Below are 57671 nucleotides of genomic sequence, written 5' to 3'. Positions count from 1 at the left end.
CTATGTTATGTACTAGTATACTACCGAAAGCACGGATAGGCTATCATTATTTACCAGAAGATCATCCATTTAATTACAGTTCATCCTTCCTGGATGCAGCTAAAAATCAAAGGTCAGGACTACTTTGCGTATGGACGGGTCGTGGGAGTCCACGAAATCAAATGCTTCCTGAGCCCTTGTAAGGGGAAAGGTGTGGGATACACTTCCTGTCAGATTAAGCTTCCCTTCCCTGATTAAGTCAATGGCTCTGCCGAACATCCTGTTCTGAAGGCGGGAACCCCTTACATCCAGCTCCTTTGAAGTGATGAGAAATTGGTTGATTTCAGTGGGAGAGGTGGAAAATCCCATGGTGATGACCCGTCCTGCGTTGCCGGTAGCCTTCAGCAGACGAATCAGGGAATCGCTTCCGCAGACAGCGTCTATGGACACCGTGGCACCGTGCCCATGGGTGTATTCCTTTACCTTTTCCTCCAGATTTTCTTTTAATACATTGATGGTGTGGGCGGCTCCTGCGGATTTTGCCCCTTCTAATTTTTCATCCACAACGTCTGCCACTATAATATAGCCGCAGAGCAGACGTGCAATTTTTAAAATGGAGCTTCCCAATGCGCCGCATCCGTAAATGAGGAGCAGGTCATCCTTTTTAAGTTCCGCCCTGGTGCAGGACTGGATGGCAATGGTGGCAGGCTCTATCATCACGGCATCCGTATCTGAGATGGAATCAGGCAGCAGATAGCAGTCCTGTTCCGGAACTGCAATATATTCCCTGTATCCTCCATCTATATGGACTCCCCTTACAGCCAGACTGTCGCAGACATTTCCTCTGCCTATGCGGCAGGGATAACAGTGACCGCAGCTTGTAACCTGATTCACAATAACCCGGTCGCCCGGATGAAGGGAAACGGCAGAGGAGCCTGTTTCTTCTACCACGCCCACCATTTCATGCCCGATGATTCTGGGATAGGTTGCAGCTGCATTGGTGCCGTGGTAAATGCCCACATCCGAACCGCAGATACCGGCGGCAGTCATGCGTACCAATATATTGTTTTCTTCTGTTACGGATGGTTTGGCAATGTCGATTACACGTAATGTGTTTGGGTTTAAAATCTGTACTGCTTTCATATTGAATGTTCTCCTTTTTTGGCCCGGCGTGTGCGGAGAACTTACATACTTGTATACTAGTTAATGCGCGGAAAAATGTCAAGTATTTTATGCGTTAAGAAAAAATAATGGTATAAATATACAAAAATGCACCAAAAATATTGGATATATTTACATATTGCAAGATTTTAACTTATATACTACCATACAAGTAGGACGCGATACACCAGAAATATCGTATCCCGCAAACTAAATATAGCCGGTATAATTATGAAATGACGTGTGCGGAAACTTGAGGAAACTTTGATTAATTACATTTAGGAGGGTTTCACTTATGAAGCTTGCTAAGATTGTGAAGCAGGGATTGTGTATCCTTACTTCTATGGCGGTAATGGGTACCCTGGCGGGCTGCAGCGGCCAGGACGGAAGTATGAATAAAGGAAAGCTGGTGAAAATCGCTGTCTGCGTTTCCAGCCAGACACCGGCTTCCATGGCAATGAGGGAAGTATTTAAACCAAGACTTGAGGAGCTGACAGGAGGAAAATATGATATCCAGATATATGACTCCGGCGTACTGGGAAGCGAGAAGGTTACCTATGACTATACCAGAAGCGGAATCATAGAGATGTGCGTGGTGGGTACGCCTATGTGGTCTGAGACACCGGTGATGGCTATTCCCGATTTCCCGTTTGTGTTCCGGGATGTGGACCATGCCAGAAGGTGTTACCAGGGACAGCTGGGGGATTATATTGCGGGAGAGCTGGAGGCAGAACAGCCGGTGACCCTGATGTCGTGGTTTCCCAATGGGGCAAGGGCGTTTTCCTCCAATAAGAAGCTGGAGGGGCTGGATGATTTCAAAGGACAGAAGCTGAGGATGCCGAATAACCCAATTCATGTGAAGCTGGCTGAAAGTCTGGGGGCCAATGTGGTCATTATGGATATGGGCGAAGTGTTTACGGCTCTGGAACAGGGAGTTGCGGACGGCCAGGACAATCCTCTGTCCACGGTTAAGAATGAGGGATGGTATGAGGTCCAGGATTATATCTACGATACCAATCACATCGTGGCTTCCTTGGAGCTCTTTGCCGGCAGCCAGTTCTGGGACAGCATGGATGAGGGCGACAGGGAGATATTCCGTCAGGTGGCAGATGAAACCTCAGACTATGCGTGGAATCTTTACATAGACCAGCTGGCCGGCGATAAGCAGTTCATGAAAGACAACGGCCTTACGGTTACGGACCTGTCAGATGAGGACCGGGAGGCCATGAAGGCAAAGATACAGCCTGTTTATGATTATCTGGATGAAAAGTACCAATGGGCTGGGGATATCAGAAAAATGATTGAAGAAATCGAGTAAGGAGAGGACTATGAACCGATTGATTGATAAGCTGTTTCACGTGATTGACTGCTTTACGGGGATTCTGACCGGCCTTATGGTGCTGTTTGTATTCCTGAATGTGGTATTGAGGACCTTTTTTAATTCCGGTCTTACATGGTCGGAAGAGCTGGCAAGATACCTTTTTGTATATGTTACATATATTGGCGCCATCAGCGCCATGCATTCCAATGCCCATCTGGGAGTGGATACCCTGCTGTCCAGAGTCAGGCCCGGGGTACAGATGGCGCTGTATCTTATATCCAGGGTTCTGATTGCCGCTATTATGTGCATTCTGGTCCATGGGGCATTCAAGATGGTCCTTCAGAATACACAGTCCAGGACCGCTGCTCTTGGCATTCCCTATTCCGTGCTTTACTTCGGAGGCATCATAACCGGCACTTCCATTGCCATCCTGGCTGTTACCAATATCGTATATGCCCTGAAGCACCCATGGGAAATAACAGATATTGTCACCATGCACAATGATGATGATGACATTGCCAGTGAAGCAATGGAACAGTCGGAGGAGCTGTCTGACGAAGAATATGTCAGGCGTCTTAATGAACAGGGAGGTAAATAATCATGACTTTGATAGTATTTCTGGCATCACTGGTTGGGTCCATGGCAATCGGGCTGCCCATCTGTTTTTCATTACTGTTCAGCGGTGTCTGCATGATGCTGTTCATGAACGGCTTTAATTCCCAGATTCTGTCCCAGAACCTGTTCTCGGGCGCGGATTCATTTTCCATGATGGCAGTTCCTTTCTTTATACTGGCAGGGGAATTCATGAACAGGGGAGGAATCACCAAACGGATTGTCAATGCGGCCAACGCCATGGTAGGCCATGTAAGGGGCGGTCTTGGATATGTGTCCATACTGGCTATTCTTCTCTTTGCCAGCATGGTAGGGTCCGCCGTGGCATCCACGGCTGCACTGGGGGCGATTCTCATTCCCATGATGGTCCGGGCCGGGTATAACAGGGATAAGAGCACAGGGCTTATTGCGGCCGGAAATATCTTATCACCCATTATGCCGCCCTCGGTTCCCATGATTATCTTCGGCGTACAGGCCAGCGTATCGGTTACAAGCCTTTTTATGGCAGGCATAGCGCCGGCAGTTTATCTGTCAGCCTCCCTGTGCATCCTGTGGTTCTTTGTGGCCAGGAAGGATGAACTGCCCACTGCTCCCAGACAGAGCAGGAAACAGGTGGTGAAGTCGCTGACAGACGGATTCTGGGCTCTGCTCCTTCCTGTATTTATTCTGGTGGGACTGAGAAGCGGTAAATTTACGCCTACCGAGGCAGGGGTTATCACCGCAGTGTATGCCCTGATTATAGGACTTTTTGTGTACAGGGAACTGAAGATATCCATGCTGATGGACTGTCTGGTATCTGCCGCTAAGTCTTCGTCCGTGATTATGTTCCTGGCCGCAGCAGCCATGGTATCTTCCTGGCTCATGACCGTGGGAAACATTCCATCCATCGTGACAGGCATACTGGCTCCGTTTATCGCCCATCCAACCCTTCTCATGCTGGTCATTGCGGGAATTGTGCTTCTGGTGGGAACCTCCATGGATGTGACGCCTACCATCATGATACTGACCCCGGTACTGCTCCCTGCAGTTAAGGCAGCAGGCATTGATGTGGTCTATTTTGGAGTGGTGTTTATTCTGAATACGGTTATGGGACTTCTTACGCCTCCTGTTGGTACGGTGCTGAATGTGGCGTGCAGCGCCGGCAAGATTAATATGGAGAGAATTGTGAAAGCAGTGTGGCCTTTTTTGCTGGCAGAGGTTGTCATACTGGTGCTGCTGATTCTGTTCCCGCCTTTGGTAACGGTTCCGGCTGCATTTTTCCTGGGTAAATAACAGAAAGGTAAAAGAAAGGTGAATAACAGAAAGGACGATATGTATGAAGCTGACATTGGAAGGAATTAAGGACAGGAAGGTGTGGGCGGAGGCCGGCGTCAGCCTTCCCTCCTACGATGTGGAGACGGTGGCGGAAGAAACCCGCAAGGCCCCTGTGTGGGTGCACTTTGGCGCGGGAAATATCTTTCGCATCTTCATCGGAGGCATTGCAGACACATTGATTGCAGACCGGCTGAGCAGCAAGGGAATCACCTGCGCAGAGACCTTTGACTTTGACATAATTGAGAGGATTTATAAGCCATACGACAATCTGGTGCTGGGAGTCACGCTGAAAGCAGACGGCTCCACGGATAAGAGGGTCATTGGCTCCCTTACAGAGGCTCTGAAGGCCCGGGCTGGGGAGGCGGAGGACTGGAAACGGTTAAAGGCTGTATTTGCTGATCCAGGACTCCAGATAATGTCCTTTACCATCACGGAAAAGGGGTATGCCCTAAAGGGGGCGGACGGCGTCTATTTCCCATTTGTCCAGGCGGACATTGATAATGGACCGGACAGGGCCGCGTCAGCCATGGCCGTGGCATGCAGCCTCTTATATGAAAGATATAAGGCCGGAAAGCTGCCTCTGGCAGTGGTATCCATGGATAATTGTTCCCGCAACGGTGAACGGCTTCAGGCGTCCATTGCCGCCGTGGCAGAGGCGTGGAATGAAAGAGGGTATGTGGAGGACGGATTTATTGCATATCTGTCCAATCATGAGCAGGTATCCTTTCCGTGGTCCATGATTGATAAAATCACGCCCCGCCCGGCTGATTCGGTGCAGGATGAACTGGAGAGAGCCGGTGTAGAGGATATGGCTCCAATCATCACTTCCGGAAAGACATACATAGCCCCCTTTGTAAATGCAGAGGGACCCCAGTACCTTGTCATAGAGGACTGTTTCCCCAATGGAAGACCGGCTCTGGAGAAGGCAGGAGTCTTTATGACGGACCGGGATACGGTCAATCAAGTGGAGCGGATGAAGGTTACAACATGTCTGAACCCGCTTCATACAGCCCTGGCAGTATACGGATGTGTATTGGGATATACACTGATTGCGGATGAAATGAAGGACCCGCTGCTGAACCGGCTGGTGCGCCGGATTGGACCTGGAGAGGGGATGCCGGTTGTGACAGACCCTGGTATATTGTCGCCGGAGGCTTTTGTGAACGAGGTCATAGATGTGAGAATACCAAATCCTTTTATGCCAGATACGCCTCAGCGGATTGCCACCGATACGTCCCAGAAGGTAGGGATTCGGTTTGGGGAAACCATTAAAGCATATATGGCTGAATATGGAGATGCCGGGAAGCTTACTGCCATTCCCCTTGCCATTGCCGGTTGGTGCAGGTATCTGCTGGCTGTGGACGATGAAGGCAGGGCATATGAACTCTCGCCAGACCCCTTGGTGCCGGAGTTGACCAAGGTACTGGACGGAATTGTGGTGGGGAGGCCGGAAACATACAACGGACAGCTAAAGGCCATCCTGTCCAATGCAAACATATTTGGGGTTAATCTCTATGAGGCAGGCATCGGTGAAAAGATAGAAGAAATGTTTGTGGATGAGATTGCAGGACCGGGAGCAGTAAAAGCAGTACTCCGGAAGTATCTGGATTCATAATCCGCATAAATGAAGAAAAGCACAAAACCAAAAGGGCAGCTGCATTCCGTGACGCAGCTGCCCTTTTCCCTGTCCATACACAGTTCCAATCCCCTGTTATGTAAAAAGTGCACAATTATTTTTTTCAACAGTGTGCACATTCACAATTTACAACCAACGTAGGATGTAGTATATTAAAAACACAAAACATAGGATGTTGGACGTTGGTTCTAATAGAGCGATAATAGGAGGATGATTCATGAAAGTAGCATTGGTTTACACAAGCACCACACCGGAGTTGATTGAGTTGGTAGAGAAGGAGGTAGGGGCTGTCCTTCCTCAGGATACGGAGGTGGCCAGTTACCAGGACCCATCCATTTTAGCAGAGGTCAGGGACGCTGGTTATGTGACGCCTCCTCCGGCAGCCAGGCTGGTGGGGATGTACATGACGGCTGTGTCAGAGGGTGCGGATGCCATTCTGAATCTTTGTTCTTCGGTTGGCGAGGTGGCGGATGCTGCCCAGGATATAGGCCGTTATACAGGAATACCCATTGTGCGTGTGGACGAGGAGATGTGCCGCGAGGCGGTACGTCAGGGAAAGAAAATCGGTGTCATGGCAACCCTTCCCACCACCCTGAATCCTACTAAGAACACCATTTTAAGGGTTGCCAGAGAGATGAACCGCCAGGTGGAGCTGGTGGATGCGCTGGTGGACGGCGCCTTTGGCCTGGACCAGGAACAGTTTAAGGCCCTTATGAGTGAGTATGCCGGTAAGATTGCGGACCAGGTGGATGTCATTCTCTTTGCCCAGGGTTCCATGGCCTACTGTGAGGAGTATATTCATGAAAAGTATGGTAAAGTAGTATTATCCAGTCCGAGATTCGGCGCTGCCGCATTAAGGGATGCCCTTGTCAGGAAGGGATTAATGTAATTACAGAATATAATATATGGAATGTAATATACGGAATGTATCGCGCATAAGCACCTGGAGCACAGGTGCCGGGTGCCTGTAACGAAGGGAGAGGGAAGTATGTTTAAAAGGTTAAGAAAGGCGGCAGCAGCGGTATGCGCTGCAGCCATGGTATTGTCCATGACGGCCTGTGGTTCCGCCGGGGATAAGAAGGTAGTGCTTCATTTTACCCATACTCAGAGTCCGGGGTCCATAAGCGACCTGACTGCCCAGGAGTTTAAAAAACTGGTGGAGGAGCGGAGCAACGGACGGATTGAGGTAAACATTTATTCCAACTGCGGACTGTCGGGCGGGGACCTGACAAAGGCCATTGAGCTGGTACAGGCAGGCAACATTGACATCCATTCCTGTGCACCGCCAAACATTGCCAACTATGATAAGAAGTTTTATTCGTTCTGGCTCCCGTTCCTGTTCCCGAATTCAGACGACCTGCTGGCGTTCTGCCACAGTGACAAGGTGCATGAGGTGGTGAACGGCTGGTGCAACGACCTGGAGATGGAGATGCTGGGGATTAATAATGCAGGCTCCAGGCAGATATCCAACAGCAAGAAGGAGATAACAAAGCCGGAGGATTTAAAGGGCATGAACATACGTGTGCCGGGCGCCAATATTTTCATTGACCTGTACCGGAATTACTTTGGGGCCAATCCCACTGCCATGGATTTCTCAGAGGTGTACACCTCCCTTCAGCAGAAGACCATTGACGGACAGGAAAATCCAATCGCGGTGTTTGATTCTTCTAAATTTGCAGAGGTCCAGCAGTACGTTACCCTGTGGGACGGTGTAAGGGATACCACCATCTGGGTTATGAGCCGGAAAACCATGAACAGGCTGTCTCCTGAGGACCAGGCCCTGGTAAAGGAATGCGCGGCACAGGCCCTGGACTGGGGAAATGATTACCTGGCTGACAACGAGGCTGTCATCATCCAGAAGCTGAAGGACGGAGGGACCGTTATCACAGAGCTGACAGAGGAGCAGAAGGCTGAGTTCCAGAAAGCCTGTGCCGGAATCTATGACGATTATGCCAAGTCCGTGGGGCAGGATGTAATCGACCTGTTTACCGGCGGTTATAAGAATTAGGAGGGGTACTATGAAAGAAAAAGGATTTTTAAAGGATTTCTGGGAGAATCTTGAGGAATATCTCTGTTCGGTTGCATTGCTTGTCATGACCCTTGTCACATTCATGAATGTGTTTTCAAGAAAAATTTCTTGGTTTAACATGTCGTTTACCCAGGAGCTGGTGACCACCATGTTTGTGTGGGTCTGCTGTCTTGCCGCAGCCAGCGTGTTTAAAACAGATTCCCATATGGGCTTTAATTACCTGACCGATAAATTTACCGGCGCAAAGCGCAGGGTATACCGTATCTGCAGACTCCTTTTGTGCTCTGCCAACTATGGAATCTGGATTATCTGGGGGGCGCAGATGGTTTACAGGCAGTATCACTATCATCTGCTCACAGGCGTCCTGGAGATGCCCCAGTGGACCATTGGAATCGCCATTCCGTTGTCTGCGGTTTTTTCCATCGCCCGTATGGTGCAGTATGAAATCAGATTAGCAAAGGAGGGAAAATAATATGTCAGCAGCGATTCTATTTGGTTCCATGGCAGTGATGATTGGATTCGGCATCCCCATTGCCATTGTGCTGGGAGTGTCCAGCGCACTGACCCTGATATTTTCAGGCGCTCCGCTGGGCGTCATTCCTTCCATGATGCAGGCTACTGTGCAGAAGTTTTCCCTTCTGACCATTCCGCTGTTCGTTCTTGCAGGCGCAATCATGGACAAGGGCGGTATTTCCAAACGTCTCATCAACCTGGCGGACAGTATCATCGGACCGGTCCACGGCGGACTGGGCTATGTGGCAGTGGTGGCGGCCCTGTTCTTTGCGGCCATCTCCGGTTCCGGTACGGCAACCGTGGCGGCCATGGGCTCCATCCTGATTCCCGCCATGGTGGCACAGGGATATGACGCAGGATTCTCCAGCGCGCTTTCCGCCATATCAGGCTCCCTGGGAACCGTTATTCCTCCCAGTATTACGTTCATTATCTACGGCATGATTACAGGGGAATCCATTGGCGATTTGTTCCTGTCGGGAATTGTGCCGGGGCTTATATTCGGTTTCATGCTGTGCATCATGGTGTTCATTAAATCCAAGAGGTACGGATGGAAGGGAGATACACAGAGAGCTTCCTTAAAGGAAATAGGCAGGCTGTTCCTGGATACCATATGGGGGCTTTTAAGCCCGGTGATTGTACTGGGAGGTATTTATTCAGGACTTTTTACCCCTACGGAGGCAGCGGCAGTTGCGGTTGTTTACAGCCTGATAGTGGGAATCTTTGTCTACAAGGAGCTGCGTCTGGCAGAGCTTAAGGAGACATTATTCTCCACTGCCAAGACAACGGGCATGATTCTGCTCATCATCATGAATGCAGGCATTTTCTCATGGGTGCTGACCCAGCAGGGAATTGCCGCTTCCCTTACGGAAATGGCCCTGGCCCTTACAGACAACAAGTACATCATGCTGTTCATCATCAACATTGTATTCCTGTGCGCGGGCTGCGTCATGGATAACACCAGCGCCCTCTATATCCTGGTTCCCATCATCATGCCCATTGCCAAGGCACTGGATATCAACATGATTCAGCTGGGCGTCATCCTGGTGCTGAACCTGTCCATTGGCCAGGTAACGCCTCCGGTAGGACCCAATCTGTATGTTGCGGCTGATATCGGAAAGGTCAAGTTTGAGGAAATATGCCGTAAGATGGTGCCGCTGCTGCTTATGTCTCTTCTGGCGCTGCTGTGCATCACGTACATACCGGCATTGTCCCTGTGCCTGATTCCTTCATAGGCAGGGAACAGAAGATTGCGCTGAACCAACATATGATGTATACTTATGAATAAGTGTTCACAGCAAGGAGGTTCAGCATGGAAAAGACCAGTTTTTTAAAGGAACCTGTCGGAGGACAGTCAGTTGTTAATAAAATTGTAGACAACATTACCAATGCTATCATAAATGGAGAACTAAACCCAGGGGACAAAATCCCTACAGAAGCAGAATTGTCGGAGTCAATGGGAGTTGGAAGGAATTCCGTCCGGGAAGCCATTAAGGTGTTGGAGGCCTACGGCGTGGTACATATCAAGCGGGCGGAAGGTACCTTCGTGAGTCAGGAATATGACAGCAGGATGATTTATCCGGTTCTTTACGGCATCATACTGCAAAAGGATTCCACCAGCCAGATTGTGGAGCTGAGAAAGGTAATTGATGTGGGCCTCCTTCAGCTGGCAGTGGATAAGCTGAGGTCCAAATCCCTGGAGCAGACCCAGATGGAAGCCATTGAAAAGGCCATGGAGGAACTGGAATACCAGGCTCATATGGAGACGCCCCAGGCACGCAGCCTTTTTGAGGCGGACGTCCAGTTCCATATGGCTATTGTGGGAATCACGGAAAATGTGATGCTTCAGTCCATCTGTAATTATGTGGATAAAATCACGCGCCGTTCCCGCATGGTGACCATAGACAGGATATTCCTGGACGGGGAAGTGGAGAACTTCCTGGACCTGCACCGCAGAATCGTGAAGCTTCTGCAGGACAGGGATTCGTCAGGCATATATGCGATTGTAGAGGAGCATTACCAGTACTGGGCAAAAGTAAAAGATGAATAGCAAGGCGGTTGCTGCATGATGGCTGGAATAGGACAGATTGTGTGTCTGGAGTCAATGATGCAGCAGCCCCTTTATTTTTTTGAGAGAATGGAGAATTAATATGATATATAGGAAGAAAAAAGATTTGGAAATAACGCCCATTGACAGATGCATGGGCGGAAACGGCACTGTCCGGATGGAAAAGCTCCTCATGGGACAGGAGGAAATGCTGGGAAAGGGAAGGGCTTATGTGCGCCATACGCTGAATCCGGGCGTCTCAATCGGCATCCATACCCATGAGGGTGAGATGGAGACCATGGTTATTGTAAAGGGGAAAGCCCTCCACACCATCAACGGACAGGAGCAGTATCTGGAGGAAGGGGATATCATCGCAGCCCAGCCCGGCGACACCCACGGAATTGCCCAGACAGGGGAGGATGCGCTGGTATTGATTGCACAGGTACTGTATGCGTAAATGATTATTGCAGACAAGATTCAAGGCGGGGAAGAGGCTTTGGGCCGGGAAAAATCATAAGAAGGAGACAGGAAAAATGACAGATATAAACAATAAGGTTCTGGTATCCGTTGCACCGGTAGCTGCAACGGACAAGGTCATTATACCGGAGAAGATAGCAGAGGATGTATACCAGTGCTATAAGGCGGGGGCTTCCATGGTGCACCTGCATGTAAGGGACAGGGAGGGCCGTCTGACGCCGGATATGACATTACTGGAGGAGACGCTGGCCTTAATCCGCAGGGATTCGGATATTATCATCGAAGTGTCCACAGGCGGGGTGTCGGACCTGAACATACAGGAGCGCTGCGCCCCCCTGTATTCCGATATGGTGGAGGCCTGTTCCCTGAACGTGGGTTCCACCAATCTGGGAAAGGACGTGTACTGCAATCCTATAGACGATGTGGAGTACTGCATCCGGGAAATCCTGAAGCAGAAAAAGACCCCGGAGGTGGAGACATTTGAAATCGGCCATACCTGGACCATGGCGCAGCTGATGAGGAAATATGATTTTGCGGACCCGGTTTTATTCAGCATTGTGCTGGGCCATGAGGGGGAAGCGCCGGCAACGCCCCAGGCGCTGGCTGCCATGATTCAGATGATTCCTTCCAACGCCATATGGGGCATTACGCAGGCCCACAGAAAGGATTTCTCTCTGCTGGCAGGCGCCGTGGGCATGGGAGCCAGGACCGTAAGGATTGGATTTGAGGACAGCAATTACCTGGATGCGCAGACCCGGGTTTCCTCCAATGCACCCCTTGTGGAAAAGACCGTGAAGCTTCTCAGGGCCATGGATAAAGAACCCATGTCCCCGGAGGAGGCCAGGTCCCTGTTCTGCATCGGAAGATAGAAGAGAGGAGAATGCAAACCATGTTAAATGCATCTGTATTAGACCGGTACCCCGGAGTGGATATGGAAACCGTACAGGCCCTGCTGGAAGAAAAATGCCGGGAAGATAAACATAAAATCATTGTCCTGGACGACGACCCCACAGGTGTTCAGACAGTCCATGACATTTCCGTGTACACGGATTGGTCCTATGACAGCGTTAAGAGGGGCTTTGAGGAGGATAAAAAGCTGTTTTACATCCTGACCAATTCCAGGGGATTTACCGTGGAGCAGACCACCAGGGCCCATCAGGAAATCGGGGAAACCGTGGCCAAGGTGTCAGAGGAGACAGGAATTGACTATGTGATTGTCAGCAGGGGAGATTCCACCCTGAGGGGGCATTATCCCCTGGAGACAGAGCTGCTGGCCGGGGCAGAGGAAACATACAGGGGAAGGGCTGTTGACGGGGAAATCATTTGTCCTTATTTTAAGGAGGGCGGGCGTTTTACCATTGGAAACGTGCACTATGTAAAGTACGGGAATGAGCTTGTACCTGCGGGGGAGACAGAGTTTGCCGGGGATAAGACCTTTGGATACCATTGTTCCAATTTAAAGGAATATGTGGAGGAAAAGACAGGCGGCAGATACCCGGCCCGGGAGGTGCTGGATGTTTCTGTGGAGGAGCTGCGCAGCCTGGATTATGCAGCTATTACAAAGAAGCTGCTGTCGCTCCATGATTTTGGGAAAATCGTGGTAAATGCAGTGGATGCCTGTGACCTGAAGGTGTTCTGCATTGCCCTTTACGATGCCATGAACCAGGGGCGCAGGTTCATGTTCCGCACAGCGGCGGGATTTGTAAAGGAATTCGGCGCCATCAGCCAGAGGCCGCTTTTGTCCAGGGAAGAGATGGTGTCAGGAAACTGCCGTACAGGCGGAATCATAGTGGTGGGCTCCCATACAAAAAAGACCACCAGCCAGCTGGAGGCCTTAAAAAACGTGGAGGGAATCCGGTTCATTGAGTTTAATTCTGATTTGGTATTGGATGAGGAGAAATTCCAGGAGGAAATCAGCTCTGTCATAAGCCGGGAAGAGGAGCTGATAAGCCGGGGCGTGACGGTTGCAGTTTATACCAGGAGAAAGCTGCTCTCCCTGGAACATGACAGCCCTGAGGAGGCTTTGGTGCGGTCGGTGAGGATTTCCGATGCAGTCCAGTCGCTGGTGGGCAGGCTGAAGGTACGGCCCGCCTTTGTGGTGGCCAAGGGCGGCATCACCTCCAGCGATGTGGGGACCAAGGCCCTGAGGGTAAAGCGTGCCACGGTTCTGGGACAAATCCGCCCTGGCATACCGGTATGGCGCACAGGACCGGAGAGCCGTTTCCCTGGGACGCCTTATGTCATATTTCCCGGAAATGTAGGGGAAACAGAGACTCTTAGGGAGGCAGTGGAGATATTGATGGGATAGAGGGCAGCGGTGCCGGTCAAACCGTCTGCACAGTTAAAAATAATTTAAGACAGAAACCGTACAGGATGTGCTAATCCTTCTGTCTCCTGCATAAGATATAAAAAAATCCTCAGGAGACTCATTTTGAAGGAGTATATTGAAGAACGTGCGGTAGCCATCGCCAATTACATCATAGACCACAATGCCACGGTAAGGCAGACGGCGAAGAAATTTGGGATAAGCAAATCCACGGTACATAAGGATGTAACTGACAGGCTTGCGCACATCAATCCGGGGCTGGCGGCCCAGGCCAGGATTGTACTGGATGTGAATAAGTCAGAGCGCCATATCCGGGGAGGGTTGGCTACCAGGGAGAAATACCAGCACAGACTGGCTATCTGCAGTAAGCAGGAGGAATAAAAGGCACAGGAGAAAAGCAGACGCCAGGCATATAAACAGCAGATGGGAAACCCATAGATAAGAGAAAACCGCCATTTTCAGATAGAAACAGTCATATCTGAAAATGGCGGTTTTTGTATTTTGTATGCAGTCCTATTTTCCCACAGAATCATATTCATCGCAGATTTCTCTGGACGGGGCTTCTGTCATCAGCGACACGGCTACAATGGCAACGCAGGCCACGATGAAGGCGGGAAGCAGTTCATAAATATTCCAGGCGCCGCCCAAGGGGCGCACGCCGTATTTCCACACAAACACCATGATGCCTCCGGAAATCATGCCTGCCAGGGCGCCCTTTAGATTGCTGCGCTTCCAGAACAGGGCAAAGAGCATTACCGGACCAAAGGAGGCGCCGAAACCAGCCCAGGCAAAGGAGACAATGGTAAATACCGAACTGTCGGGATTCCAGGCCAGCAGGATGGCCACCAGGGCAATGCCCACAACGGTAAGGCGGGCAGCTGTCATGGAAGCCCTGGAATCCATTTTTATCTTCAGGAAGTCCTGAAGCAGGTTCTGCGATACGCCTGAAGCAGCTGTCAGCAGCTGGGAGTCAGCTGTGGACATGGTACAGGCCAGGATACCTGCCAGTACCACCCCTGCCACAACAGACAGCAGGACTCCGTTTCGTCCCAGCAAATCCGCCAGCCGGATGATAACAGTCTCAGATTCAGAGCTGGAGGAGAACATGGGAATGCTTCCGGCCACAGATGCGCCATATCCGATGATACCAATGAGGATGGCCACGAACATGGAGATGACAACCCAGACAGATGCAATGCGGCGTGATGTTTTCAGCTTATCCTCATGGCTGATGGCCATGAATCGGAGAAGGATATGGGGCATTCCGAAATATCCCAGTCCCCATGCAAGGGTGGACAATATGGTTATAAAACCATAGGGGGACGCTGTGTTGTCAGCCATGCTGTGGATATGTGTCATGCTCAGATATCCTGCCAGGGAACGGGCATTGTCAGCCACCGCGCTCCAGCCTCCGGCCACATGGATGCCAAAGAATACAATGATAACCAGCGCAATACTCATGACAATGCTCTGAATCAGGTCCGTGGTGGACACTGCCATGAAGCCGCCCATGACCGTGTATCCGATGATGACCACGGCACCGGCTATCATTGCCACATGGTAATTCACGCCGAACAGACTGTTGAACAGGGTTCCCACAGCCTTGAAGCCCGATGCGGTATAGGGGATAAAGAAAATCAGGATTACAATGGCGGCAATGCACATTAATATGTTCCTGTCATCCCGGTAACGGCGGGAGAAGAAGTCCGGTATGGTGATGGCTTTGCAGACAACGGAATAGCGGCGAAGGCGCTTGGCCACAATCAGCCAGTTGAGGTATGTACCCACGGCCAGGCCGATGGCGGTCCAGCCTGCGTCTGCGATGCCAGTCAGGTATGCGACTCCCGGCAGGCCCATGAGAAGCCAGCTGCTCATATCCGATGCCTCGGCGCTCATGGCAGTTACCAGGGCGCCCAGTTTACGGCCGCCCAGGTAGAATTCGTCGGCGGAATCACCGCCGCCTTTTTTGCTGAAATAAAAACCTACATACACCATGGCTGCCAGATACACGACAATGGCTGCCAGGATTCCTATTTGTCCAGTACTCATGATTACCCTCCTGTTATGTGTTCCTTTGCGAAAAACAGACATAATGCTGACATTATAGCATGGGGATGGGTGGAACGCAATACAGAACAAAGTATAGACTAAATACTAGACTAAAGATTAAGAATTAGAGAAGAAATGACGCATTTACAATAAAACATTACTAGACGATTATGGAACAATATAAGAGAAAAAATAATTATACATATAACCAAACAGATATAGGATACAAACAGGCCCTGCCTGCCGGTGCAGGATTAAGACCAAGCGGCAGGCAGGGTAAGGGTGCCGGATATAACCGTGTCCTCACCTGTGCAGAAAACTGCTCAGGAACGCAGGCATGACAGAGGCGCTGTATCTGCGCAGGGAATATTCGCCTGCGCACAGGCACCAGTCGTACAACAGGGCGCGTTCCGACAGGGCGTAAAGCTTGACCATCTCATTGACACTTGTCTCAGCGTTCAGTTCTCCGGATTCCTGTCCCTGGGCAATGATTCTGCGGAGCAGCTTATAATAGGTCCGGTTGTGGTCCAGCAGGTGCTTTTCGCCGGAGGTGACCAGCTGGGTGGAGAGAAGGCGGGCCAGCAGGTCCAGGGATATGCTGTTCTCAATCATTCCGAAAAGTTCGCTGTTTAGAAAGAGGAGCTTGTCCATGGCAGACATCTCCAGCGTAAGGGTATCCATAAGTTCCTCGTATTTCTCGTCAAAGAGCAGGCTCAGGGTGCTGAGAAGCGCGTCCTTACCGTCGAAGTAGTGGTAAAAGGACCCTTTGGAGGTACGGGAGAGTTCGATGATTTCCTCCACCGTGGTATCTTCATATCCCTGCTCATAGAACAGCTGCCATGCTGCGTTTACAATCTTTCCGCGGGTGTTGCGGGCGTTTTTCTTGGCCATGTATGCACATCTCCTTGCGTTGGTTCATTCCTATTTTATAACTTAACACAGTTTGCCGGGTTTCGCAATGCAGCTGCCAGGTGTTTATGGGGAATGTGAATTACAGGAGAGGTTATGGCTGATATGCAGGAATTGTATAGTATATTTGCGAGGAACCCATTGATTTTGCGGATTAATACGATTATAATTGTGTTCAAAATACATTTTATATCTACCCGAATGGAGGAATTGACTATGGAAAAGAAAGACCTGGACTGGGGAAATATCGGATTTTCCTATATGCCCACGGACAAGCGCTATGTGGCGAATTATAAAGACGGAGCATGGGATGAGGGCGCCATGACCTCTGACCCCAATGTGGTGATTAATGAGTGTGCGGGTATTCTTCAGTACTGCCAGGAGATTTTTGAGGGCCTTAAGGCTTATACAACTGAGGATGGAAGCATTGTCACATTCCGCCCTGACCTGAATGCAGAGCGTATGATGAATTCCGCCAGAAGGCTGGAGATGCCGCCCTTCCCCAAGGAGAGATTCCTGGAGGCAGTGGACCTGGTGGTTAAGGCCAACGCTGCCTGGGTGCCTCCATTCGGAAGCGGAGCAACCCTTTACCTCAGACCCTATATGTTTGCCTCAGGTCCTGTTATCGGCGTCAAGCCTTCCCAGGAGTACCAGTTCAGACTTTTTGGAACGCCCGTGGGCCCATACTTTAAGGGAGGCGCAAAACCTCTGACTCTCTGCGTCAGCGATTTTGACCGCGCAGCACCCAACGGCACCGGACATGTAAAGGCCGGACTGAACTACGCCATGAGCCTTCACGCATCTGTCACGGCCCATGCAGCAGGATATGACGAGAACGTGTTCCTGGACCCGGGTACCAGGACATATATCGAGGAGACAGGCGGAGCCAATTTCCTGTTTGTCACAAAGGACGGCCAGGTGGTGACGCCTCAGTCTGATTCCATCCTTCCATCCATTACAAGGCGTTCCCTTGTGTACGTGGCAGAACATTATCTGGGCCTTAAGGTGACCCAGAGACCTGTGAAGCTTTCTGAACTGGATGATTTTGCAGAGTGCGGACTGTGCGGAACAGCAGCCGTTATCTCCCCTGTGGGCAAGATTGTGGACCACGGCAGGGAAATCTGCTTCCCAAGCGGCATGGACGCCATGGGACCTGTTACCAGGAAGCTGTACGATACCCTTACCGGCATTCAGATGGGCACCATCGAAGCGCCTGAGGGCTGGATCAGGAAAATAGTATAGCGGGCATTTCAACGCATAATCAGAGCCTCCCGGAATATATTGATAGTAATTGTATCATATATTCCGGGAGGTTTTTAACATGAAAGGAACGATTAAGGGTAACGTGTACCTTGGGCTCATGATGCTGTTTGCCATGACCCTGTGGCTGGCCGGCTGTTCTGCATCAAAGGACAGCGGAGATAAGGTCAGGGACCTGGATTTCACAGTGGCAGGCGATATGGATGTGCCGGATGAGCTTAAGAATCTGATTGCTGAGAAACAGCAGCAGCCGTTTAAACTCACATACAGCGATGAACAGAATCTGTACATAGCAGTGGGTTACGGCGTACAGCCCACAGGGGGTTACAGCATCAGCGTCAACGAGCTCTATCTCACCGACAACTCCATTGTCATCAATACAGAGCTGAAGGGACCTGAAAAGGGGGAGAACGCCGGCGCGGAACAGTCATTTCCATATATTGTAATCAGAACCGAGTATCTGGAGAATCCTGTGGTATTCCAGTAGTATAAAAGGGCAGGGGGGAGACAAAAGCCTGAAAAGAGCTATGAAACAGGTTGTAAAGTGTAAAAAGCTCTTTTTAATTTGAATATCATATGCTATACTATACGATATTTAATCTTTTTAGGAAAATGTCGTATTACCGTAGCATTGTGTTAACTTGTTAAAGAAAGGCTGGAGTAAATATGATATTCAAGGACATATGGCTTGACATCAAGGCCGTACAGGAACGTGACCCCGCTGCCCGCAATGCCCTGGAGGTATTTCTTCTGTACCAGGGAGTCCATGCCCTTATATGGCACCGGTTTGCCCACTGGTTTTATAACCACAGGATGTTTTTCATTGCCAGGCTGATTTCCCAGATTGCCCGTTTCTTTACTCTTATTGAGATTCACCCGGGCGCCCGGCTGGGACACGGCATCCTGATTGACCACGGATGCGGGGTGGTTATCGGCGAGACCACTGTGGTGGGTGATAACTGCACCATTTACCAGGGCGTTACCCTGGGCGGCGTGGGTACCAAGAAGGGGAAACGCCATCCCACCCTGGGCAATAATGTAATGGTAGGCGCAGGCGCCAAAATCCTGGGCGCGTTTGAGGTTGGCGATAACTGTTCCATTGCAGCCAATGCAGTTTTGCTGAAGCCATTGGAGGATAATGTGACCGCTGTCGGCATACCCGCCCGCGCAATCAAGAAGGATGGCGTTACCATACCAAAGGAAAAGAAGAGTCTGACGCCCGAAGAGTATGAAGGTATGAAACGGCGTATGGAGCAGATGGAGAAGGAGATTGGTTTCCTGAAGGACGCCTTAAGGGATGCCCGGAAAGATGCCCAATCCAGGCCGGCTGATACGGAAAAATAACCCACCCAGGAGAAGATACACTGCACATGAAACAGGAAGCACCCCATGTAAATATAGAGCGGAGCATCATCAAAGCGTTCCGCAGGGAGATATGGCGCCCCTTTGTCAGGGGGCTTCAGGATTATGAGATGATAAAGGACGGCGACAAGGTGGCTGTCTGCATATCCGGAGGAAAGGATTCCATGCTTCTGGCCAAATGCCTCCAGCAGTTGAAGCGCCAGAGCCGGACGGATTTTGAGCTGGAGTTCATTGTCATGGACCCGGGGTACAATCCGGACAACAGAAAGCTTATTGAAGATAATGCAGCCCTTATGAATATACCTGTGCGCATCTTTGATTCAGATATATTTGACATTGTGGTGGACGTGAAGCAGTCGCCCTGTTACCTGTGCGCCCGCATGAGAAGGGGATATCTGTACGCCCATGCCAGGGAGCTGGGCTGCAATAAAATAGCATTGGGTCATCATTTTGACGACGTGATTGAGACCATTCTTATGGGAATCCTTTACGGAGGCCAGATTAACACCATGATGCCCAAGCTTCACAGCACCAATTTTCAGGGCATGGAGTTAATCCGCCCCCTGTATTATGTAAAGGAAGAGGATATACTGGCCTGGAAGGATTACAACAGCCTGCATTTCCTGCAGTGCGCCTGCCGGTTTACGGAGCAGATTGCAGAGGAACAGGTGGCCAGGGGAATGGCGGGGGAGGCGGCCGACATTGTCCACACCTCCAAGCGCCAGGAGATGAAGGAACTTATCCGTTCCCTCAGAAAAACCAGCCCCTTTATAGACGCCAATATCATGAAAAGCGTTGAGAACATCAACCTGGATGCCTGCCTTGGCTATGTAAAGGACGGGGTCCGCCGCCATTTCATGGACGAATACGATGAAAGATAGAAAAAGAGCATAAATCACCTGCTGTCCGCATAGATTTTTCTAAAAGACTATGAGAGATGGCAGGTGTTTTTTATGGAATTAATAAAGAAGCAGATACATATGAACCAATGGAAGGGCAACGTAACCACGCAGATTACCCTGGATGATGACTTTATTGTACCGGATACCCTGGATGATATGGAGCAGGTCATGCTGGACACCGGCGAGATACAGATTGAGACAGTGAAGAACCAGGGAGATAAGGTGGCGGTAAAGGGCAAGCTGGAATTCCAGGTGCTTTACCGGAAGGAGAGCGGCGGACTCCAGACTCTGGGCGGCAATATTCCCTTTGAAGAGGTGGTCAATGTCCAGGGACTGGAGGAAAAGGATTATGTGGGCCTTAACTGGATGCTGGAGGACCTTAACACGGATATGATTAATTCCAGGAAACTGGGGGTCCAGGCCATTATAACCCTTCAGGTGCGGGTGGAGACCCTGAGGGATGTGGAAGCAGCCGTGGATGTGGACATGGAAAACAGCAGCCGGCCCGCCGGGGCCGGTATGTCTGACACGGACGGGGCGGGACAGGTGCAGGTGGAGACGCTGAAACGCACGGCCAATGCAGCGGCCATTGCTGTAAGGCGCAAGGATACATACCGGATTAAGGAGGAACTGAGCCTTACCGGAGGCAAGCCCAACATAGGGCAGTTATTATGGCGGGAGATGAAGCTGAGGGACGTGACGGCGAAACCCCTGGACGGCAGGCTTCATCTGGACGGCGAACTGAGCGTGTTTGTCATTTACGGGGCAGAGGATGAAAATATGCCTGTCCAGTGGCTGGAGGAGACCATACCATTTTCAGGGGACATGGAAATGAGCGATGTGAAGGAGGAGCAGATTCCCATGGTGACCGTGCGCCTGGCCCATAAGGATATGGAAGCCAAGCCCGACTATGACGGGGAAATGCGGGAAATGGACGTGGACGCGGTGCTGGAGCTGGATATCAAGCTCTATGAGGAGGAGGAAGTGGAGCTCTTAAGCGACATGTACTCCAACAACCGGGAAATAGAGCTGAACCGTTCGGATGCCTGTTTCGACCAGATACTGACCAGGAATGTGTGCAAGTCCAAGGTGGCGGAGAAGCTGAGTCTGCCCCAGGCTGAGCGGATTCTTCAGATTTGCCACAACGAGGGGACCATCAAGCTGGATGAGGTGGAAATCGGGGATGACTGTCTGGAAATTGACGGCGTGCTGGAGGTGACCCTGTTATACCTTACCAGCGACGACACGTCACCGGTCCAGTCCTCTGTGGAGCAGGTGCCCTTCCACTGCGTGGCCGAGGCCAGAGGAATCCGGGAGGACAGCGTATACCAGCTGGACGCGGGCCTGGAACAGCTCAGCGCAGTGATGATGGGCGGGGATATGGTGGAAGTGAAGGCTGTGATTGCCCTGGATTTCCTGGTGCTGCAGCCTGTGTGCGAACCCGTGATTACAGGAGCTGCCATCCACCCCATGGATTTGGAGAAGCTGCAGGAGCTGCCGGGAATCGTGGGATACATTGTACAGCCGGAAGACAGCCTGTGGGGAATCGCAAAAAAATTCCATACAACCGTTGGCAATATCATATCCACCAATGAACTGGCTGACGACCAGGTGAAACAGGGGCAGAGGCTGCTGCTGGTGAAAGAGATTGCCCAGGGCTTGTAGGGCCGGATTCCGCCGAGAGAGGCCGGGCAGCTCTGGAAAAAAGAAGTCTGGGAATTAAAAGAGACCTGGAAACAAAAAGGCTTCCAGGTCTTTTTCCTGTGAAGCAAAAAAACTGTTATAGAACCCGGTTTTATGGTATACTATCAGAAGTTAAATGAAAAGAGGTTGTTATACTATGGATTTGGATTTTAAGCCGGTAGTGGCCGGGGATATAGACAGGCTCCGGCCCTTTTATGGGCTGAGGCCCAATAAAACATGCGACAGCGTGTTTCTGGACAGTTTTTTGTGGAAGGACTATTATCATGTACGGTGTGCGGTGAGCGAGGGAAGAGCCGTCCTGTGGCTCATGGAAAAGGACGGACAGGTTTCCACTGCCATGCCTCTGTGCAGGGAGGAGGATTTGCCTTATTTCTTTCAGCAGATGGTGGACTATTTTTCAGGGGTGCTCCATAAGCCGTTCTATATTTCCCTGGCCGATGAGGAGGCGGTCCAATACCTTAATCTGGACCCGGCCCTGTTCGAGGTGGAAGAACAGGTGGATTTAAAGGACTATCTCTACAGCGGCGAGGAACTGAGAAAGCTGGAAGGGAAGAAGTTCGTCAAGAAGAGAAACCATCTGAACGGCTTTAAACGCACGTACGAAGGCAGATATGAGTACAGGCGTCTCTGCTGTTCCGACCGGCATGAGGTGTGGCAGTTCATGGAGCGCTGGAGGCAGCACAAGGAGGAAGTGGGCGCCATGGAGCTGTCCCTGGACTATGAGGTGGCAGGCATTCACGACATACTTAAGAACTGTTCCAGCCTCTATGTGAGGATGGCAGGGGTTTATATCGACGGGCAGCTGGAGGCATTTACCATTGGAAGCCTGAATGTACGGGAGAATATGGCTGTCATCCACATTGAGAAGGCCAATCCTGAAATCAGGGGACTGTACCAGTTTATCAACCAGCAGTTCCTGGTAAATGAATTCCCCGAGGCCGAGCTGGTGAACAGGGAGGACGATGTGGGGATGGAGGGCCTTAGAAAAGCCAAAATGAGTTATAATCCCATTGGGTTTGCAAGAAAATATATGGTGAGGGAACGATGATTCGGTATTTGGAGAAACGTGAGTTCGGGGCGTGCAGGCCCCTGTGGGAGGAAGCATTTCCGGAGGATTCCAGGGAATTTGCAGACTATTATTTTGATAAAAAGATATTACAGAGCGCTGTACTGGTGAAGGAGGATGACAGGGGCCGTATCGTTACCATGGCCCATATGAATCCGTACAGGGTAAATGTGGGAAAGAAGATGTGGAACCTGGATTATATTGTGGGGGTTGCCACGGCAGCGGACAGCCGTCACCGCGGACACATGAGGGATGTGCTCATGAGGATGCTGGATGACATGCATCAGGACAGGAAACCCTTCTGCTACCTCATGCCGGCGTCGCCGGATATATACAGGCCCTTTGGATTCCGGTATATATTTGACCAGCCCCACTACAGGCTGGGGCCTGAGGCGCAGAAATGCCTTCACAGGCGGGAACTGAGGCTGGACGGGAATCTCTGTTCCTCCCTGGCCGGCTGGATGAACCATTGGCTGTCTTCACGGTTCCAGGTGTATGCGCTGCGTGACCGGGACTATATGGAGATGCTTCAGGCTGAGCTGGACAGCGAGGCCGGAAACATATACGGATGGTACGACGGCACAGGGGCACTCCAGGCATTCCAGGCACTTTGGGGTCTTAAAAAGCAGAGCCAGAGGTTCCTGTACGCAGGCAGGGATGAATGGCTGGAACCGGACAATTCCCAGCACCCGCCCAGGCCGGCCATCATGGCCCGCATCACCGATGTGATGTCCTTTATGGAAGCCATTGTCCTGGATGAAGGGTGTCCCTGCCCTGCCATGGATGTGATGGTCAATATTCATGACCCGTTGATACCGGAAAACAGCGGTTTGTGGAAATGGAAAATAGACGGAAACGGGTCGTCCCTTACAAAGAGGGGGGTGTCCCTGTCAGCGGTCCATGCCAGGGAAGACGCCGGGGAGCCTGTTTTTCCGGGTACACTGGTGTCCTCGGAGGTTTTGGATATAACCATAGAACAGCTGGCGTCATGGCTCTTTGGATACAGAACCCTGGAGGAGCTGGCGGATGGAAGTCAGGACGGAGCGCCTTTCTGGTGCGCGTATGTGCGGGCCCTGGACGGCGTGTATCTGGATGAGGTTGTGTAGCAGCGGCGGAGCCGGACCGCGGGACAGCCGGAGTCTGGCGGCCGGGGTGCGGTCCCCAGGACAGGCGGAGCGCGGCGGCCAAAGATGCGGTCTGTGAATATATTATGAGCTGGACGGCAGAATCAGGAGGGGAATGTTATGGATGAAAAATGGCAGCAGTTAAAGGAATGGATTGACGGCAGCGGTAACATTGTGTTCTTTGGCGGGGCCGGAGTATCCACGGAAAGCGGGATTCCGGATTTCCGCAGCGTGGATGGGCTTTATAACCAGCAATACAAATACCCGCCTGAGACTATCATCAGCCATAGCTTTTATATGCGGTATCCGGAGGAGTTTTACCGCTTTTATAAGGACAGGATGCTCTTTGCCGGGGCTGCTCCCAACGAAGCCCATAAGGCCCTGGCACGGCTGGAGGACAGGGGAAAGCTTAAGGCGGTCATTACCCAGAACATAGACGGCCTTCACCAGATGGCGGGAAGCAGGGAGGTGCTGGAGCTCCATGGCAGTGTACATAGGAATTACTGCACCAGATGCGGACAGTTTTATGATTTGGACTACATTGCAGCAAGCCAGGGCGTGCCCCGCTGCAGCTGCGGCGGCGTGATTAAACCGGACGTGGTCCTTTATGAGGAGGGGCTGGACAACAGGACCCTGCAGAAAGCCGTGGATTATATCAGACATGCGGACATGCTTATCATAGGAGGAACCTCCCTGGTAGTATATCCTGCGGCCGGGCTGATTGATTATTACAGGGGCAATAAGCTGGTGCTCATCAATAAAGCGGCCACTTCACGGGACTCCCAGGCGGATTTGGTTATCAGCCACCGTATCGGGGAGGTACTTGGGGCTGTGGTTGACTAGGGGCAGTTTGAAATTTCATTTCCGCCGCCCGCTGCGCCTCCTTCATGGGGACCCAAACTCCCGCAAAGGGTGACGTGCATCTGGCGGAACGTTATTTTCAAACCCACAATCGGACAGGAAAGGAAGGAACAGCAGATGTATCAGGCGGCAGAGAACAGATATAACACAATGGAATATAAGCGCAGCGGCAGGAGCGGTATCCTGCTTCCAAGGATATCCCTGGGACTGTGGCAGAATTTTGGGCTGGAAAAGAGCCTGGAGGAACAGGAGGCAGTTCTCTTCAGGGCATTCGATATGGGAATCACCCATTTTGACCTGGCCAACAATTATGGGTTTCCGGCAGTGGGCAGGGCGGAGGAGAATTTCGGAGCCGCTCTTCGGGACGGCCTGGGAAGGTACAGGGATGAGCTGTTTATATCCACAAAGGCAGGATTTGATTTCTGGCCCGGACCCTACGGCAACTGGGGTTCCAGGAAGTACCTTATGGCCAGCCTGGATTCCAGCTTAAAGCGTATGGGGCTGGAATATGTGGATGTATTTTACCACCACCGTCCGGACCCGGATACGCCTCTGGAGGAAACCATGGAGGCCCTGTCTGACATAGTGCGCCGGGGAAAGGCCCTGTATGTGGGAATTTCCAATTATCAGGCAGAGGAGGCAGAGGCAGCCATCCGCATCCTGAAGGAGAACAAAACACCCTGCCTGCTTCACCAGCCCAGGTACAATATGTTTGAGCGCTGGGTGGAGGACGGACTTCTGGAGCTTCTGGACCGTCAGGGCGTGGGCTGCATATGCTACAGCCCCCTGGCTCAGGGCGCTCTGACAGGAAGGTATCTGAAAGGGATACCGGAAGGCTCCAGGGCTTCCAGGAAAGGGACCACCATAGGCGGAAGATACCTGACAGAGGACAAGCTGGCTAAAATAAGAGCCCTGGACAGAGTGGCCGGGGAGCGGGGACAGTCCCTGGCGCAGATGGCCCTGGCCTGGGTGCTCCGCAGGAAGGAAGTTACCAGCGTGCTCATAGGGGCCAGCAGCATTGCCCAGCTGGAGGATAATGCAAAGGCTTTGGCAAACCTGACATTCAGCCAGGAGGAACTGGCTGGGATAGAAGGCATTCTGAAAGCGTGACAGCCGGGCGGCGGTCAGACCGATATACAGAAATGGAGTCGCGTACATGAACGAAAAGTTGAATTATGAAGTAGGGGACATAGTAAAGCTCAAAAAAACCCATCCCTGCGGCAGCAGCCAGTGGGAAATCCTCAGGGTGGGAGCTGATTTCCGGCTCAAATGCATGGGATGCGGACATCAGATTATGATTGCCCGCAGGCTGGTGGAGAAAAATACCAGAGGGCTTACCAAGGCAAACGCGGGTTCTTAGGGCGCTGTCAGGGGAAATATCCTGAAATCCGCCATAAAAGCGTAATAAAACGTAATAAAAAACAAAAAAACATCTTGCATTTGTCCCGGGAATTTGTTAAAATAATACTCCGTGACATATTATATCCTTGCTCCTGTTACTGAAAGCAGGGGCCAGAGACCACAAGGAGGTAAAGCAAGATGAACAAGTATGAATTAACCGTTGTTCTGAATGTGAAGCTGGAAGACGAGCAGCGTGCAGCAGCAATCGAAAAGGTAAAGGGTTACATCACCCGTTTCGGCGGCACTGTAACAAATGTAGATGAATGGGGCAAGAAGAGACTTGCTTACGAGATTCAGAAGATGCACGAAGCTTACTACTACTTCATCCAGTTCGAGTCTGATTCTGTATGCCCGAATGAAGTAGAGGCTCACATTCGTATTATGGAACCAGTAATCAGATACTTATGCGTTAAGACAGAGGCATAAGAGATACCCAGACCGCCTGTGGCGGGAGAGAAAAAGGAAGTGTGACCGTATGAACAGAGTTATCTTAATGGGAAGATTGACAAGAGACCCGGAAGTCAGATATTCACAGGGAGAGCGTTCCATGGCCATTGCCAGGTACTCACTTGCAGTGGACAGAAGGGGCCGCAGGAACCAGGACAGTTCTTCAGACCAGCAGACAGCCGATTTTATCAACTGTGTTGCATTTGACCGCGCTGCCGAGTTCGCCGAGAAGTATTTCCGTCAGGGAATGCGGGTGCTTGTGTCAGGCAGAATCCAGACAGGTAGCTATGTAAATAAAGAAGGTCAGAAAGTATACACCACCGAGGTCATTTTGGATGACCAGGAATTCGCAGACAGTAAGGGTGCGGCATCTGATATGGGAGGATATGCCCAGGCAGCTCCGTCTCAGAGACCGGCTCCTACCAGTGCGATTGGTGATGGGTTTATGAACATTCCTGACGGAGTGGAGGACGAAGGACTTCCATTTAACTAGAATGTTCCATGGTTAATAATAAAGGAGGACAACACCAATGGCATTTAATAAAACAGACAGACCAGATGGCGCTAAGATGAGAAGACCAGGCGGAATGCGCAGAAGAAAAAAAGTTTGTGTATTCTGTGGAGATAAGAACGGAACCATCGATTACAAGGATGTTAACAAGTTAAAGAGATACGTATCCGAGAGAGGAAAAATCCTTCCCCGCCGTATCACAGGCAACTGTGCAAAGCACCAGAGAGCCCTGACTGTAGCTATCAAGCGCGCACGTCACATCGCTCTGATGCCGTATACCTGCGATTAATGGTTTATTTAGCAGGGATTAAAGCGTAAAAGATAACGGGATTCCATATATTGCATATGGAGTCCCGTTTTTTTGCTAATCCCCGCAGCATCCCCCCTTGACCTTCACCAATCTGGCCTCGCCCATGATGAAGATGGTAGCGCCCCCTATGACGATAGTCTTCTGCACATCCACAAACATGTGGCCGTTGTATTCCTGGTCCTCTATCTCCACGGCGCGCTCTTTGCAGTTGGAGGATACCATCTGCAATACCTCGTCTATCCGTTCTGTGCCAACCAGGAATACATTGAGTTTCCTGCTGGACACCAGTCCCTTGGCGTCTATCCTGGTGGCCTGAATCTGGTTTCTCTTAAATGCAGATGCCAGGGCCTCTGCGTCATTCTCCTGTACGATAATCAGCATCACGTTCATATCCATAAGAATACCTCCGTTACCTCATTGAGAGTTTGGTTTGTTTATTATAAGGCATTGTACCATAATGCGGAGGGGATGGCTATCCTGGTTTTTACTTTTATTGGATATGGTTTGTCCTGATTAATAGTGCACCACATCTTCTGCCTGGCGGATTCTGCTAAGAACAGGGACAGCTTCCTCACTGAGCAGGTACCTCAGGGTGGATGGCGGCACAAGGGACGGCAGAAGCTCCATCTGGTTTTCCTTGATAGCCCTGCGGACTGTGGAAGCGCTGATGGCAGCGCCGTTCTGCTGTATGCGGGGGATAACAGTGCATTGGATTCCGGCTTTTGGCAGTTCTGTTTCCATAATCCGGTTATAGATACCTGTTACCTGGCTGTGAGGCTCCTCACCCACGTAGCGTCTGCGGATTCCCAGGGCGGCGGCGATTTTTGCAAAGATGGCCAGGTCCAGCCGCGCATGGCTTTCAATGACAGCGTCCATGTCTTTTTGGAAGTAGCTGGGAAAGGTGGCGCTGCTGATGATATAGGGGCCGCTGTCATGATATATGAGATTGCTCAAGTGGGCGGTACCCTCCATTACCAGGCGCCTGCGCACCTGGAAGGGCACAAGGCTTGCCTCCTCGCTGACCATGAACAGGTGGACAGTGTCATTTTCCTCCGCTGCCCGTTCTGTCAGATACAGATGGCCGAGGGTGAAGGGATTGGCGTTCATCACCAGGGCAGCGCATCTTTCACGGGGGGCATGGATGCCGGACTCCCCGGAGAGCCTCTGTAAATAGGAGGAAAATCCATTTCTCCGGTTTTCCATAAAAACCACCTGGCCGTCTATCCGTGCAATTTCATAGAAACCAAGGTCCCCAAAGAAACGGGCGGAACTGCATTTTGTATACAGGAACAGGTGGGTATTTCCGCGGGATACCTGAATTTCCATAAGATGGGTCATGATTTGGTTCATAAGCCCCTCGCCCTGATGGCTGCTGCTCACGGCCAGACACCGGAGCGTATTGCCAAAACAGCTGCCGGTGGCTATCAGATTCATGTCCTCATCAAACATGCCGCAGGTATAGTCCAGGTTACCGTCCCTGCGGATGCCTTCTGCTGTCAGCAGCCGGTCCAGCTGCTGGCTGGCGGCTTTGTCTTTGGGGCTGATTTGTGATATGAAATAATCCGACATACGTTGCTCCTTTTACGCTTTCTACCTTTATTCTATAGCAGTTTGGAGTAAATTTCCACTTTATTTTGAAAGCCGGGGGGATTGAGCTATTGACATTTATAGCATGTAATGATATAAATAAAACCATACTAATTTACTATGAATAGTGTGGTTTTGTCACATGACTCAGCGCCGCGCTGTGCAGAGATGTACAATAGGTGCCGGCGGCCGGGGCGCATCTATGGGCGCTCCATGGTTTTAAGGAGGAGATTTATGAAATATACAAAAGGAACAGCAGGAAGAATGGCAGGCAGATGTCTTGCCCTGGCTGTATCTGCGGTTATGGTTCTGTCAGCAGCAGGATGCGCGGGCAAAGGCGGCAGCCAGCCGTCAGGGCAGACGGAGTCAGGTCAGACCCAGGCAGCTGCCTCTGACGGCGGGAAAATCGTCAACATTGGCGTGACCAGCTCCCTTAATACGCTGAATCCGCTGCTGATGGACGGTGTGGAGATGAATAAATATGCCACGGGCCTCATGTTTCTGCCGCTGATGGAACTGGACCAGAACATGGAGTTTGAAGGAATGCTGGCAGATTCCGTGACAGCGGAGGATGAGAGGAATTTCCTGGTGCACATTGACGATAAGGCGGTATGGTCCGACGGGACTCCGGTTACGGCGGATGATGTGGTATACACGGCCCTCAGGCTGTGCAGCCCGGTTATTGGAAACCCGGCCATGATGTATTATGTATTTGAAGGCGTTGGAGACGACGGCTTTGTGGAAGAAGGGGCTGACCATGTGGAGGGGATTACCAGGGTGGATGATAAGACTGTTCGTTTTACCACCAAGGCACCCATGTCCCTAATAACCTTTAACAGCTCCTATGCCCGCTATCTCATGCCCCTTCCAAAGCATGTGATAGGGGATATTGACGAGAAGGCGCTGGCTTCAGACCCATGGTTCAGCCATCCGGACGTGGTGAGCGGTCCCTATAAGGTAACTGAATTTGACCGTGACCACTATGTGTCCTATGAGGCCAACAAGGATTACTGGAAGGGTGCTCCCGGGATTGAGCGCCTTAATATAAAAATCGTGGAAGGCAGCCAGCTCTATGCAGGCCTTAAGTCCGGGGAAATCGACATTACCCAGAACACCATGAGCACCATTCCGCTGGAGGATTATGAGAGCGTGTCGGCGCTGGAGAACGTGGAAGTCTCTTACGGCGACCCCATTACCAACCAGTCCGTGTTCATCAACACAGCCAGAATCACCGATGCAAGGGTGCGTCAGGCCATGCTGTATGCAGTGGACCGGAACCAGCTTCTGGACCAGCTTTTAAAGGGAAACGGAGAAGTGGTGGACGGTTTCCTGTCATCTGCCAGTCCTTATTTTGACAGTTCCCTGGAGCCTGTTTCCTATGACCCGGAAAAGGCAAAGAGCCTGCTGGCGGAGAGCGGATGGGACCAGAATAAGAGCATCCGTTTCTGTATTGACTCAGGGGACAGCACCTTTGTGAATGCGGCTTCTGTCATGGCTGCCCAGTGGGCTGCGGTGGGCATCAAGGCAGATATCCAGACCATGGATATCAATACCCTGATGAGCACTGCCTCCAGCGGGGATTTCGACGTGCTGGCCGTACAGTACACCTATCCGCCGGTGGACCCCTACGCGGATGTTGCCTGGCTATTAGGGGGTGAGGGAAGCTGGACCGGCTATACCAATCCGGAGGTGGAGGAAGCCTTGGCAAATGTGGCCCTGACAAATGACAAGGACAAGCTGAAAGAATTGTATGGGATTGTGGACAGAAATGTCCAGGAAGATGTGCCTATGTTTTCCGCCTACATTATCAAGACCATGGCGGCAGCCAATAAACGTCTGACCGGAGTTAAGCCCAGTGTCTATGGCTTCCTCAACCATGTGGAGCAGTGGGATGTGTCCAGGTAGGATGGGTCCCGTCAGGACAACCCAATAATCAGAAAGAGTGAACGGATTCCCGGAGGGCATATGCTCTCTGGGTATCTTCATTCATGGGAAATCAGCGATTAATATGAAGAAATGAGGAAACAGTATGTCACATATTCTGGAAGTCGCGAATCTGGAAGTCACATTTTCCGGCGACGGGGGGAAGAATATAGGTGTGGACCATGTGGGATTCCATGTGGATTCAGGGGAAGTGGTCTGTATTGTGGGGGAGTCCGGCTGCGGAAAGAGTGTCACATCCCTGTCTGTCATGGGACTTTTGGGAAAAGGCGGGAAGGTGACCAGCGGCCAGGTCCTGTTTGAGGGAAAGGATTTGCTCTCCATGACTGAGAGGGAGCTGGACGAAGTCAGGGGAGACCGCCTGACCATGATATTCCAGGACCCCCTTACCTCCCTTAACCCTGTATTTACCATTGGAAGCCAGATGACGGAGAGTATCCGCGCCCATATGGGGCTGGGAAAGGATGAGGCCAGGGAACGGGCATTGTATCTTCTTAAGAAGGTGGGGCTGCCGGATACCCTTTCGGTCATGAAAAAATACCCTCACCTGCTGTCAGGGGGGATGCGCCAGCGTGTCATGATTGCAATGGCTCTTTCCTGCAATCCGTCCCTTCTGATTGCCGACGAGCCCACCACAGCCCTGGATGTGACGATTCAGGCCCAGATTATGGAGCTGATTCTGGAGCTTAAGGAGGAGATGGGCATGGCGGTGCTGCTTATCACCCACGACATGGGATTGGTGGCCCAGATGGCTGACCGGGTACTGGTGATGTATGCAGGCCAGCTCATTGAGCAGGCCCGTGTCCTGGAGCTGTTTGACCATCCGTCCCATCCTTATACCAGGGCTCTTCTGCGCTCCGTGCCCGGCATCCGGGATGATGAGGACAGAAGACTGGAATCCATAGAGGGAATTGTGCCGGAGCACTATGACAGAATACGGGGCTGCCGTTTCGCAAGGAGATGTCCCTACAGGGCCGGGATGTGCACAGAGCCCCAGCAGGAGATAACGGTTGGGGATTCCCATACTGTGCGCTGCTGCCGGGCGGAGGAGGTGCTGGCGGATGGCTGATAAAACGCGTATTCCTCTGCTTTCGGCAGAGGGACTGAAAAAATACTATACGGCTAAGTCAGGCATGTTTTCCCGTTCCGCCGGCGTGGTGCGGGCTGTGGACGGCGTATCCTTTCAGCTGTTTGAGGGGGAGACGCTGGGACTGGTGGGAGAATCCGGCTGCGGCAAATCTACTTTGGGACGCCAGCTGGTGGGCCTGGAGCATCCCACGGGAGGAAGGGTCATCTACGACGGAAAGGACCTGGGCAATATGAGCCAGGCCCAGATGAAGCCCTTCCGCACCCAGCTGCAGATGATATTCCAGGACTCCTATTCATCCCTGAATCCCAGGAAACATGTGTATGAAATACTGGCAGAACCCATGCTGTACCATGGCCTGGCCGGGCGGGGGGATATATATTCACGGGTGGAGAAGCTTTTGGATATGGTGGGTCTTCCGCGAAACTGTCTGGGAAGGTATCCCCATGAATTCTCAGGAGGGCAGAGGCAGCGCATAGGCATTGCCAGGGCCCTGTCCTTAAACCCCAGGCTGCTGGTATGCGATGAGCCGGTCAGCGCCCTGGATGTGTCCATCCAGGCCCAGATACTGAACCTGCTCAGGGATTTGCAGAAGGAGCTGGGACTGACCTGTATCTTCATCGGTCATGGACTGGGAGCTGTGAACTATGTCAGCGACCGGATTGCTGTCATGTATCTGGGAAAAATGGTGGAGATTGCGGACCGGAAGGAGCTGTTTGCCCATCCCCTCCACCCGTATTCCAGGGCGCTGTTTGAGGCGGTGCCCATAGCTGACCCGCGAAACCGCAGGAAACGGTCTGCGGGAATCATCGGCGGTGAAACAGCCTCAAATGTAAATATGCCCTCAGGATGTCCCTTCCACCCCAGATGCCCTCACTGTAAGGAGGAGTGCATGAGCGGGGAAACGGAGCTGAAACCGGCTGCTCCGGGAAGCAGCCATCTGACAGCCTGTATCCGGTATAAAGAACTAGAGAAAGAGGGTGAACAGGCATGACAAACTATATCTTAAAGCGCATACTGATTGCCATTCCAACCCTGCTTGGCATTACCATCATTGACTATGCCATTATGTGTTTCGCAGGCAGTCCCCTGGAAATGCTTCAGGGAGCCCGTATTTCCCAGGAAGCTATCGCCGCCAAGGAGGCAGCCATGGGATTGGACAAGCCTTTCTATATACAATATTTTATCTGGCTGGGACAGCTTCTTTCGGGAAACATGGGGTATTCCGTGAAATCCTATGAGGCGGTCAGCGCCATGATTGGAAGCCATCTGGGCCCCACCCTTCTCCTGATGGGGGTGTCGCTGATTGTAAGCCTTATCATGTCGGTTCCCGCCGGTATCTACAGCGCCATCCACCAGTATTCCAGGGGGGATTACGCCGTGGTGACAGCCTCCTTTTTCGGAAGCAGCATACCCGGATTCTTCCTGTCCCTGCTGCTGGTGTACCTGTTTACCGTGAACCTGGGAATCCTGCCCTCCGGAGGTATGACAACCCTGGGCACGGCAGGCGGTGCAGCGGATGTGGCGGCCCATATGATAATGCCCGTGCTGGTGCTGTCTGTTTCCATGGCAGGGACCAATATCCGCTATATCCGCAGCGCCATGCTGGAAATCCTCCAGCAGGATTATCTGCGCACGGCCAGGGCCAAGGGAATCGGCCGCAGAAGGGTCATATATAAGCACGCCCTGCGCAATGCCCTGGTGCCCATTGTGACGGTCATTGGCATGCAGATACCGGTGCTGTTTGGGGGCGCGGTTATTGTGGAGCAGCTGTTTTCCTGGCCCGGCCTGGGGCTTATGACCATGAGCGCCATCCTGAACCGGGATTACCCGGTGATTATGGGGGTCTGCCTGCTTTCCGCGGTGGTGGTGCTGGCAGCCAACCTGGTGACGGATATTCTGTACGCCATCGTAAATCCGGCTATTCAGTATGACTGACAGACCGGCGTAAGCACATAACAGGAGTAAGCATAGATAGAATGAAAATGAACAGAAAGAACCCTTACGGGGATATTGGAAGAGAAAATTACTGGCAGACTGTCAGACGGCGGTTTCTGCACCACCGCCTGGCCTGCATCAGCCTGGTGGTGCTGGCGGTCATCTGCGCAGCAGCTGTCCTGGCGCCTGTCATAGCACCCTATGACCCGGACGCCATCGCAGGGCCTTTTGGAGCCCCGCCAAGCCTGCAGTTCCTGCTGGGGACGGACCAGATTGGCCGGGACATGCTCTCGCGCCTGTTATACGCAACACGTATCTCCCTGCTGGTGGGGGTGCTGGCCACGGCCATATCCACGGCCATAGGAGTCAGCCTGGGACTGCTGGGAGGATACTTCGGAGGCTGGCTGGACATAGCCATTATGCGTTTTACGGACATGGTTATGTCATTTCCCTATATATTGCTGGTGCTGGTGGCTGCCGCCATCTTTGAGCCGGGACTCTGGAGTATTATTCTGATTCTCGGATTTGTGGACTGGCCCGGCATTGCCCGTCTGGTCAGGGGCAATGTGCTGAGTCTGCGGGAGACAAACTTTGTCAAGAGCAGTATTGTGGCGGGAATGCCTGCCAGACATATCCTTTTTTCAGAGATACTTCCCAATACCGTGGCGCCTATTCTGGTGTACGCCACCTCGGTCATGGCCCTGTCCATGCTGGACGAGGCTTCACTCAGCTTCCTGGGCATGGGAGTGCAGCCTCCCACGGCCAGCCTGGGCAACATGTTAAACAGCGCCCAGTCCCTGACCGTGCTGACAAAGCAGCCGTGGCTCTGGATTCCTCCCGGACTTCTGATTGTGGTCCTGGTGGTTGCCATCAATTTTGTGGGCGATGCCCTGAGAGATGCCCTGGACCCTTCGGCGGTCCTGAATCTGGGCGGGGCGGACCAGGACATGCCGGAGCAGGATACGCCGGAGCAGGATATGCCGGGGCGGGATATGCCGGACCAGGATACGCCGGGGCGTGACATGCCGGTCCGGGATGCATCAGACAGGGACATGCCTGGCCGGAATATACCTTAGAAGCAGCCCGCCATATTGACAAGCACATAAAAGGAGCATGCTTATGACCATCCATCAGATAGAATGTTTCCTGGAAGCAGCCAGGACCCTTAACTTTACGGAGGCAGCCAATCATCTGTATATATCGCAGCAGGGACTGAGCCGCCAGATAGCATCCCTGGAAAAGGAGCTGGAGCTGCGGCTTTTTGACAGGACCACCAGGGATGTGAGGCTGACCCGCAGCGGCGAACTGCTCCTGTGGCGCTGGAAGGATATACCCAAGGAGATATATGATTCCGTGGATATGGCCAGGGAGGAAGGGGAGCGGGCAAAACGGCGGATTAACCTGTCCGTGGTGGGCATGAGCGGCATCATTGAGATGGCCGGAAACATACTGGCCGATTATATGGCCCAGGACCCGGATGTGGAATTTGAAATCAATGAATTTACCAATATAAAGGATATAACCAACGGAAACCCGGATTTGATGATGACTGTGAGCTTTACCCCTTCCTATGAACAGCTGAAGGAAAAATGCGGCCTCATTGTGGTAAAGAGCCTGCCCCTATATTATGTCATGTCCAAGAAAAATCCTCTGGCCCATAAGGAGGAGGTGGTCATGGAGGACTTCAGGGGAGAGACCATGCTCTGTCTTTTCAAGAATTTTTTTGCAGGTGCGGAAATGCGGTTGTTTGAACTTATTTCCAAGCAGGAGCATATTCTGCAGAAGGCCCGCTATTATGAGAATGTCAACAGCCTGGAGCTGGCAATCATTGCCAACGAGGGAATCCATATCGGGTTTAAGGAATTTTATCACAATTACGGGGACCGGCTGGTCATGCACCCCATGCCCAACTCCAGAAATCAGGCCCATGCCAGCGTAATCATAGTATGGCGTAAAGAAAATGAGAAGAGACTTGAAAGTTTTATTAAATTTTTGAAAAATAATTATAATTAACAACAACGAGTTGTTAATTATCCGTATTTTGGTGTTAGACAAAAAGGGGGGCAACTGTCTAAAATACAAGATGGTTGGTAAAAAAGAAAGAAGCCGTATTTTGGGGAAGGGCTGTGGACCAAAGCAGCTCATTTCCCTTGTTTTTTTCTGGCGCTGTATTCTTTTACATGACAGTGCCGGCGCTGTGACAGATTCTCATATTAAAAAGGACATGAAAGGAAAGAGGAGAAGATGAAAAAGGCAAGGACACGCATTATCTGGGGAATCGTGATTGTAATTATAGCAGTCATTGTGATTGCCCGAATTTTCAAAAAGGAAGAGCCTGTTGTCCCCACCCCTGACCCGGTGGTAACAGTACAGACGCCGCAGATGGGCGACATACTGCTGACAACAGACCTGGTAGGCACCATTGAGCCGGCCGACATTGTGTACATATATCCCAAGGCAGGAGGCGACGTGACAGCTGTCAACGTGAAGGCCGGGGATGTGGTTGCAGCCGGACAGGTGCTGTTAGAGATTGATACAAAGCAGGTAGATACATCCAGAAACTCCATGGATGCAGCCAAGGTGGCATGGGACGACGCACAGTCCACCCTGACCCGCATGGCTCCCCTCCATGCATCAGGTTTTGTGTCTGATAAAGAGTTTGAGGGATATCAGACTGCTGCTGAGGCCAAGAGGCTGCAGTATGAGTCTGCGAAGATTGCATATGAAAACCAGATGGAATTCAGCCATGTGACATCGCCCATAAGCGGACGGGTGGAGCAGCTGAACGTGGAGGTACATGACACGGTTGGAAATTCCAACCAGCTCTGCGTCATTGCCGGAGACAGTGGCAACAATGTGACCTTCTATGTGACGGAGAAGGTAAAGAACCATCTGAACGCAGGGGACCCTATTACGGTCATCAAAGAAGGCACAGAGTACGGCGGCAATGTCATCGAGGTCAGCAATATGGCCGAGGCATCTGTGGGCCTGTTCAAGATTAAAGCATCTGTGGACGATAATGAGGCCATGGCAGCCGGCACCAGCGTGGAACTGCGGGTTCCTTCCGCATCTGCCAGGAATACCATGCTGATTCCCAACAACTCCGTGTACTATAAAGCAGGGGATGCCTATGTGTATACATATGATAACGGCATCATCCATGAGGTGCCGGTGGAAGTGGGCATCTATGACAAGGAGAACATAGCGGTGCTTTCAGGGATTACCCTGGATGACCGGGTTCTTACCACCTGGACCTCCGAGTTAAAGGAGGGCACCAAGGTGACACTGGAGACCGAGGTGCCGGCAACCTTAGAGATGAATGGAACGGAAGCCGAAGTACAGGTAAACATGCAGGTCATCCGGGAAAACAGTCAGACAGACAAAGCTGAAAGTCCGGCCGCAGACCAGAGTCAGGCGCAGTAGAAGGAGGCAGGAAAATGGGCTTAACGAAACTTGTCTTAAAGAGACCGGTCAGTACGGTGCTTGCAATCCTGTGTCTGATTGTGTTCGGCTTGTCCTCAGTGATGAAATCACCGCTTGAGCTGATGCCGGACATGAACATGTCCATGATGATTGTAATGACCGTCTACTCCGGCGCCAGCCCTGACGATGTCAGCGAGCTGGTCACCAAACCGATTGAGGACAGGGCCAGTACCCTGAGCGGTCTGGATACCATATCCTCCCAGTCAAAAGAGAACATGTCCATCGTCATGCTGAAATATAAGTACGGCACTGACATGAACGATGCGTATGATGACCTGAAGAAGCAGATGGACCTGGCTAAGGTAGAGCTTCCCGATGATGCGGATGACCCCATCATGCTGGAGCTGAATACCAGCCTGAAGCCAAATGTTATCATGGCTGTCAGCCACGGCGAGGACGATGACCTTTACAACTATGTGAACAATAACATTGTTCCTGAATTTGAAAAGCTGTCCACGGCAGCCGAGGTTTCCATTACGGGCGGCCTCCAGAAATACATCAAAGTGGAGCTGATGCCGGAGAAGCTGAAACAGTACGGCGTATCCATGAGCTCCATTGCCAGCGATATTGCGGGCTCGGATATCACATATCCTGCAGGAGACACGGAAGTGGGAGACCAGAAGCTGTCCGTGTCAACGGAGCAGCCCTTTGAGACAATGGACAGTCTTAACGACATCCCCCTGACCGTATCCGGAAGCCAGACCGTATACCTGAGCGATGTGGCAAAGGTGTACATGGGTGCGGACGATGTGGAAAGTATTGCGCGCTATAAGGCGGAGAACGGGCTTCCTGAGGATATCGTTGCCCTGACTGTCAGCAAGCAGCAGGACGCAGCCACCCTGGATGTGTCCAAGGATGTAAAGCGTGTGGTGGGTGAGCTTACCAGACAGGACCCCACCCTTCAGATAACCATAGTGGACGATGACAAGGATTCCATCATGTCATCCCTGAGCTCCGTTATTGAGACAATGATTCTGGCCATCATCATTTCCATGGTCATCATATGGCTGTTCTTCGGGGACCTGAAGGCGTCCATGATTGTAGGAAGCTCCATCCCCGTATCCATCCTGTCGTCGCTTATCCTGATGCAGATTATGGGCTTCAGCCTGAACGTCATAACCCTGAGCGCCCTGGTACTGGGCGTCGGTATGATGGTGGATAACTCCACCGTTGTGCTGGAGAGCTGTTTCAGGGCCACGGATGATACCGGCTTCCGGGAATTTTCCAAGGCAGCCCTAAACGGTACCGGAGTGGTATACCAGTCGGTTATCGGTTCCACCCTGACCACCTGCGTGGTGTTCCTGCCGCTGGCCATGCTGGGCGGCATGACGGGACAGATGTTCCGGCCTCTGGGCTTTACCATTGTATTCTGTATGACGGCATCTCTCATATCGGCCATTACGGTGGTGCCTCTGTGCTACATGATTTATAAACCCGTGGAGAGAAAGACAGCGCCTCTGTCCAGACCGGTTGAGAAGATGCAGGAAGCCTACAGGGGAATCATGACAAAGCTCCTGAACAAGAGAGGCCTTGTCATGCTGGCTTCTGTGGCGCTCCTTCTGTTCTCCTTCTTCATCGCCAAGTTCCTGCGCGTGGAGATGATGGCTGAGGATGACCAGGGCCAGATTTCCATCACTGCAGAAGTAAAGCCGGGTATGAAGATTGACAAGGTTGACCGTGTCATGAAGCAGATAGAGGATATTATCTCCCAGCAGGAGGATGTGGAATCCTACATCACCCTTGCCGGAAGCTCGGGACTGAGCATGAGCTCCGACCCCAGCATCACTGTCTACCTTAAGAAGGACAGGAAGATGGAGACAGACCAGGTGGTCCGGCTCTGGAAACAGCAGATGGGCGGAATCTCTGATACCAACATAACCGTGGAGGCCTACTCGCAGGTAAGCGCCATGATGGGTTCGGACGATGAATATTCAGTAGACCTTCAGAGTACCAATTACAATGACCTGAAGGCGGTCAGCGACCATGTGGCGGCTGAACTGAGCAAACGTCCGGAGCTGACCAAGGTCCACTCCACCCTGGAGAATGCGGCTTCTGTCGTAAAGGTTACGGTGAATCCCATCAAGGCCAGGGCGGCAGGACTGACGCCGGCCCAGATTGGCGGCACCCTGAATAACATGCTCAGCGGCACCACGCCCACCTCCCTTAATATTGACGGAAATGATATTGATGTAAAGGTGGAGTATCCTAAGGAGCGCTATAAGACCCTGGACCAGATTGAGACAATCACCCTCCAGACGCCTAAGGGCAGCTCCGTTGCCCTGACGGATGTGGCTGATATTCACTTTGCAGACAGCCCTGCATCCATCACCAGGCAGGATAAGCAGTACCGCGCCACTATCAGCGGTATCTATACCGAGAATTCAAATAAGAACACAAAGACCCAGCTTTTAAGCGAAGTGGTGAAGCCGGCTGTAAGCAGTAATGCCAATGTGACTGTTGCCCAGAACCAGATGGATGAATCCATGGCAGAAGAGTTCACGGCTCTGTTCCAGGCCATTGCCCTGGCTGTCTTCCTGGTATTCGTGGTCATGGCGGCGCAGTTTGAGTCGCCCAAGTTCTCAATCATGGTAATGACCACCATCCCGTTCTGTCTCATTGGAGCCTTCGGACTTCTGTGGCTGGCAGACAGCGCCATCAGCATGACATCCCTTCTGGGATTCCTGATGCTGGTTGGTACGGTTGTTAACAACGGTATCCTCTATGTGGATACGGTGAACCAGTACCGCAGGGAAATGGATTTAAATACAGCCCTGGTGGAAGCAGGGGCCACCCGTCTGAGACCGATTCTCATGACTACCCTGACCACGGTTGTATCCATGGTGCCCATGGCCTTTGCTCTGGGTGACAGCGGTTCCACGACCCAGGGCCTTGCCCTTGTTAATATCGGCGGTCTGACCGCATCCACCATTCTTTCGCTGCTCATGCTTCCTGCATACTACAGCCTGATGAACGGCGGCGGAAAGAAGCGTATGATTATTGCGGATTAACCGGACACAGGCCGGAAATCAGCCGGAAGCCGGCTGGCGGACAGCGGCATATGACCGGGTGTTAAAAAGATGTTAAAAAATTACTGTTTCAAATTACAGGATTAAATGGTATGATGTTATTAAATAGGCTGTAGCTTATGACGCAGATGGAAGGCGTTGGAACTGCAGCCTATTTTTATAAAAAAATTTGTTATTAATGTAACAAATAGGTTCCGCCGGAAGTGATGTTTAAGGGGACAATTATTTTAATATGGATAGAAGTTTTTTGTATGCTGTACAAAAATATTTAGAAAGTCTAAAATTTTTTCATGAAATATTGAGAAAGTGGATTGATAAATTTTTACGCATGGGTTATAATCTATTCATATTGTACAAAAATAATAGGAAAGCCATGGACAAATACTGGATAAGTTGTCATTTTGCAACACAAACCTATGGTCCATCGTATTCCCGGAGGCATATCTGCGCAAACTAACCATATATTCCGGCAGGATAGCTAACGGGATTCCGGTACAGAAAGGGGGATTTGGATTGGCCCAGGAGACGATTGACGCAATCCGTCAGGCAGAAACGGCCGCGGAAGCAGCCGAAAAAGAAGCGGTAAAAGAGGCGGAGGCAATTGTGGCAGAGGCAAAGGCTCAGGCGGCGCAGATGAAGGCAGAGATGACGAAATCTGCCAGAGAAGGCGCGGTGGGGGCCGAGGAGGATGCCAAGGCTCAAAGCGAGCAGATGATGCAGGCAGCCGGCGCCGAGGTAGGCAAGGATTTGGAAGCATTGCAGAAAGCTGTAGCTGAGAAACAACAAAAGGCAGTTGAAGTTATCTTATCAGAGCTGCTATAGGAAGGGAGGCGCTTAAGGTTGGCAGTAGTGCCTATGAAAAAAGTGCTGATTTGTGGCCTTAAAAAAGACCGCAAGGGCACCCTTGAGCTTCTGCAGCGCCAAGGGGTACTTGAAATCAGCAATGTGCTGCAGGAAGATGACATGTTTGGCAGAATGGACGTGACGTCTTCCAAAACCGTATTTGAACGAAATGCCAATATAGCAGAGCAGGCCATTAATATTCTGGACAGGTACGCGCCTGAGGAGAAGGGCATGCTGTCCTCATTCGAAGGCAGGGAAGTACTTTCCCTGGACGAATATGAGGCCAATGCAGGCAAACACGACGAGGCCATGAAAAAGGCCTACCGCTTGCAGGAACTTGCAAAGCAGATAGGCGAGCACAGTGCAGCGATTCCGAAGCTGGAACAGCAGATGGAAGCACTGGTGCCATGGAGGTCCTTTGACCTGCCCCTTGATTTTAAGGGAACAAAGAAAACTGCGGCATTCATCGGTTCCATCCAGGATGAAATTACCCTGGAACAGGTAACAGAACAGCTTGGGGAACTGGCTCCTCAGGCAGAGACAATTGACGTGACCATTGTAAGTGCATCCAAGGAACAGACCTGTCTGTTCATTGTCTGCGGAAAACCGGATGCAGATGCAGTGGAAGATGCGCTAAAGAAAATGAATTTTGTAAAACCGCCACTGAGCCAGACAGTGCCTGCTAAACGCCAGCAGCAGCTGGAAGAAGAGCTTGCAATGGAAAAGGCGGAGATTGAGAAGGCGGAAAAGGCCGTGGCGGAGATGGCTCCGGACCGGGAGCTCATTAAGTTCGTCATGGACTACTATACCATGCGTGCTGAGAAATACGGCGTGTTAAACGGCCTGGCCCAATCAAGGCGGGTATTCTTCATAACCGGATATGTGCCTGAGAATGCGGCTCCAAAGCTGGAGAAGCTGCTTCAGGAGAAATATGAGGTGGTGGTAGAGTACACAGAGCCGGATAAGGAGGAGGATGTACCAATCCTGCTCCACAACAATAAGTTTGCAGAACCTGTGGAGGGCGTTATTGAGAGTTACAGCGTTCCGTCCAGGGGAGAGATTGATCCGTCTATGATAGTGGCGCTGTTCTACTATGTACAGTTCGGGCTTATGCTCTCGGATGCGGCTTATGGTCTTATTATGGTGGCGGGCACCGCATACTGCCTGACCAAATTCAAGAACATGGAAGCCGGAATGAAGAAGTTTATGAAGATGTTCATGTACTGCGGCATCTCCACAACATTCTGGGGTTTTATGTTCGGCAGCTTTTTCGGAGACGCGGTGAATGTTATCGCGACCACATTCTTCAACCGGCCGGATATCAGGCTTGCTCCTCTCTGGTTTGAGCCAGTAAGCCTTCCCATGAAGCTTCTGGTATTTGCATTTGGACTTGGTATTCTTCACCTGTTCATAGGACTTGGAATCAAATTCTACTCCTGTGTGAAGAACGGCAGCCTGGCTGACGGTATATATGACGCCATATTCTGGTATATGCTGGTTGGCGGCGGCATTGTTTACCTGCTGACCATGCAGATGTTTACCGAGATGCTGGGCCTTACCTTTACGCTTCCGGCAGTTGCAGGCACTGTGGCTGCTTACGCGGCAGCCATTGGTTTTGTGGGTATTGTACTTACCAGCGGAAGGGAATCCAAAAACTGGGTTAAGAGGATACTTAAGGGTCTTTACGGAGCGTACGGAGTCAGCTCATACCTGAGCGACATCCTGTCCTACTCCAGACTTCTGGCCCTGGGTCTGGCTACCAGCGTTATATCCACGGTATTTAACAAGATGGGAAGTATGATGGGCGGTTCCATTCCCGGAGCCATCATATTCATACTGGTATTTGTAATCGGACACAGCCTGAACCTGGCAATCAATGCCCTGGGCGCATATGTCCATACTAACCGTCTGCAGTATGTAGAGTTTTTTGGAAAGTTTTATGAAGGCGGCGGAAGGAAATTTGAGCCCTTTGCCGTTCACACCAAATATTATAAAGTCAAGGAGGACATTTAGTTATGGGAAATATGGGAGTTGCTTTAGCATTATTAGGAGCTGCAATCGCAGCACTTTTTGCAGGAGTAGGTTCAGCTATCGGAGTTGGTATTGCAGGTCAGGCTGCAGCCGGAGTTGTTACAGAGGACCCAAACAAGTTCAGTAAGGTTCTGGTTTTACAGCTGCTTCCCGGTACACAGGGTATTTACGGACTGCTGATTGCATTCATCACACTGACACAGATTGGTATCATGGGCGGAAGCGCTGACCTTTCTTTAGTAAAGGGTGCTTTATACCTGGCAGCATGCCTTCCTATGGGTATTGTCGGCTGGATTTCCGGCGCATCACAGGGCAAGGCGGCAGCAGCAAGTATCGGCCTGGTTGCCAAGAGACCTGAGCAGTTTGGTAAAGCTATGATTTTCCCGGCCATGGTTGAGACATACGCCATCCTGGCACTGCTGATTTCTATCCTTTCCATCTTTGGTATTGCAGGCCTTAACATCTAACAGCATACCAAATAAGGAGACATCAGGAAAGGAGAACATGGCATGGCGGGATTAGATAAAATCATCAGCCAGATTAAAGAAGAGTCCCAGAAAGCAGCGGAACGCACCAGGGCTGAAGCCCGTTCCAAGGCAGATGAGATTCTGGCACAGGCCCGTGCGGATGCAGAGAGGGAGTGCGTTGATATTGAGAGGCGCTCCAAACAGGCAGTAGCCAATATTCTGGAAAGAGGACGCACGGCAGCCGAACTTAAGAAACGCGGTGCTGTTCTGGCTGAAAAGCAAAGACTCATCGGAGCAACCATTGGGATGGCTAAGGCTGAACTCAAGGGGCTTGAAACCGGCGCCTACTTTGATATGATTCTGAAACTGGCAGTTAAATCCGCACAGCCCGGAGAAGGCGAGCTCCTGTTCTCAAAGAAGGACTTGGAACGCCTGCCCGAAGGCTTTGAGGACAGGTTAAATGCCGCGCTTAAGGACAAGGGGGCAGCGCTGCGCATATCCGGAGACACCAGGGATATAGACGGAGGTTTTGTGCTTACTTATGGAGGAATTGAGGAGAACTGTTCCATTGACGCTCTCTTTGATGCAGCCCATGAGGTATTACAGGATAAAGTGCAGGAGATTCTGTTTTCATGAACGTAGGGAGGAACTAATTAAATGGCAGACAAACAGTATGTTTATGCAGTAGCCCGCATCCGTTCCAAAGAATTGTCCCTGCTATCCGGCGCGTTTTTAGAGCAGCTGACAGCTGCAAAAGACTATGACGAGTGTATCCAGCTTCTTATGGAGAAGGGCTGGGGAGAGGACGGCATCACAAATGCCGGAGAAATCCTGGCCATAGAGAAGAGAAGGACCTGGGAACTGATTAATGAGCTGGTGGAGGATATGTCTGTATTCGACGTATTCCTGTACGCCAACGACTACCACAATCTGAAGGCAGCCATCAAGGAGGTCCGCATGGGTGATGAATACCCGGGCATCTTCATGGAGCAGGGGACTGTGGATGTGAAGCTTATACGTGAAGCGGTTCAGACCAGGGAATTCCAGAATCTTCCGGCAGCCATGAGGACGCCTGCTGAGGAGGCATACAAAGCGCTCCTTCACACCCAGGACGGACAGCTCTGCGACATCATAATCGACAAAGCAGCCCTGGATGCAATCTACCAGGCCGGCAAATCCTCAGGCAACGAGTTCCTGGAACTCTATGCGGAGCTGACGGTTGCGGCAGCAGATATAAAGACGGCGGTGCGGGCATCCCGTACCGGCAAGGACAGGGCATTCCTGGAGCAGGCGCTGGCGCCATGCGGCAGCATTAACGTTGCCCGTCTGGCTCAGGCAGCCATAGAAGGCGTGGATTCCATCGGGTCATACCTGGAAACCACGGCCTATGCAGATGCAGTGGAAGAATTACGGCGCTCACCTTCAGCTTTTGAGCGGTGGTGCGACAATCTGCTGATTCGTAAGATTAAGCCCCAGCAGTACAGCGCCTTTGGTCTGGGTCCGCTGGCAGCTTATATTCTGGCACGGGAGAACGAGATTAAATCAGTTCGGATTGTGCTTTCCGGGAAATTAAACCATCTTCCCGAGGAGTCCATCCGGGAAAGGATAAGGGAGATGTATGTATAAGATTGCAGTTATGGGCGACCGGGACAGTATCTACGGTTTTGCCAGTCTGGGTCTGGAGCCATTTCCTTTGACAGACCCGGCGGAGGCAGGAAAGAAGGTTAAGGATTTGGCAGAAAGCGGCTATGCGGTGATTTACATCACAGAGGCCCTGGCTGCCCAGATTGAACCGGAGATTAACCGCTACCGTGAGGCTGGCCTTCCGGCCATCATACTGATTCCCGGCATATCAGGCAATACGGGAAAAGGTATCCTGGCAGTTAAGAAGTCAGTGGAGCAGGCAGTTGGCTCGGATATTATATTTAATGGGCAATAACAATGGAGGTAAAAGATGAGCAAAGGCGTAATTAAAAAAGTAGCCGGTCCGCTGGTCATCGCAGAAGGCATGCGTGACGCGAACATGTTCGACGTGGTTCGAGTCAGTGAGCAGCGTCTGATTGGCGAAATTATAGAGATTCATGGCGATAAGGCTTCCGTCCAGGTATATGAGGAGACATCCGGACTGGGACCAGGGGAGCCGGTGGAATCCACAGGCGTACCCATGAGCGTGGAGCTGGGGCCTGGCCTGATTGGAAGTATATACGACGGTATCCAGCGTCCGCTGGATGCTATTATGGAAAAGACAGGCGGAAACCTTTTAAACCGCGGCGTGGAGGTTCCCTCCCTGAAGCGTGAGAAGAAGTGGACCTTCGTACCCACTGCAAATGTGGGAGACAAGGTTGGCGGCGGCGACATCATCGGTACGGTTCAGGAGACCGAGGTGGTGCAGCAGAAAATCATGATTCCGGTGGGCGTAAGCGGTACCCTTACCTATATCAGCGGCGGAGAGTATACGGTTACCGATACAGTGGCTGTTGTGACGGATGAGAAGGGACAGGAGCATCCGGTTGAACTGATGCAGAAGTGGCCTGTACGTAAAGGCCGTCCTTATCAGAGGAAACTGTCGCCTGACATGCCTCTTGTAACAGGACAGCGTGTTATTGACTGTCTGTTCCCAATTGCAAAGGGCGGTGTTGCGGCTGTTCCCGGACCTTTCGGTTCCGGCAAGACGGTTGTACAGCATCAGCTGGCCAAGTGGGCTGATGCAGACATCGTGGTTTACATTGGCTGCGGCGAGCGCGGCAACGAGATGACCGACGTTCTGAACGAGTTCCCGGAACTGAAGGACCCGAAGACAGGCAAGTCTTTGATGGAGCGTACCGTGCTGATTGCCAATACCTCCGATATGCCTGTTGCGGCCCGTGAGGCATCCATCTATACAGGTATCACCATTGCAGAGTATTTCCGCGACATGGGTTATTCCGTAGCCCTGATGGCAGACTCCACATCCCGCTGGGCCGAGGCTCTGCGTGAGATGTCAGGACGTCTGGAGGAGATGCCTGGTGAGGAAGGCTACCCCGCATACCTGGGTTCCCGTCTGGCACAGTTCTACGAGCGTGCCGGCCGTGTTATCTCCCTGGGTCAGGACAACCGCGAGGGCGCGCTCTCCGTTATCGGAGCTGTTTCCCCTGCAGGCGGTGATATATCCGAGCCGGTTACACAGGCTACCCTGCGTATCGTAAAGGTATTCTGGTCCCTGGATGCCGACCTGGCATACAAGAGACACTTCCCGGCCATCAACTGGCTGACCAGCTACTCCCTGTATGTGGACACCATGGAAAAATGGTTCAACGCAGAGGTGGAGAGCGACTGGACTGAGCTGCGCGCCCGTCTTATGCGCCTGCTGCAGGAAGAGTCTGAGTTGAATGAAATCGTTCAGCTGGTAGGTATGGATGCATTATCCGCGCCTGACCGTCTGAAACTGGAAGCAGCCCGTTCTATCCGTGAGGACTTCCTCCACCAGAACGCTTTCCATGAGATTGATACATTTACGTCCTTAAAGAAGCAGCACATGATGATGATGCTGATGCTGGCATATTATGACAAGGCAGGGGATGCATTGTCACAGGGCGTGAATATCGAGCGTCTTGTAGGCCTTCCCGTGCGCGAGGCCATCGGCCGTTTCAAATATACAGAGGAAGCTGACCTGGATAAGGTTTACGAGGATGTTATCAAAACCCTGGAGTCAGAGATTAACAGTGAGCTGAGCAGAAAGGAGGACTTCTAATGCCCAAGGAATATAGAACAATTGAAGAGGTAGCAGGTCCTATTATGCTGGTCCGCGGCGTACAGGGAGTAACCTACGATGAAATGGGAGAAATTGAGCTGGTTAACGGCGAGAGACGCCGCTGCAAGGTACTGGAGATAGACGGCGGAAATGCCATGGTACAGCTGTATGAGGCGTCTACCGGTATCAACCTGGATTCCAGTAAGGTGCGTTTCTTAGGACGTACCATGGAATTAGGCGTGTCTGAGGATATGCTCAGCCGTATGTTTGACGGCATGGGCAAGCCCATTGACGGCGGTCCCGACATCCTGCCTGAGAAGCGTATGGATATCAACGGCCTGCCTATGAACCCTGCAGCCAGAAGCTATCCTGAGGAGTTTATCCAGACCGGTGTTTCTGCCATCGATGGACTGAACACCCTGGTCCGCGGCCAGAAGCTGCCTATTTTCTCAGCATCCGGTCTTCCCCATGCCAACCTGGCTGCCCAGATTGCGCGCCAGGCAAAGGTCCGCGGCACCGACGAGTCATTCGCCGTTGTGTTTGCCGCCATGGGTATCACCTTCGAGGAGGCCAACTTCTTCATGGAGAGCTTCCGTGAGACAGGCGCTATCGACCGAAGCGTCATGTTCATCAACCTGGCTAACGACCCTGCCGTAGAGCGTATCGCTACCCCGCGTATGGCGCTGACAGCAGCAGAGTACCTGGCATTTGAGAAGAACATGCACGTACTGGTTATCCTGACTGATATTACAAACTACGCAGACTCCCTGCGTGAGATTTCCGCAGCCCGTAAGGAAGTTCCCGGACGTCGCGGTTATCCCGGATATATGTACACTGACCTGGCTTCCCTGTATGAGAGAGCCGGACGTCAGAAGGGCAAGAACGGCTCCATCACCATGATTCCCATTCTTACCATGCCTGAGGATGATAAGACTCATCCCATTCCTGACCTTACAGGCTACATCACTGAGGGACAGATTATCCTGAGCCGTGAGCTGTACCGTAAGAATGTAACGCCTCCAATTGATGTACTGCCATCCCTGTCCCGTCTTAAGGATAAGGGTATCGGCGAAGGCAAGACACGCGCAGACCATGCAGATGTCATGAACCAGCTCTTTGCAGCCTATGCCCGTGGTAAGGACGCAAAGGAACTGATGATTATTCTGGGCGAGGCAGCCCTGACTGATATGGATAAGCTGTACGCCAAGTTTGCTGACGAGTTCGAGAAGGAGTATGTATCCCAGGGCTATTACGCTGACCGTGATATCGAAGAGACCATGGAAATCGGCTGGAAGCTTCTGCGCATCCTCCCAAGGAGCGAGCTGAAACGTATTAAGGACAAATTCCTTGATTTATACTACGAAGCAAAATAACTGGCAGTCACAGCCCGGCAGGAAACATGCGGGCGCCGCGGCCCTCCGCCATGTGCGGATAAGACGCGCTCCCGGTTTCCGGCCGGCAGAAAGGAAGTTGACATAACATGGGTGCAAAACATGTAAATCCCACCCGTATGGAGCTTACCCGCCTTAAGAAAAAGCTGGCGACAGCCATCCGCGGACATAAGCTCCTGAAAGACAAGCGGGATGAATTGATGCGTCAGTTCCTGGACCTGGTGCGTGAGAACAAGGCCCTCCGCGAGAAGGTGGAGGCAGGCATCGCTGCGGCTAACCAGAATTTCGTGCTGGCACGTTCCGGCATGACAGACGAGGCCCTGAACGTAGCCCTGATGGCTCCCAAGCAGGAGGTCTATCTGGAAACTGAGACTAAGAACGTCATGAGTGTGGAGATTCCTGTGTTCAAATATAAGACCAGGACTTCAGACCCAAACGACATCTATTCCTACGGCTTTGCATTTACTTCCAGTGACCTGGATGATGCGGTGAAGAGTCTGGCAGATTTACTGCCCGACATGCTGCGTCTGGCTGAGTGCGAAAAATCCTGCCAGCTCATGGCAGCGGAGATTGAAAAGACCCGCCGCCGTGTAAATGCGCTGGAGCACGTGATGATTCCCGATACCCAGTCAAACATCCGCTATATCACCATGAAGCTGGATGAGAATGAGCGAAGCTCCCAGACAAGGCTTATGAAGGTAAAGGATATGATGCTTGAGCAGGCACACCACTACAGTGAGCGGGAAGTGGTTCCCGTGATAGATGAGGTGTAGAGGCATCTTCATGAAAGCTTAATAAAACTTTCATAGAAACCCCATAAAGCCGGGTGGACAGAAAATAATAATTATGTTAGAGTAAAACCCAGAGAATGGCACAGGTGGCGTTCTCTGGGTTTTTTGTCTATTCCAATAGTTGAAAAGGGAGGAATAACACATGAGGAAAGAACGGTTTTACACGGATAAAGGGGCTGTGAAGAGGACTGCGGCCGGCGCTATGCTGGCCCTCTTCCTGGCCCTGCAGATAACGGGATGCAGCCAGAGCGCGGGCCAGGATAAGGCTGACCGGACAACAGAACAAACAGAAGGGAGCAGTAAGGCAGCAGACCGGGAGCAGTCCGCAGACCGGGAGCAGTCCGCAGACCGGGAGCAGTCCGCAGACGGCGGTAAGGCAGCAGGCCGGGAACAGCCCGGCCAGGACGGCCAGGCAGCGGCTGGTCAGGGAGACAGCGTCATTGAGTATAAGCCGGGCATGCCCATTAAGGAGGGCGTGGCAGCGCCTGATTTTACAGGGGAACTTATGGACGGCTCCAGTATTACCCTGTCCGAGCTGCAGGGCAAGCCTGTTATCATCAATTTCTGGGCGACCTGGTGCGGTCCGTGCGTCAAGGAAATGCCTGCATTTGAGCGTCTGAAGGAGGATTTTGGGGATAAAATCGGCATTATCGCGGTGAACTGCGGGGATGATGCCGAGACTGTAAAGGACTTTGTGGAGGAGAACGGCTACACCTTCCCGGTGGTCCTGGATGAGGAGTATTCCATATCCATGCTGTACCCCACTAATTCCATTCCCTATACAGTGGTTCTGGATGCAGAGGGAAAGGTAACCCATATATCCACAGGAGCCCTGGACGCTGACACCATGTATGAGAGATATAAGGAAGCCCTTGGGGTGTAAGGGACGGAGCGGTGATGAGATGATGGATTGGTGCAGACAGAATAAGACGGCTGCCGTCCTTCTGGTCCTGGGCGTGGTTTTCCTGTGCATCGGAGCAGCCCAGGGAGGATACCAGGATACCCTGCGCAAGGCAGTCAGGGTATGCCTGGAATGTATCGGAATCGGGTGAGAGGACAGAAGTGATGAAACGTCGTTTGATACAGCTTTGTGCAGCATTATTATACAACCTGAACCTGAAGGGATTTGCAGAGGCGTCTATTTACAAGGGAAAGTCCAAAGGACTGTGCGTACCGGGACTTAACTGCTACTCATGTCCGGGGGCCGTTGGTTCCTGTCCGCTGGGTACCCTGCAGAACGCCCTGTCCGCCATGGACAGGAAGCTTCCTTTCTATATATTGGGGGTTCTGCTGCTTTTTGGAGTTACCCTGGGAAGGACCATATGCGGTTTTCTGTGTCCCTTTGGTCTGGTGCAGGAGCTTCTTTACAAGATACCTGTGCCCAAGGTAAAGAAAAACCGTGTCACCCAGGTCCTTTCCAAGGCAAAATATGTGATACTGGCAGTGTTTGTCATTATTCTGCCGGTGGTGTTCAAGATGGTTTCCGGTCTTCCGGTTCCGGCCTTCTGCAAGTACATATGTCCGGCGGGAACCCTGGAAGGAGGAATCCCTCTGGTTCTTTTGGATGAGTCGCTGGGCGGTCTGGCAGGCGCCCTTTTTAACTGGAAGGTTTTTGTACTGGCAGTGATACTGGCAAGCGCCTGCTTTGTGTACAGAAGTTTCTGCCGGTTTCTCTGTCCTCTGGGTGCCGTCTATTCCCTGTTTGCCCCGGCGGCTCTGTTTGGCGTGAAGATTGACAGGGATGCCTGTACGGACTGCGGGCGCTGTGTCAGGACCTGCAGAATGGATATCAGGCAGGTGGGAGACAGGGAATGCATCCAGTGCGGCGAGTGCATGAAGGAGTGCAGCGCGGATGCCATTTACTGGAAGAAGCCCTGGGATGTGAAGGGAAAGAAAAACAAAGATTAAGAGCAGGACGCTGTAAAGAAGCTGTTAAAACAGCCTTGGCAGCGTCCTGTTTTTGCGTTTCTATGCTGTTTTTGTCCTGGTTCCAGGTAAAACAGGTCAATCTATATATTGAATTATCCCCGAAAATGTGGTATCGTTTTGAGTATATATGCAGAAAACTGCGGGTGAATACATTGGCACCGCATTGACGCTTTGATGCAATAAAACAAAGGGCGGATAAAATGACACAGACAGATATCATATTGGAAGTAAAAGACTTATGTGTGGAATTCAGGACAGCAGAAGGCACTGTTCAGGCGGTGGACCATCTGAGCTATGTACTACATAAGGGAGAAAAGCTGGGAATCGTGGGGGAGAGCGGAAGCGGCAAGAGCGTTTCCTCTCTTGGTATGATGCAGCTCATTCCCAACCCCCCCGGACAGATTACAGGAGGGGAAATTTTATACAATGGAAGGGATTTGGTGAAGACTCCTGAGCGGGAGATGCAGAAAATCAGAGGGAATGAGATTTCCATGATTTTCCAGGAACCAATGACCTCCCTAAACCCCATTATCAAGTGCGGAAAACAGATTGCGGAATCCCTGCGCCTGCACCGGGGCATGAAGAAAAAGGAAGCCATGGAGGAGGCTGTCCGCATGATGAAGGCGGTGGGAATCGCCAACCCTGAGGCGCGGGCCCATGAGTATCCCCATCAGATGTCAGGAGGAATGAGGCAGCGTGTGATGATTGCCATGGCACTGGCCTGCCAGCCCCAGATTCTGATTGCAGATGAACCAACCACGGCTTTGGATGTAACCATTCAGGCCCAGATTCTGGATTTAATCCGGGAGATGAACGAGGAACTTCATTCCTCAGTCCTGTTCATCACCCATGATTTAGGGGTTGTAAGCGAGCTGTGCGATACGGTCATTGTCATGTATACGGGCCATATCGTGGAGCAGGCTCCGGCCGGCGAACTGTTCCGGGACCCCAAACATCCCTATACCATTGGCCTGCTGAACGCCATACCGGTTATCACCAAGGACAGGAAACCCCTGTCCACCATAGAGGGAATGGTGCCCAATCCCACGGAGCGGATAACAGGGTGCAGCTTCTGGCCCAGATGTCCCCATGCAGAAGAGCGGTGCAGGACGGCCAGCCCTCCTATGAAGCAGCTCTCAGAGGGGCGCCAGGTCCGCTGCTGGCTGTTTGAGGACCAGGCTGCAGGGAAGGAGGCTTAACATATGGCGCAAAATGAAAACAGAGATACAAACATAAATACAAACACAGATACGGACACAAACGCAGACACAAACACAGACAAGAGCAAAAAAGAAGTGCTGGTTAAGGCCGACCATGTGAAGGTATATTTTAAAGGCAAGGATAAGAAGTCCGGGGCAGTGAAGGCTGTGGATGACGTAAGCTTTGACATTATGAGAGGCGAAACCTTTGGCGTGGTCGGGGAGAGCGGCTGCGGCAAGAGCACCCTGGGCAGGACCCTGGTCCGGCTTATAAAACCAACAGAGGGCCACATTTACATGGGCGGCACTGACATAGCAGGATTAAAGGGCGCGGATTTGAAAAGGATGCGCAGGAAGGTCCAGATTATTTTCCAGGACCCTTCCGCCTGTCTTAACCCCAGGCGTACTGTGCGCCAGATTCTGATGGAACCCTTTGAAATCCACGGAATGAAGGGAAGGTTGGATGTGGAGGCCCGCATCATGAAGCTTCTTAACCTGGTCGGTCTGGATTTGTACTGTCTGAGCAGATATCCCCATGAGCTGTCCGGAGGACAGAAGCAGAGAATCGGCATAGCCAGGGCGCTGGCTCTGGAGCCGGATATCATTATCTGCGATGAGGCTGTATCGGCCCTGGATGTGTCGGTCCAGGCCCAGGTACTGAACCTGCTTCAGGAGTTAAAGGAAAAACTGGGTCTGACCTACTTCTTCATTTCCCATAACCTGAATGTGGTCTATCAGGTCAGCGACCGGGTGGGGGTTATGTACCTTGGAAATATGGTGGAGATAGCTGATTACGATAAGCTGTATGAGAAGCGTTACCACCCCTATACGGAGGCGCTGCTGTCAGCCATCCCCCAGGTGGACCAGAATGTGAAAACAGAGCGCATCCACCTGGAAGGAGAGGTGCCCAGTCCTTCCAATCCGCCTTCCGGCTGCCGGTTCCATACACGCTGCAGCAAGGCGTGCGACAGGTGCCGCCAGGAAGTGCCGGAACTAAAGGAAGTGACGGAGGGGCATTTTGTGGCCTGCCATCTTTATTAGGAGACACTGCAATAAGGAAACACTGCAATAAGGAGACACTGCCAGATAACTGGCATCTCAATAAAAAGAACAGTTCAGACGATTTGCGGCTGAACTGTTGCCAATAAACCTAGAGGAGGTCTATTATGAAAAAGAAGTTATTGACTGCTGCTCTGTGCCTGGCGGTTTCATTTGCCTTAAGCGCATGCGGCGGCAATGGAACGGACGGCACACAGGCCGGCAGCACAGACGCGGCAGCAGAGGGAGCTTCACAGGCATCCGGTTCCAATACGGTTGTAGTAGCCATGGGCTCCGGATTTTCCACCCTGGACCCGGGGTATGTATATGAGAAGTATCCGCCTCTCATTGTCAATGCATGCTACGAGAACCTGTTTAAGTTCTACAGCAATGACAGTGCGCCGGAGCCCTGTCTGGCTGATACCTATGAATTTTCAGATGACGGCCTGACGCTGACCGTTAAGCTGAGACAGGATGTGACATTTGCCAGCGGCAATCCCATGACAAGCGCGGATGTTCTTTTCAGCATCAACCGCTGCAAGAACCTTCAGGGAAATCCATCCTTTATCTGCGACACCATTGAGAGCATGGAGGCGCCGGATGATTACACGGTGGTATTCCATCTGACCCAGGCGGACAGCGCCATTCTGTCCAAGCTGACCTACAGCTCCACGGCTGTTTTAGACAGCGCGGTTGTGAAGGAGCACGGCGGCACGGACGCAGAGGACGCATCCTCCGCTGATACGGCACAGTCCTATCTGGATTCAGCCAGCGCAGGTTCCGGCATGTATGTGATGACCAGCTATATTCCGGACCAGGAAGTGGTGCTGGAAAAGAACCCTAATTACTGGGGAGAAGCAACCAATGTTGACAAGTTTATCATTAAGATACAGCCGGATGCAAACACACAGATGATGACATTGTCCGGCGGGGATATTGATGTGGCCATGAACATGACGGACGACACCATGTCTGAGCTGGAAGGCGCTGAGAATATTTCCATTATCAACGGAGCAACCAAGACCGTTGGTTTTGTGATGATGAACATGGATGAAGCCTACGGCGGCCCTGTATCCAATCCGCAGGTCCAGAATGCCATCCGCAAAGCCCTGGATTACACTGGCATCCAGACCATCTGCGGCAGCGGCACCATCACTCCTTATGACATCATCCAGGTGGGATTCATGGGAAGCAAGGGCGAGAGACCGGCTGACTATACGAATCTGGAGGAAGCAAAGGCATTGCTGGCAGAGGCCGGATATGCAGATGGATTTGACGTGGACCTGACCGTGACAGACCTGGATATGGAGGGAATCCTTCTGACAGACCTGGCCCAGAAGATTAAGGATGACCTGGCTCAGGTGGGAATTAACGTAAACATCGTTTCACAGCCATGGGCGGCCGGATACGGCGATGCTTACCGCGACGGAACCCTGGGCTTTACGGTTATGTACTGGGGAACTGATTATAACGACCCCAACGTGCAGCTGGAATTCCTTCCGGGCGGCGTTGTAGGAAAGAGGGCCGGATGGAGCGCGCAAATGGACCCGGAGCTGGCAGCCATGTATGAAGAAACCATGTCTGCAACGGACAACGATGAGCGTATCGCGGTTCTGGAGAAAATCCAGGACGCCATGTATGAGTATGGACCGTTCATTATGGTAGCCCAGGCGCCGTCCCACATCGGCTATAACACCAGGCTGGAGGGCGTGGCCATATCCGACCCGTATGCACTGGACCTGACTTTGATTCATGTAAAATAATGATTGCATATACGGAACTGTTATGCGGGCAGGCGGATTTCTTCCTGCCCGCTGGTACCGTAAACAACGCTTTGGTGCCCCAGGCAATAACCGGGCAGGTATTGCCGTGAACGCTCATCCTAAGGGATATCGTTGACGGGAATATCTGTGTGAAACAGCAATCGCAATATAAATTTGGATTGAAACATAAGAAAAGAGAGGTATCGTATGGAACAGCTGAAATTTATAGGAAAGAGACTGGTGTATCTGGTAGTCATGCTGTTTGGTGTCGCCACCCTGGTTTTCATACTGACAAAGATGATACCGGGAGACCCCACCGTTGCAAACTTAAGCCAGAGAGCCCTGAACGACCCGGAAATCGTGGCTGCCTACCGGGCAAAATACGGCCTGGACCAGCCCCTGCCCGTGCAGTATATTCTGTACATGAAGAATCTCCTGCAGTTTGACCTGGGGACTTCCATGCGCACAAACAAACCTGTGCTGTCAGAGCTGGCCAGGTGTTATCCGGCCACCATTGAGCTGGCCCTGTTTGCCATTGTCATTGCAGCTATTCTGGGCGTTCTGTTCGGCATTATTTCCGCCATCAGGCGAAACAGTATCCTGGACCAGATAGTCCGGGCCATATCCGTTACAGGCGTCAGCATCCCCAGCTTCTGGTTTGCGCTGCTGGTATTGTATTTCTTCTATTACAAGCTGAAGCTGTTTCCGGGTCCGGGCCGCCTGAGCAACGCCTTTACGGCTCCGGCCACGGTCACGGGCATGTATGTGATTGACAGTCTTCTGGAGGGAAATATACCCAAGGCACTGGACGCTGTCAGCCATCTGCTTCTTCCGGGAACCGTGCTTGCGGCGTTTACCATGGGTCTGATTACCAGGACAGCCCGTTCCAACCTGCTGGACGTCATGTCCACGGACTATATCCGCACTGCAAAGGCAAAGGGCCTGTCAAGGCCGGGACTGATTATCCGCCACGCCCTGGGCAATGCCCTGATTCCCGTACTCACTGTAATCGGCCTGGGCCTGGGCAACCTGTTAGGCGGCATGGTGCTGGTGGAAACCATCTTCAACTGGCCTGGCGTGGGACAATTTGCCTACGAGTCCGTGCTTTCAGTGGATTTCCCATCCATCATCGGAGTGGCCCTGCTGATTGCCCTGAATTACATGGTCATCAATACAGTGGTGGATATATTATACGGAATCATAGACCCGAGAGTGAGGTGCAGCTGATGGTACAGTCTTTAAAAAGGTTATTTAAATCCAATTACCTGTTTACGCTGGGCGTGATTATCTGTCTGGCGTGGATTGCGGCAGCCATCCTGGCGCCGGCGCTGGCTCCCTATGACCCCATTGTGCAGGATTTGGGGCAGCGGCTGAAAGCGCCGTCCGCAGAGCACTGGTTTGGCACGGACAACTTTGGCAGGGATATTTTCAGCCGTGTGCTGTACGGAGGCAGGTACTCCCTGCTGGCAGGCTGCCTTACCGTTGTCATAGCAGGATTTATCGGCACGTTTTACGGTGCCATAGCAGGCTATGTGGGCGGCTGGGTGGACAATGTGATGATGCGTTTTTCTGAGATGATATTGTCCTTTCCTTCCCTGATTCTTGCAATGATTATCAATGCAGTTATGGGTTCCAATTTGTTCAATACCATGTTTGCCCTGATTGTGGTGGCGTGGCCCACCTATGCCCGTATGATGCGCAGCGTTGTGCTCAGCGTAAAGGAAAATGAATATGTGGCGGCTTCCGAGGTCCTGGGCGCCTCCAGAATCCGAATCCTGATGAAGGAGGTCATTCCCAACAGCATCAGTTCGGTACTCATCATGGCCACCACAGATATCGGCAATCAGATTCTGATGTTCTCTACCTTAAGCTTCCTGGGACTGGGTTCTGCGCCGCCTACGCCGGAGTGGGGCATGATGGTTTCGGATGGAGCTGATTATTTTAATAAGTTCTGGGTGGCAGGATTCCCGGGACTGGCAATCTTTACAATGGCTGTAGGAGCTAATTTTATTGGTGATGGTCTTCGCGATTTGCTGGACCCCAAGCTGAGAAAACAGTTTTAAAACAGGAGGAAGTTATCATGAAGCAGAATCGAGTGGAGCGTATCAT

At 51.8% G+C, this 57671-nt stretch carries 57 protein-coding genes (1 of these 57 cut by a window edge); 52 read left to right on the top strand and 5 right to left on the bottom strand.

Going from position 1 to position 57671, the window contains the following annotated elements:
- Positions 1–99: 99 nt before the first annotated feature.
- Entirely contained in the window at positions 100–1122 is a 1023-nt protein-coding gene (locus tag I2H39_RS09495; RefSeq protein WP_195626311.1) for an alcohol dehydrogenase catalytic domain-containing protein, read from the bottom strand.
- A 313-nt stretch (positions 1123–1435) separates the two neighbouring features.
- Here I2H39_RS09495 and I2H39_RS09490 point away from each other — a divergent pair, with 313 nt between their 5' ends.
- From I2H39_RS09490 to spoIIID, 13 genes are all read left to right on the top strand, one after another.
- Complete coding sequence (locus tag I2H39_RS09490; RefSeq protein ID WP_138306613.1) at positions 1436–2458, top strand: TRAP transporter substrate-binding protein; 1023 nt, start codon at positions 1436–1438, stop codon at positions 2456–2458.
- A gap of 10 nt (positions 2459–2468) precedes the next feature.
- Positions 2469–3059: a TRAP transporter small permease gene (locus tag I2H39_RS09485; protein WP_195626310.1), complete on the top strand. Its 591-nt coding sequence runs from the start codon at positions 2469–2471 to the stop codon at positions 3057–3059.
- 2 nt (positions 3060–3061) lie between these two features.
- Complete coding sequence (locus I2H39_RS09480; protein WP_138306615.1) at positions 3062–4345, top strand: TRAP transporter large permease subunit; 1284 nt, start codon at positions 3062–3064, stop codon at positions 4343–4345.
- Between the two features lie 43 nt (positions 4346–4388).
- Positions 4389–6002, top strand: a complete 1614-nt coding sequence (locus tag I2H39_RS09475) for a mannitol dehydrogenase family protein (protein WP_138306616.1) — start codon at positions 4389–4391, stop codon at positions 6000–6002.
- Positions 6003–6240: 238 nt separating this feature from the next.
- Positions 6241–6912 (top strand): aspartate/glutamate racemase family protein, encoded by a 672-nt coding sequence (locus I2H39_RS09470; RefSeq protein WP_138306617.1) that lies wholly within the window; start codon positions 6241–6243, stop codon positions 6910–6912.
- 99 nt (positions 6913–7011) lie between these two features.
- Positions 7012–8031, top strand: coding sequence for a DctP family TRAP transporter solute-binding subunit (locus tag I2H39_RS09465; RefSeq protein ID WP_138306618.1), 1020 nt, complete (start codon positions 7012–7014; stop codon positions 8029–8031).
- A 10-nt stretch (positions 8032–8041) separates the two neighbouring features.
- Positions 8042–8524, top strand: coding sequence for a TRAP transporter small permease (locus tag I2H39_RS09460; protein ID WP_195626309.1), 483 nt, complete (start codon positions 8042–8044; stop codon positions 8522–8524).
- 1 nt (position 8525) lies between these two features.
- Positions 8526–9797, top strand: coding sequence for a TRAP transporter large permease (locus I2H39_RS09455; RefSeq protein WP_138306620.1), 1272 nt, complete (start codon positions 8526–8528; stop codon positions 9795–9797).
- 77 nt (positions 9798–9874) lie between these two features.
- Positions 9875–10612 carry a GntR family transcriptional regulator gene (locus I2H39_RS09450; protein WP_195626308.1) on the top strand — a complete coding sequence of 246 codons (738 nt, stop codon included), beginning with the start codon at positions 9875–9877 and terminating at the stop codon, positions 10610–10612.
- Positions 10613–10712: 100 nt separating this feature from the next.
- The gene (locus I2H39_RS09445) at positions 10713–11066 is read left to right on the top strand and encodes a cupin domain-containing protein (protein WP_138306622.1); all 354 of its coding nucleotides are present in this window, start codon (positions 10713–10715) and stop codon (positions 11064–11066) included.
- Positions 11067–11142: 76 nt separating this feature from the next.
- Positions 11143–11955, top strand: coding sequence for a 3-keto-5-aminohexanoate cleavage protein (locus I2H39_RS09440; protein WP_138306623.1), 813 nt, complete (start codon positions 11143–11145; stop codon positions 11953–11955).
- Positions 11956–11975: 20 nt separating this feature from the next.
- The gene (locus tag I2H39_RS09435; RefSeq protein WP_138306624.1) at positions 11976–13394 is read left to right on the top strand and encodes a four-carbon acid sugar kinase family protein; all 1419 of its coding nucleotides are present in this window, start codon (positions 11976–11978) and stop codon (positions 13392–13394) included.
- A 123-nt stretch (positions 13395–13517) separates the two neighbouring features.
- Positions 13518–13793: a sporulation transcriptional regulator SpoIIID gene (gene spoIIID / locus I2H39_RS09430; RefSeq protein ID WP_138306625.1), complete on the top strand. Its 276-nt coding sequence runs from the start codon at positions 13518–13520 to the stop codon at positions 13791–13793.
- 132 nt (positions 13794–13925) lie between these two features.
- On the opposite strand, the gene I2H39_RS09425 is transcribed toward spoIIID, so the two are convergent.
- Both I2H39_RS09425 and I2H39_RS09420 read right to left on the bottom strand, forming a co-directional pair.
- Positions 13926–15461, bottom strand: a complete 1536-nt coding sequence (locus tag I2H39_RS09425; RefSeq protein WP_138306626.1) for a sodium/proline symporter — start codon at positions 15459–15461, stop codon at positions 13926–13928.
- A gap of 303 nt (positions 15462–15764) precedes the next feature.
- Positions 15765–16352 (bottom strand): TetR/AcrR family transcriptional regulator, encoded by a 588-nt coding sequence (locus tag I2H39_RS09420; RefSeq protein ID WP_195626307.1) that lies wholly within the window; start codon positions 16350–16352, stop codon positions 15765–15767.
- A 219-nt stretch (positions 16353–16571) separates the two neighbouring features.
- Here I2H39_RS09420 and I2H39_RS09415 point away from each other — a divergent pair, with 219 nt between their 5' ends.
- The 13 genes from I2H39_RS09415 (at position 16572) to rpsR (ending at position 27297) form a co-directional block, all read left to right on the top strand.
- On the top strand, positions 16572–17612 hold the full coding sequence (locus tag I2H39_RS09415) for a branched-chain amino acid aminotransferase (protein ID WP_138306933.1): 1041 nt from the start codon (positions 16572–16574) through the stop codon (positions 17610–17612).
- A 79-nt stretch (positions 17613–17691) separates the two neighbouring features.
- A complete protein-coding gene (locus I2H39_RS09410; protein WP_138306628.1) occupies positions 17692–18117 on the top strand; it encodes a protease complex subunit PrcB family protein in 426 nt (141 codons plus the stop codon).
- 179 nt (positions 18118–18296) lie between these two features.
- Complete coding sequence (gene cysE, locus I2H39_RS09405) at positions 18297–18974, top strand: serine O-acetyltransferase (RefSeq protein ID WP_138306629.1); 678 nt, start codon at positions 18297–18299, stop codon at positions 18972–18974.
- Positions 18975–19000: 26 nt separating this feature from the next.
- Positions 19001–19873 carry an ATP-binding protein gene (locus I2H39_RS09400; protein ID WP_195626306.1) on the top strand — a complete coding sequence of 291 codons (873 nt, stop codon included), beginning with the start codon at positions 19001–19003 and terminating at the stop codon, positions 19871–19873.
- Positions 19874–19945: 72 nt separating this feature from the next.
- Positions 19946–21559, top strand: a complete 1614-nt coding sequence (locus I2H39_RS09395; protein ID WP_138306631.1) for an SPOCS domain-containing protein — start codon at positions 19946–19948, stop codon at positions 21557–21559.
- A 175-nt stretch (positions 21560–21734) separates the two neighbouring features.
- Positions 21735–22646 carry a phosphatidylglycerol lysyltransferase domain-containing protein gene (locus tag I2H39_RS09390; RefSeq protein ID WP_138306632.1) on the top strand — a complete coding sequence of 304 codons (912 nt, stop codon included), beginning with the start codon at positions 21735–21737 and terminating at the stop codon, positions 22644–22646.
- Positions 22643–23770: a GNAT family N-acetyltransferase gene (locus tag I2H39_RS09385; protein ID WP_195626305.1), complete on the top strand. Its 1128-nt coding sequence runs from the start codon at positions 22643–22645 to the stop codon at positions 23768–23770. Before I2H39_RS09390 ends, I2H39_RS09385 begins: the two co-directional genes overlap by 4 nt.
- Before the next feature lie 138 nt (positions 23771–23908).
- Positions 23909–24631, top strand: coding sequence for an NAD-dependent protein deacylase (locus I2H39_RS09380; RefSeq protein ID WP_138306634.1), 723 nt, complete (start codon positions 23909–23911; stop codon positions 24629–24631).
- Positions 24632–24766: 135 nt separating this feature from the next.
- Complete coding sequence (locus I2H39_RS09375) at positions 24767–25759, top strand: aldo/keto reductase (protein WP_138306635.1); 993 nt, start codon at positions 24767–24769, stop codon at positions 25757–25759.
- A 46-nt stretch (positions 25760–25805) separates the two neighbouring features.
- Positions 25806–26009, top strand: coding sequence for a DUF951 domain-containing protein (locus I2H39_RS09370; protein WP_138306636.1), 204 nt, complete (start codon positions 25806–25808; stop codon positions 26007–26009).
- A gap of 179 nt (positions 26010–26188) precedes the next feature.
- The gene (rpsF, locus tag I2H39_RS09365; RefSeq protein ID WP_002585697.1) at positions 26189–26476 is read left to right on the top strand and encodes a 30S ribosomal protein S6; all 288 of its coding nucleotides are present in this window, start codon (positions 26189–26191) and stop codon (positions 26474–26476) included.
- Positions 26477–26525: 49 nt separating this feature from the next.
- Positions 26526–26990, top strand: coding sequence for a single-stranded DNA-binding protein (locus tag I2H39_RS09360; protein ID WP_138306637.1), 465 nt, complete (start codon positions 26526–26528; stop codon positions 26988–26990).
- A 37-nt stretch (positions 26991–27027) separates the two neighbouring features.
- Positions 27028–27297 carry a 30S ribosomal protein S18 gene (rpsR, locus tag I2H39_RS09355; protein WP_002568382.1) on the top strand — a complete coding sequence of 90 codons (270 nt, stop codon included), beginning with the start codon at positions 27028–27030 and terminating at the stop codon, positions 27295–27297.
- 75 nt (positions 27298–27372) lie between these two features.
- Here the strand turns inward: rpsR and I2H39_RS09350 are convergent, their stop codons facing one another.
- Both I2H39_RS09350 and citC read right to left on the bottom strand, forming a co-directional pair.
- Positions 27373–27714, bottom strand: a complete 342-nt coding sequence (locus I2H39_RS09350) for a cyclic-di-AMP receptor (protein WP_195626304.1) — start codon at positions 27712–27714, stop codon at positions 27373–27375.
- Positions 27715–27831: 117 nt separating this feature from the next.
- A complete protein-coding gene (citC, locus tag I2H39_RS09345; RefSeq protein WP_138306639.1) occupies positions 27832–28887 on the bottom strand; it encodes a [citrate (pro-3S)-lyase] ligase in 1056 nt (351 codons plus the stop codon).
- 252 nt (positions 28888–29139) lie between these two features.
- On the opposite strand from citC, the gene I2H39_RS09340 reads away from it, so the two are divergent.
- The 26 genes from I2H39_RS09340 to I2H39_RS09215 form a co-directional block, all read left to right on the top strand.
- Positions 29140–30810, top strand: a complete 1671-nt coding sequence (locus I2H39_RS09340) for an ABC transporter substrate-binding protein (protein ID WP_138306640.1) — start codon at positions 29140–29142, stop codon at positions 30808–30810.
- 124 nt (positions 30811–30934) lie between these two features.
- Positions 30935–31915, top strand: a complete 981-nt coding sequence (locus I2H39_RS09335) for an ABC transporter ATP-binding protein (RefSeq protein WP_138306641.1) — start codon at positions 30935–30937, stop codon at positions 31913–31915.
- Positions 31908–32927: an oligopeptide/dipeptide ABC transporter ATP-binding protein gene (locus I2H39_RS09330; protein ID WP_138306642.1), complete on the top strand. Its 1020-nt coding sequence runs from the start codon at positions 31908–31910 to the stop codon at positions 32925–32927. Before I2H39_RS09335 ends, I2H39_RS09330 begins: the two co-directional genes overlap by 8 nt.
- Positions 32924–33871: an ABC transporter permease gene (locus I2H39_RS09325; RefSeq protein WP_138306643.1), complete on the top strand. Its 948-nt coding sequence runs from the start codon at positions 32924–32926 to the stop codon at positions 33869–33871. The genes I2H39_RS09330 and I2H39_RS09325 overlap by 4 nt, the downstream gene beginning before the upstream one ends.
- A 41-nt stretch (positions 33872–33912) precedes the next feature.
- Positions 33913–34947, top strand: coding sequence for an ABC transporter permease (locus tag I2H39_RS09320; protein ID WP_227146396.1), 1035 nt, complete (start codon positions 33913–33915; stop codon positions 34945–34947).
- 43 nt (positions 34948–34990) lie between these two features.
- Complete coding sequence (locus tag I2H39_RS09315) at positions 34991–35884, top strand: LysR family transcriptional regulator (protein WP_138306644.1); 894 nt, start codon at positions 34991–34993, stop codon at positions 35882–35884.
- Between the two features lie 231 nt (positions 35885–36115).
- Complete coding sequence (locus I2H39_RS09310) at positions 36116–37294, top strand: efflux RND transporter periplasmic adaptor subunit (RefSeq protein WP_138306645.1); 1179 nt, start codon at positions 36116–36118, stop codon at positions 37292–37294.
- 14 nt (positions 37295–37308) lie between these two features.
- Positions 37309–40362, top strand: coding sequence for an efflux RND transporter permease subunit (locus tag I2H39_RS09305; protein ID WP_138306646.1), 3054 nt, complete (start codon positions 37309–37311; stop codon positions 40360–40362).
- Between the two features lie 531 nt (positions 40363–40893).
- Positions 40894–41202 carry a hypothetical protein gene (locus I2H39_RS09300; protein WP_227146399.1) on the top strand — a complete coding sequence of 103 codons (309 nt, stop codon included), beginning with the start codon at positions 40894–40896 and terminating at the stop codon, positions 41200–41202.
- Positions 41203–41235: 33 nt separating this feature from the next.
- The gene (locus I2H39_RS09295; RefSeq protein ID WP_240305270.1) at positions 41236–43236 is read left to right on the top strand and encodes a V-type ATP synthase subunit I; all 2001 of its coding nucleotides are present in this window, start codon (positions 41236–41238) and stop codon (positions 43234–43236) included.
- 2 nt (positions 43237–43238) lie between these two features.
- A complete protein-coding gene (locus tag I2H39_RS09290; protein ID WP_002568369.1) occupies positions 43239–43721 on the top strand; it encodes a V-type ATP synthase subunit K in 483 nt (160 codons plus the stop codon).
- 42 nt (positions 43722–43763) lie between these two features.
- Positions 43764–44357: a V-type ATP synthase subunit E gene (locus tag I2H39_RS09285; RefSeq protein WP_138306649.1), complete on the top strand. Its 594-nt coding sequence runs from the start codon at positions 43764–43766 to the stop codon at positions 44355–44357.
- 21 nt (positions 44358–44378) lie between these two features.
- A complete protein-coding gene (locus I2H39_RS09280) occupies positions 44379–45347 on the top strand; it encodes a V-type ATPase subunit (protein ID WP_138306650.1) in 969 nt (322 codons plus the stop codon).
- Positions 45340–45660, top strand: coding sequence for a V-type ATP synthase subunit F (locus tag I2H39_RS09275; protein WP_002568366.1), 321 nt, complete (start codon positions 45340–45342; stop codon positions 45658–45660). Before I2H39_RS09280 ends, I2H39_RS09275 begins: the two co-directional genes overlap by 8 nt.
- Before the next feature lie 15 nt (positions 45661–45675).
- Positions 45676–47451 carry a V-type ATP synthase subunit A gene (locus I2H39_RS09270; RefSeq protein WP_138306651.1) on the top strand — a complete coding sequence of 592 codons (1776 nt, stop codon included), beginning with the start codon at positions 45676–45678 and terminating at the stop codon, positions 47449–47451.
- The gene (locus tag I2H39_RS09265; RefSeq protein ID WP_002568364.1) at positions 47451–48824 is read left to right on the top strand and encodes a V-type ATP synthase subunit B; all 1374 of its coding nucleotides are present in this window, start codon (positions 47451–47453) and stop codon (positions 48822–48824) included. The genes I2H39_RS09270 and I2H39_RS09265 overlap by 1 nt, the downstream gene beginning before the upstream one ends.
- A 107-nt stretch (positions 48825–48931) precedes the next feature.
- Positions 48932–49615, top strand: a complete 684-nt coding sequence (locus I2H39_RS09260) for a V-type ATP synthase subunit D (RefSeq protein WP_138306652.1) — start codon at positions 48932–48934, stop codon at positions 49613–49615.
- Positions 49616–49775: 160 nt separating this feature from the next.
- Positions 49776–50516: a TlpA disulfide reductase family protein gene (locus tag I2H39_RS09255; RefSeq protein ID WP_195626301.1), complete on the top strand. Its 741-nt coding sequence runs from the start codon at positions 49776–49778 to the stop codon at positions 50514–50516.
- 19 nt (positions 50517–50535) lie between these two features.
- Positions 50536–50685: a CD1871A family CXXC motif-containing protein gene (locus I2H39_RS09250; protein WP_195469880.1), complete on the top strand. Its 150-nt coding sequence runs from the start codon at positions 50536–50538 to the stop codon at positions 50683–50685.
- A 13-nt stretch (positions 50686–50698) separates the two neighbouring features.
- Positions 50699–51541 carry a 4Fe-4S binding protein gene (locus tag I2H39_RS09245; RefSeq protein WP_195626300.1) on the top strand — a complete coding sequence of 281 codons (843 nt, stop codon included), beginning with the start codon at positions 50699–50701 and terminating at the stop codon, positions 51539–51541.
- Between the two features lie 221 nt (positions 51542–51762).
- On the top strand, positions 51763–52761 hold the full coding sequence (locus I2H39_RS09240; RefSeq protein ID WP_195626299.1) for an ABC transporter ATP-binding protein: 999 nt from the start codon (positions 51763–51765) through the stop codon (positions 52759–52761).
- Positions 52762–52764: 3 nt separating this feature from the next.
- On the top strand, positions 52765–53802 hold the full coding sequence (locus I2H39_RS09235) for an oligopeptide/dipeptide ABC transporter ATP-binding protein (protein WP_227146402.1): 1038 nt from the start codon (positions 52765–52767) through the stop codon (positions 53800–53802).
- Positions 53803–53927: 125 nt separating this feature from the next.
- Complete coding sequence (locus I2H39_RS09230) at positions 53928–55562, top strand: ABC transporter substrate-binding protein (RefSeq protein ID WP_138306656.1); 1635 nt, start codon at positions 53928–53930, stop codon at positions 55560–55562.
- Positions 55563–55769: 207 nt separating this feature from the next.
- Complete coding sequence (locus I2H39_RS09225) at positions 55770–56789, top strand: ABC transporter permease (RefSeq protein ID WP_138306657.1); 1020 nt, start codon at positions 55770–55772, stop codon at positions 56787–56789.
- The gene (locus I2H39_RS09220) at positions 56789–57625 is read left to right on the top strand and encodes an ABC transporter permease (protein ID WP_138306658.1); all 837 of its coding nucleotides are present in this window, start codon (positions 56789–56791) and stop codon (positions 57623–57625) included. Before I2H39_RS09225 ends, I2H39_RS09220 begins: the two co-directional genes overlap by 1 nt.
- Positions 57626–57642: 17 nt before the next feature.
- Positions 57643–57671, top strand: partial view of a Xaa-Pro peptidase family protein gene (locus I2H39_RS09215; RefSeq protein ID WP_138306659.1) — the 5' end (the start) only. 1048 nt of this gene lie beyond the right edge of the window; 29 of the gene's 1077 nt are visible here — the first part of the coding sequence; its start codon is at positions 57643–57645; its stop codon lies beyond the right edge, outside the window.

It is taken from the genome of Clostridium sp. 1001283B150225_161107_B6, from assembly GCF_015556325.1.
Lineage (GTDB): Bacteria > Bacillota > Clostridia > Lachnospirales > Lachnospiraceae > Enterocloster.
The sequence above is the reverse complement of the archived record's forward strand: the minus strand, read 5'-3'. Positions and strand labels throughout refer to the sequence as shown.

Excerpts from the sequence above, each read along its gene's own strand:
- I2H39_RS09495 (WP_195626311.1), bottom strand. The coding sequence starts at position 1,122 with ATGAAAGCAGTACAGATTTTAAACCCAAACACATTACGTGTAATCGAC.
- I2H39_RS09490 (WP_138306613.1), top strand. The coding sequence starts at position 1,436 with ATGAAGCTTGCTAAGATTGTGAAGCAGGGATTGTGTATCCTTACTTCT.
- I2H39_RS09485 (WP_195626310.1), top strand. The coding sequence starts at position 2,469 with ATGAACCGATTGATTGATAAGCTGTTTCACGTGATTGACTGCTTTACG.
- I2H39_RS09480 (WP_138306615.1), top strand. The coding sequence starts at position 3,062 with ATGACTTTGATAGTATTTCTGGCATCACTGGTTGGGTCCATGGCAATC.
- I2H39_RS09475 (WP_138306616.1), top strand. The coding sequence starts at position 4,389 with ATGAAGCTGACATTGGAAGGAATTAAGGACAGGAAGGTGTGGGCGGAG.
- I2H39_RS09470 (WP_138306617.1), top strand. The coding sequence starts at position 6,241 with ATGAAAGTAGCATTGGTTTACACAAGCACCACACCGGAGTTGATTGAG.
- I2H39_RS09465 (WP_138306618.1), top strand. The coding sequence starts at position 7,012 with ATGTTTAAAAGGTTAAGAAAGGCGGCAGCAGCGGTATGCGCTGCAGCC.
- I2H39_RS09460 (WP_195626309.1), top strand. The coding sequence starts at position 8,042 with ATGAAAGAAAAAGGATTTTTAAAGGATTTCTGGGAGAATCTTGAGGAA.
- I2H39_RS09455 (WP_138306620.1), top strand. The coding sequence starts at position 8,526 with ATGTCAGCAGCGATTCTATTTGGTTCCATGGCAGTGATGATTGGATTC.
- I2H39_RS09450 (WP_195626308.1), top strand. The coding sequence starts at position 9,875 with ATGGAAAAGACCAGTTTTTTAAAGGAACCTGTCGGAGGACAGTCAGTT.
- I2H39_RS09445 (WP_138306622.1), top strand. The coding sequence starts at position 10,713 with ATGATATATAGGAAGAAAAAAGATTTGGAAATAACGCCCATTGACAGA.
- I2H39_RS09440 (WP_138306623.1), top strand. The coding sequence starts at position 11,143 with ATGACAGATATAAACAATAAGGTTCTGGTATCCGTTGCACCGGTAGCT.
- I2H39_RS09435 (WP_138306624.1), top strand. The coding sequence starts at position 11,976 with ATGTTAAATGCATCTGTATTAGACCGGTACCCCGGAGTGGATATGGAA.
- I2H39_RS09425 (WP_138306626.1), bottom strand. The coding sequence starts at position 15,461 with ATGAGTACTGGACAAATAGGAATCCTGGCAGCCATTGTCGTGTATCTG.
- I2H39_RS09420 (WP_195626307.1), bottom strand. The coding sequence starts at position 16,352 with ATGGCCAAGAAAAACGCCCGCAACACCCGCGGAAAGATTGTAAACGCA.
- I2H39_RS09415 (WP_138306933.1), top strand. The coding sequence starts at position 16,572 with ATGGAGGAATTGACTATGGAAAAGAAAGACCTGGACTGGGGAAATATC.
- I2H39_RS09410 (WP_138306628.1), top strand. The coding sequence starts at position 17,692 with ATGAAAGGAACGATTAAGGGTAACGTGTACCTTGGGCTCATGATGCTG.
- cysE (WP_138306629.1), top strand. The coding sequence starts at position 18,297 with ATGATATTCAAGGACATATGGCTTGACATCAAGGCCGTACAGGAACGT.
- I2H39_RS09400 (WP_195626306.1), top strand. The coding sequence starts at position 19,001 with ATGAAACAGGAAGCACCCCATGTAAATATAGAGCGGAGCATCATCAAA.
- I2H39_RS09395 (WP_138306631.1), top strand. The coding sequence starts at position 19,946 with ATGGAATTAATAAAGAAGCAGATACATATGAACCAATGGAAGGGCAAC.
- I2H39_RS09390 (WP_138306632.1), top strand. The coding sequence starts at position 21,735 with ATGGATTTGGATTTTAAGCCGGTAGTGGCCGGGGATATAGACAGGCTC.
- I2H39_RS09385 (WP_195626305.1), top strand. The coding sequence starts at position 22,643 with ATGATTCGGTATTTGGAGAAACGTGAGTTCGGGGCGTGCAGGCCCCTG.
- I2H39_RS09380 (WP_138306634.1), top strand. The coding sequence starts at position 23,909 with ATGGATGAAAAATGGCAGCAGTTAAAGGAATGGATTGACGGCAGCGGT.
- I2H39_RS09375 (WP_138306635.1), top strand. The coding sequence starts at position 24,767 with ATGTATCAGGCGGCAGAGAACAGATATAACACAATGGAATATAAGCGC.
- I2H39_RS09370 (WP_138306636.1), top strand. The coding sequence starts at position 25,806 with ATGAACGAAAAGTTGAATTATGAAGTAGGGGACATAGTAAAGCTCAAA.
- rpsF (WP_002585697.1), top strand. The coding sequence starts at position 26,189 with ATGAACAAGTATGAATTAACCGTTGTTCTGAATGTGAAGCTGGAAGAC.
- I2H39_RS09360 (WP_138306637.1), top strand. The coding sequence starts at position 26,526 with ATGAACAGAGTTATCTTAATGGGAAGATTGACAAGAGACCCGGAAGTC.
- rpsR (WP_002568382.1), top strand. The coding sequence starts at position 27,028 with ATGGCATTTAATAAAACAGACAGACCAGATGGCGCTAAGATGAGAAGA.
- I2H39_RS09350 (WP_195626304.1), bottom strand. The coding sequence starts at position 27,714 with ATGGATATGAACGTGATGCTGATTATCGTACAGGAGAATGACGCAGAG.
- citC (WP_138306639.1), bottom strand. The coding sequence starts at position 28,887 with ATGTCGGATTATTTCATATCACAAATCAGCCCCAAAGACAAAGCCGCC.
- I2H39_RS09340 (WP_138306640.1), top strand. The coding sequence starts at position 29,140 with ATGAAATATACAAAAGGAACAGCAGGAAGAATGGCAGGCAGATGTCTT.
- I2H39_RS09335 (WP_138306641.1), top strand. The coding sequence starts at position 30,935 with ATGTCACATATTCTGGAAGTCGCGAATCTGGAAGTCACATTTTCCGGC.
- I2H39_RS09330 (WP_138306642.1), top strand. The coding sequence starts at position 31,908 with ATGGCTGATAAAACGCGTATTCCTCTGCTTTCGGCAGAGGGACTGAAA.
- I2H39_RS09325 (WP_138306643.1), top strand. The coding sequence starts at position 32,924 with ATGACAAACTATATCTTAAAGCGCATACTGATTGCCATTCCAACCCTG.
- I2H39_RS09320 (WP_227146396.1), top strand. The coding sequence starts at position 33,913 with ATGAAAATGAACAGAAAGAACCCTTACGGGGATATTGGAAGAGAAAAT.
- I2H39_RS09315 (WP_138306644.1), top strand. The coding sequence starts at position 34,991 with ATGACCATCCATCAGATAGAATGTTTCCTGGAAGCAGCCAGGACCCTT.
- I2H39_RS09310 (WP_138306645.1), top strand. The coding sequence starts at position 36,116 with ATGAAAAAGGCAAGGACACGCATTATCTGGGGAATCGTGATTGTAATT.
- I2H39_RS09305 (WP_138306646.1), top strand. The coding sequence starts at position 37,309 with ATGGGCTTAACGAAACTTGTCTTAAAGAGACCGGTCAGTACGGTGCTT.
- I2H39_RS09295 (WP_240305270.1), top strand. The coding sequence starts at position 41,236 with ATGAAAAAAGTGCTGATTTGTGGCCTTAAAAAAGACCGCAAGGGCACC.
- I2H39_RS09290 (WP_002568369.1), top strand. The coding sequence starts at position 43,239 with ATGGGAAATATGGGAGTTGCTTTAGCATTATTAGGAGCTGCAATCGCA.
- I2H39_RS09285 (WP_138306649.1), top strand. The coding sequence starts at position 43,764 with ATGGCGGGATTAGATAAAATCATCAGCCAGATTAAAGAAGAGTCCCAG.
- I2H39_RS09280 (WP_138306650.1), top strand. The coding sequence starts at position 44,379 with ATGGCAGACAAACAGTATGTTTATGCAGTAGCCCGCATCCGTTCCAAA.
- I2H39_RS09275 (WP_002568366.1), top strand. The coding sequence starts at position 45,340 with ATGTATAAGATTGCAGTTATGGGCGACCGGGACAGTATCTACGGTTTT.
- I2H39_RS09270 (WP_138306651.1), top strand. The coding sequence starts at position 45,676 with ATGAGCAAAGGCGTAATTAAAAAAGTAGCCGGTCCGCTGGTCATCGCA.
- I2H39_RS09265 (WP_002568364.1), top strand. The coding sequence starts at position 47,451 with ATGCCCAAGGAATATAGAACAATTGAAGAGGTAGCAGGTCCTATTATG.
- I2H39_RS09260 (WP_138306652.1), top strand. The coding sequence starts at position 48,932 with ATGGGTGCAAAACATGTAAATCCCACCCGTATGGAGCTTACCCGCCTT.
- I2H39_RS09255 (WP_195626301.1), top strand. The coding sequence starts at position 49,776 with ATGAGGAAAGAACGGTTTTACACGGATAAAGGGGCTGTGAAGAGGACT.
- I2H39_RS09250 (WP_195469880.1), top strand. The coding sequence starts at position 50,536 with ATGATGGATTGGTGCAGACAGAATAAGACGGCTGCCGTCCTTCTGGTC.
- I2H39_RS09245 (WP_195626300.1), top strand. The coding sequence starts at position 50,699 with ATGAAACGTCGTTTGATACAGCTTTGTGCAGCATTATTATACAACCTG.
- I2H39_RS09240 (WP_195626299.1), top strand. The coding sequence starts at position 51,763 with ATGACACAGACAGATATCATATTGGAAGTAAAAGACTTATGTGTGGAA.
- I2H39_RS09235 (WP_227146402.1), top strand. The coding sequence starts at position 52,765 with ATGGCGCAAAATGAAAACAGAGATACAAACATAAATACAAACACAGAT.
- I2H39_RS09230 (WP_138306656.1), top strand. The coding sequence starts at position 53,928 with ATGAAAAAGAAGTTATTGACTGCTGCTCTGTGCCTGGCGGTTTCATTT.
- I2H39_RS09225 (WP_138306657.1), top strand. The coding sequence starts at position 55,770 with ATGGAACAGCTGAAATTTATAGGAAAGAGACTGGTGTATCTGGTAGTC.
- I2H39_RS09220 (WP_138306658.1), top strand. The coding sequence starts at position 56,789 with ATGGTACAGTCTTTAAAAAGGTTATTTAAATCCAATTACCTGTTTACG.